This is a genomic window from Dyella sp. (assembly GCF_035685885.1).
Classification (GTDB): Bacteria; Pseudomonadota; Gammaproteobacteria; order Xanthomonadales; family Rhodanobacteraceae; genus Dyella.
Genome location: NZ_DASRZX010000030.1, coordinates 1 through 49446, shown reverse-complemented (window position 1 = coordinate 49446; position 49446 = coordinate 1). Strand labels below are relative to the sequence as shown.

50 protein-coding genes and 1 pseudogene are annotated in these 49446 nt (G+C 65.2%); 24 read left to right on the top strand and 27 right to left on the bottom strand.

Annotation, left to right across the window (positions count from 1 at the left end):
• Nucleotides 1-222 precede the first annotated feature (222 nt).
• Nucleotides 223-1773, bottom strand: coding sequence for an FAD-dependent monooxygenase (locus VFG49_RS03920; RefSeq protein ID WP_324858203.1), 1551 nt, complete (start codon nucleotides 1771-1773; stop codon nucleotides 223-225).
• 81 nt (nucleotides 1774-1854) lie between these two features.
• Between VFG49_RS03920 and VFG49_RS03915 the strand changes: the two genes are divergently transcribed.
• Nucleotides 1855-2502: a TetR/AcrR family transcriptional regulator gene (locus VFG49_RS03915; protein ID WP_324858202.1), complete on the top strand. Its 648-nt coding sequence runs from the start codon at nucleotides 1855-1857 to the stop codon at nucleotides 2500-2502.
• Between the two features lie 20 nt (nucleotides 2503-2522).
• Here VFG49_RS03915 and VFG49_RS03910 read toward each other — a convergent pair whose 3' ends face one another.
• Entirely contained in the window at nucleotides 2523-3419 is an 897-nt protein-coding gene (locus VFG49_RS03910) for a LysR family transcriptional regulator (protein WP_324858201.1), read from the bottom strand.
• A gap of 109 nt (nucleotides 3420-3528) precedes the next feature.
• Here VFG49_RS03910 and VFG49_RS03905 point away from each other — a divergent pair, with 109 nt between their 5' ends.
• From VFG49_RS03905 to VFG49_RS03895, 3 genes are all read left to right on the top strand, one after another.
• The gene (locus VFG49_RS03905; protein ID WP_324858200.1) at nucleotides 3529-4413 is read left to right on the top strand and encodes an aldo/keto reductase family oxidoreductase; all 885 of its coding nucleotides are present in this window, start codon (nucleotides 3529-3531) and stop codon (nucleotides 4411-4413) included.
• A 388-nt stretch (nucleotides 4414-4801) separates the two neighbouring features.
• Nucleotides 4802-5719, top strand: a complete 918-nt coding sequence (locus tag VFG49_RS03900) for a JmjC domain-containing protein (RefSeq protein WP_324858199.1) — start codon at nucleotides 4802-4804, stop codon at nucleotides 5717-5719.
• A gap of 256 nt (nucleotides 5720-5975) precedes the next feature.
• Nucleotides 5976-6818, top strand: coding sequence for an SAM-dependent methyltransferase (locus VFG49_RS03895; protein WP_324858198.1), 843 nt, complete (start codon nucleotides 5976-5978; stop codon nucleotides 6816-6818).
• 5 nt (nucleotides 6819-6823) lie between these two features.
• Here VFG49_RS03895 and VFG49_RS03890 read toward each other — a convergent pair whose 3' ends face one another.
• Entirely contained in the window at nucleotides 6824-7588 is a 765-nt protein-coding gene (locus VFG49_RS03890; RefSeq protein ID WP_324858197.1) for a hypothetical protein, read from the bottom strand.
• Between the two features lie 301 nt (nucleotides 7589-7889).
• Here VFG49_RS03890 and VFG49_RS03885 point away from each other — a divergent pair, with 301 nt between their 5' ends.
• Both VFG49_RS03885 and VFG49_RS03880 read left to right on the top strand, forming a co-directional pair.
• Nucleotides 7890-8228, top strand: coding sequence for a hypothetical protein (locus VFG49_RS03885; protein WP_324858196.1), 339 nt, complete (start codon nucleotides 7890-7892; stop codon nucleotides 8226-8228).
• Nucleotides 8229-8273: 45 nt separating this feature from the next.
• Nucleotides 8274-8714, top strand: coding sequence for a nuclear transport factor 2 family protein (locus VFG49_RS03880; RefSeq protein WP_324858195.1), 441 nt, complete (start codon nucleotides 8274-8276; stop codon nucleotides 8712-8714).
• A gap of 100 nt (nucleotides 8715-8814) precedes the next feature.
• Here VFG49_RS03880 and VFG49_RS03875 read toward each other — a convergent pair whose 3' ends face one another.
• The 6 genes from VFG49_RS03875 to VFG49_RS03850 all read right to left on the bottom strand — a co-directional run bounded on the left by VFG49_RS03875 (nucleotide 8815) and on the right by VFG49_RS03850 (nucleotide 16096).
• Nucleotides 8815-10581: a thiamine pyrophosphate-requiring protein gene (locus VFG49_RS03875; RefSeq protein ID WP_324858194.1), complete on the bottom strand. Its 1767-nt coding sequence runs from the start codon at nucleotides 10579-10581 to the stop codon at nucleotides 8815-8817.
• Nucleotides 10582-10752: 171 nt separating this feature from the next.
• Nucleotides 10753-12681, bottom strand: coding sequence for a PAS domain S-box protein (locus VFG49_RS03870; protein ID WP_324858193.1), 1929 nt, complete (start codon nucleotides 12679-12681; stop codon nucleotides 10753-10755).
• A 141-nt stretch (nucleotides 12682-12822) separates the two neighbouring features.
• Nucleotides 12823-13032: a dodecin gene (locus VFG49_RS03865; RefSeq protein WP_324858192.1), complete on the bottom strand. Its 210-nt coding sequence runs from the start codon at nucleotides 13030-13032 to the stop codon at nucleotides 12823-12825.
• Nucleotides 13033-13174: 142 nt separating this feature from the next.
• Nucleotides 13175-13318, bottom strand: a complete 144-nt coding sequence (locus tag VFG49_RS03860) for a hypothetical protein (RefSeq protein ID WP_324858191.1) — start codon at nucleotides 13316-13318, stop codon at nucleotides 13175-13177.
• Between the two features lie 43 nt (nucleotides 13319-13361).
• A complete protein-coding gene (locus tag VFG49_RS03855) occupies nucleotides 13362-14873 on the bottom strand; it encodes a DUF1254 domain-containing protein (RefSeq protein WP_324858190.1) in 1512 nt (503 codons plus the stop codon).
• A gap of 116 nt (nucleotides 14874-14989) precedes the next feature.
• Nucleotides 14990-16096, bottom strand: coding sequence for a hypothetical protein (locus tag VFG49_RS03850; protein WP_324858189.1), 1107 nt, complete (start codon nucleotides 16094-16096; stop codon nucleotides 14990-14992).
• A gap of 270 nt (nucleotides 16097-16366) precedes the next feature.
• On the opposite strand from VFG49_RS03850, the gene VFG49_RS03845 reads away from it, so the two are divergent.
• Both VFG49_RS03845 and VFG49_RS19215 read left to right on the top strand, forming a co-directional pair.
• Nucleotides 16367-17530: an alpha/beta hydrolase gene (locus VFG49_RS03845; RefSeq protein ID WP_324858188.1), complete on the top strand. Its 1164-nt coding sequence runs from the start codon at nucleotides 16367-16369 to the stop codon at nucleotides 17528-17530.
• A 51-nt stretch (nucleotides 17531-17581) separates the two neighbouring features.
• Nucleotides 17582-17809 (top strand): annotated as a pseudogene (locus VFG49_RS19215) (PAS domain S-box protein); the annotation flags it as partial.
• Here the strand turns inward: VFG49_RS19215 and VFG49_RS03840 are convergent.
• Nucleotides 17709-18530, bottom strand: a complete 822-nt coding sequence (locus tag VFG49_RS03840; RefSeq protein ID WP_324858187.1) for a transporter — start codon at nucleotides 18528-18530, stop codon at nucleotides 17709-17711. The pseudogene VFG49_RS19215 and the gene VFG49_RS03840 overlap by 101 nt on opposite strands.
• Before the next feature lie 301 nt (nucleotides 18531-18831).
• Between VFG49_RS03840 and VFG49_RS03835 the strand changes: the two genes are divergently transcribed.
• A complete protein-coding gene (locus VFG49_RS03835) occupies nucleotides 18832-19776 on the top strand; it encodes a SphA family protein (protein ID WP_324858186.1) in 945 nt (314 codons plus the stop codon).
• A gap of 52 nt (nucleotides 19777-19828) precedes the next feature.
• On the opposite strand, the gene VFG49_RS03830 is transcribed toward VFG49_RS03835, so the two are convergent.
• The 3 genes from VFG49_RS03830 to VFG49_RS03820 all read right to left on the bottom strand — a co-directional run bounded on the left by VFG49_RS03830 (nucleotide 19829) and on the right by VFG49_RS03820 (nucleotide 22543).
• Nucleotides 19829-21037, bottom strand: coding sequence for a DUF2252 family protein (locus VFG49_RS03830; RefSeq protein ID WP_324858185.1), 1209 nt, complete (start codon nucleotides 21035-21037; stop codon nucleotides 19829-19831).
• 94 nt (nucleotides 21038-21131) lie between these two features.
• Nucleotides 21132-21401 carry a flagellar biosynthesis protein gene (locus VFG49_RS03825; RefSeq protein ID WP_324858184.1) on the bottom strand — a complete coding sequence of 90 codons (270 nt, stop codon included), beginning with the start codon at nucleotides 21399-21401 and terminating at the stop codon, nucleotides 21132-21134.
• Nucleotides 21398-22543 carry a flagellar hook-length control protein FliK gene (locus tag VFG49_RS03820; protein WP_324858183.1) on the bottom strand — a complete coding sequence of 382 codons (1146 nt, stop codon included), beginning with the start codon at nucleotides 22541-22543 and terminating at the stop codon, nucleotides 21398-21400. The genes VFG49_RS03825 and VFG49_RS03820 overlap by 4 nt, the downstream gene beginning before the upstream one ends.
• Nucleotides 22544-22729: 186 nt before the next feature.
• Here VFG49_RS03820 and VFG49_RS03815 point away from each other — a divergent pair, with 186 nt between their 5' ends.
• The 12 genes from VFG49_RS03815 (at nucleotide 22730) to VFG49_RS03760 (ending at nucleotide 35049) form a co-directional block, all read left to right on the top strand.
• On the top strand, nucleotides 22730-23056 hold the full coding sequence (locus tag VFG49_RS03815) for an STAS domain-containing protein (protein ID WP_324858182.1): 327 nt from the start codon (nucleotides 22730-22732) through the stop codon (nucleotides 23054-23056).
• Between the two features lie 14 nt (nucleotides 23057-23070).
• Nucleotides 23071-23433 carry a response regulator gene (locus VFG49_RS03810; RefSeq protein WP_130620936.1) on the top strand — a complete coding sequence of 121 codons (363 nt, stop codon included), beginning with the start codon at nucleotides 23071-23073 and terminating at the stop codon, nucleotides 23431-23433.
• Nucleotides 23434-23623: 190 nt separating this feature from the next.
• On the top strand, nucleotides 23624-25612 hold the full coding sequence (locus VFG49_RS03805) for a chemotaxis protein CheA (RefSeq protein ID WP_324858181.1): 1989 nt from the start codon (nucleotides 23624-23626) through the stop codon (nucleotides 25610-25612).
• A 150-nt stretch (nucleotides 25613-25762) separates the two neighbouring features.
• Nucleotides 25763-27439: a methyl-accepting chemotaxis protein gene (locus tag VFG49_RS03800; RefSeq protein WP_324858180.1), complete on the top strand. Its 1677-nt coding sequence runs from the start codon at nucleotides 25763-25765 to the stop codon at nucleotides 27437-27439.
• Nucleotides 27440-27676: 237 nt separating this feature from the next.
• Nucleotides 27677-28180, top strand: coding sequence for a chemotaxis protein CheW (locus VFG49_RS03795; RefSeq protein ID WP_324858179.1), 504 nt, complete (start codon nucleotides 27677-27679; stop codon nucleotides 28178-28180).
• Between the two features lie 27 nt (nucleotides 28181-28207).
• Nucleotides 28208-29923 (top strand): methyl-accepting chemotaxis protein, encoded by a 1716-nt coding sequence (locus VFG49_RS03790; protein ID WP_324858178.1) that lies wholly within the window; start codon nucleotides 28208-28210, stop codon nucleotides 29921-29923.
• Nucleotides 29924-29925: 2 nt separating this feature from the next.
• Complete coding sequence (locus VFG49_RS03785; protein WP_324858177.1) at nucleotides 29926-30807, top strand: protein-glutamate O-methyltransferase; 882 nt, start codon at nucleotides 29926-29928, stop codon at nucleotides 30805-30807.
• On the top strand, nucleotides 30804-31463 hold the full coding sequence (gene cheD, locus VFG49_RS03780) for a chemoreceptor glutamine deamidase CheD (RefSeq protein ID WP_324858176.1): 660 nt from the start codon (nucleotides 30804-30806) through the stop codon (nucleotides 31461-31463). Before VFG49_RS03785 ends, cheD begins: the two co-directional genes overlap by 4 nt.
• A gap of 74 nt (nucleotides 31464-31537) precedes the next feature.
• A complete protein-coding gene (locus VFG49_RS03775; RefSeq protein ID WP_324858175.1) occupies nucleotides 31538-32635 on the top strand; it encodes a chemotaxis response regulator protein-glutamate methylesterase in 1098 nt (365 codons plus the stop codon).
• A gap of 15 nt (nucleotides 32636-32650) precedes the next feature.
• A complete protein-coding gene (locus tag VFG49_RS03770) occupies nucleotides 32651-33838 on the top strand; it encodes a methyl-accepting chemotaxis protein (protein ID WP_324858174.1) in 1188 nt (395 codons plus the stop codon).
• A 132-nt stretch (nucleotides 33839-33970) separates the two neighbouring features.
• Nucleotides 33971-34273, top strand: coding sequence for an STAS domain-containing protein (locus VFG49_RS03765; protein ID WP_324858173.1), 303 nt, complete (start codon nucleotides 33971-33973; stop codon nucleotides 34271-34273).
• 404 nt (nucleotides 34274-34677) lie between these two features.
• Nucleotides 34678-35049 carry a cupin domain-containing protein gene (locus VFG49_RS03760; protein ID WP_324858172.1) on the top strand — a complete coding sequence of 124 codons (372 nt, stop codon included), beginning with the start codon at nucleotides 34678-34680 and terminating at the stop codon, nucleotides 35047-35049.
• Between the two features lie 56 nt (nucleotides 35050-35105).
• Here the strand turns inward: VFG49_RS03760 and VFG49_RS03755 are convergent, their stop codons facing one another.
• The 10 genes from VFG49_RS03755 to VFG49_RS03710 all read right to left on the bottom strand — a co-directional run bounded on the left by VFG49_RS03755 (nucleotide 35106) and on the right by VFG49_RS03710 (nucleotide 44260).
• Complete coding sequence (locus tag VFG49_RS03755; RefSeq protein ID WP_324858171.1) at nucleotides 35106-36161, bottom strand: M48 family metallopeptidase; 1056 nt, start codon at nucleotides 36159-36161, stop codon at nucleotides 35106-35108.
• Nucleotides 36162-36166: 5 nt separating this feature from the next.
• Nucleotides 36167-37348 carry a YjgN family protein gene (locus VFG49_RS03750; RefSeq protein ID WP_324858170.1) on the bottom strand — a complete coding sequence of 394 codons (1182 nt, stop codon included), beginning with the start codon at nucleotides 37346-37348 and terminating at the stop codon, nucleotides 36167-36169.
• Between the two features lie 81 nt (nucleotides 37349-37429).
• The gene (locus tag VFG49_RS03745) at nucleotides 37430-38626 is read right to left on the bottom strand and encodes a GGDEF domain-containing protein (protein ID WP_324858169.1); all 1197 of its coding nucleotides are present in this window, start codon (nucleotides 38624-38626) and stop codon (nucleotides 37430-37432) included.
• A 232-nt stretch (nucleotides 38627-38858) separates the two neighbouring features.
• Nucleotides 38859-39221, bottom strand: coding sequence for a hypothetical protein (locus VFG49_RS03740; RefSeq protein ID WP_324858168.1), 363 nt, complete (start codon nucleotides 39219-39221; stop codon nucleotides 38859-38861).
• A 96-nt stretch (nucleotides 39222-39317) separates the two neighbouring features.
• A complete protein-coding gene (locus tag VFG49_RS03735) occupies nucleotides 39318-39896 on the bottom strand; it encodes an NUDIX hydrolase (protein WP_324858167.1) in 579 nt (192 codons plus the stop codon).
• Nucleotides 39897-39962: 66 nt separating this feature from the next.
• Complete coding sequence (locus VFG49_RS03730) at nucleotides 39963-40928, bottom strand: DMT family transporter (protein WP_324858166.1); 966 nt, start codon at nucleotides 40926-40928, stop codon at nucleotides 39963-39965.
• A gap of 264 nt (nucleotides 40929-41192) precedes the next feature.
• Nucleotides 41193-42020 (bottom strand): AraC family transcriptional regulator, encoded by an 828-nt coding sequence (locus VFG49_RS03725; protein ID WP_324858165.1) that lies wholly within the window; start codon nucleotides 42018-42020, stop codon nucleotides 41193-41195.
• Between the two features lie 289 nt (nucleotides 42021-42309).
• Nucleotides 42310-43200 (bottom strand): 5'-3' exonuclease, encoded by an 891-nt coding sequence (locus VFG49_RS03720; protein ID WP_324858164.1) that lies wholly within the window; start codon nucleotides 43198-43200, stop codon nucleotides 42310-42312.
• Nucleotides 43197-43766 (bottom strand): nitroreductase, encoded by a 570-nt coding sequence (locus tag VFG49_RS03715; protein ID WP_324858163.1) that lies wholly within the window; start codon nucleotides 43764-43766, stop codon nucleotides 43197-43199. Before VFG49_RS03715 ends, VFG49_RS03720 begins: the two co-directional genes overlap by 4 nt.
• Nucleotides 43767-43852: 86 nt before the next feature.
• A complete protein-coding gene (locus tag VFG49_RS03710) occupies nucleotides 43853-44260 on the bottom strand; it encodes a cytidine deaminase (RefSeq protein WP_324858162.1) in 408 nt (135 codons plus the stop codon).
• 163 nt (nucleotides 44261-44423) lie between these two features.
• On the opposite strand from VFG49_RS03710, the gene VFG49_RS03705 reads away from it, so the two are divergent.
• Entirely contained in the window at nucleotides 44424-45524 is a 1101-nt protein-coding gene (locus VFG49_RS03705) for an NAD(P) transhydrogenase subunit alpha (protein ID WP_324858161.1), read from the top strand.
• Between the two features lie 53 nt (nucleotides 45525-45577).
• Here VFG49_RS03705 and VFG49_RS03700 read toward each other — a convergent pair whose 3' ends face one another.
• Genes VFG49_RS03700 through VFG49_RS03690 form a run of 3 tightly spaced genes read right to left on the bottom strand, consistent with a single transcriptional unit; the run spans nucleotide 45578 to nucleotide 47096 of the window.
• Nucleotides 45578-46126: a DUF3106 domain-containing protein gene (locus VFG49_RS03700; protein WP_324858160.1), complete on the bottom strand. Its 549-nt coding sequence runs from the start codon at nucleotides 46124-46126 to the stop codon at nucleotides 45578-45580.
• A 2-nt stretch (nucleotides 46127-46128) separates the two neighbouring features.
• Nucleotides 46129-46515: a hypothetical protein gene (locus tag VFG49_RS03695; RefSeq protein ID WP_324858159.1), complete on the bottom strand. Its 387-nt coding sequence runs from the start codon at nucleotides 46513-46515 to the stop codon at nucleotides 46129-46131.
• Nucleotides 46512-47096 carry an RNA polymerase sigma factor gene (locus tag VFG49_RS03690; protein ID WP_324858158.1) on the bottom strand — a complete coding sequence of 195 codons (585 nt, stop codon included), beginning with the start codon at nucleotides 47094-47096 and terminating at the stop codon, nucleotides 46512-46514. The genes VFG49_RS03695 and VFG49_RS03690 overlap by 4 nt, the downstream gene beginning before the upstream one ends.
• A gap of 138 nt (nucleotides 47097-47234) precedes the next feature.
• Here VFG49_RS03690 and VFG49_RS03685 point away from each other — a divergent pair, with 138 nt between their 5' ends.
• Together VFG49_RS03685 and VFG49_RS03680 are read left to right on the top strand one after the other, a co-directional pair.
• Nucleotides 47235-47540, top strand: a complete 306-nt coding sequence (locus tag VFG49_RS03685) for an NAD(P) transhydrogenase subunit alpha (RefSeq protein ID WP_324858157.1) — start codon at nucleotides 47235-47237, stop codon at nucleotides 47538-47540.
• The gene (locus VFG49_RS03680) at nucleotides 47540-48973 is read left to right on the top strand and encodes an NAD(P)(+) transhydrogenase (Re/Si-specific) subunit beta (protein WP_324858156.1); all 1434 of its coding nucleotides are present in this window, start codon (nucleotides 47540-47542) and stop codon (nucleotides 48971-48973) included. Before VFG49_RS03685 ends, VFG49_RS03680 begins: the two co-directional genes overlap by 1 nt.
• A gap of 1 nt (nucleotide 48974) precedes the next feature.
• Here VFG49_RS03680 and VFG49_RS03675 read toward each other — a convergent pair.
• Nucleotides 48975-49446: hypothetical protein (locus tag VFG49_RS03675; protein WP_324858155.1), on the bottom strand; the 472-nt coding region annotated here is incomplete at its 5' end.

The following is a 49446-nucleotide window of genomic DNA, read 5'->3' as shown; positions in this document are numbered from 1 at the left end:
TTCGTCAATACGCGGCACGCACCAAACGCCTCGTCCCGGGGATTTATTGAACGCGCAATCCGGCACCACGGGTCGTTTTGGCGGGTAGCGCGGACAGGTTCTCCGTGATGTGAGTTGACCCTCGATCCGAAGGTGACCTGGGCGATGCAGAGCGTCGGCGCGCGTGCGACGCGGCGTGACACACGTGGCCGCTTTCAACGGCCCAGGCTTGGGCGCTGGACTTTACGAAATTCGTCGCGTGATGGATGGGCCTGGCTCTCCGAACCATCGAGACAAGGCGTGCGCGGCGTCATCAGGATCTGCCATATCCTCCGCGGCCCAGGCCACCACACCATCGGGACGTACGAGCATCGCGACCAGGCCGAGCTTGTCCTTCGTATCGCCAGCGACATGGATGACCTGGGGGTCCCAGCGAGCCGCCAGCTCCTGAAGCGGCGCATCGGCGCCAAAATCCAGCAGCAGGCCTTTGCCCGTCCTGAGGCGTTCGCCGATCCTCGTTCCGTCGGCCAGCTCGAAATCCGGCGCGCTGTATCCGGCCAGCGGATGGCCATCGCCCAGGTCATGGCGCAGCGATACGCCCCACACGCGCTCGGCGAAATACGTCGCGCCGTCACCGGTGTCGATGAGGTCACGGATGATCGCCTCGAGTGCTCGCGAACTTCGGGTGGGTCGCATCAGTGCGACCTGTGCACGTGACCAATCCAGGACTTGGGCGCCCACAGGCATCCGTTCGTGGCCATAGGTATCGAGAAGGCTGCTGGGTGCGTCGCAACGGAGTGTTGCAGCGAGCTTCCATCCCAGATTCATGGCGTCGCCAAGCCCCAGGTTGAGGCCCTGGCCACCCAGCGGCGAATGCGTGTGCGCAGCGTCGCCAGCAAGCAACACCCGTCCTTTGCGATACGCCGTTGCCTGATAGGCGCGATCGGTCCAGGTGGTGGCAAGCTTCAGGGCCGCGATGGTGACATCCGTGCCGGAGACTCGGCGCAGCACCGCTTGAACGTGTTCCTGTGCTGGCGAGTTGCGGTGGAAAGCGCCGCCATCGAAATCGACCATGCCGATGATGCCGGGTTGCGCATAGGTGTACATGCCCGTTGGCGTGTAATGGCGACCCGGGCGAAGTTTGTCCGCATCGGCCAATGCCACTTCGACGGAATACCCGGTGAACTCGGGATCGGTGCCGACAAATTCAAAGCCGCCTGCCTTGCGTACCGTGCTGCGCCCGCCATCGCAGCCCACCAGCCAGCGACCATGAAACGTGTAGCCCGGGGTGCGGATGGCGACGGTTTCCTGCGATGGATCGAATCCTTCGATCTCAACGCCGCGCCTGATATCGGCTCCCATCGCATTGGCGCGCGTGGCCAGAACCGATTCGAGTGACTCCATGTCGACCATCATGCTGTTGTCGATCGCACTCGGCAGTCTATACGGCCATTGCGAGGTGTTGATCCTGTCGTGGTAGAACTGGATGCCGGCGAAGTGGCCGGCAGGCCGGCGGGGTTGGTTCATCCAATGGGCTGCAGCAGGTGCGCTGCGGTGATTCGCTGACTCGTTTGAACGCATGCGCGTCGCGATGTCGTCCAGCAGGCCGCGCCGATGGAAAGCCTCGATGGTGGGCGTCGTGAGGCCTCGCATGCCGAAGGGAAGGCGCTTGAAGGGTGAATGGGGATCGGCGGCCCGTTCCAGCACCAGGACGGAAAGGCCTGCGAGACGCAGTTCGCAGGCAAGGAACAGGCCCACAGGGCCGGCCCCGGCAATCACGACGTCATGTATCAAGATGGTGTCCTCGGGCGAGCGCCAAGCCATCAAGCGGACAGCGCTCAAGCAAAAATAATACACTCAGTATAATATTGTCACATGAGCACCAGCGCACCAGGCCAGCCCGGACTCCGTGACCGCAAGAAGGCGGCGACGCGACAGGCGATTTCCGATGTCGCCACGCGCCTGTTCGTCGAGCGCGGTTTCGAGAATGTCTCGGTCGATGACATAGCCAGCGAAGCGGATGTCGCCAGAAAAACCGTCTTCAACTACTTCCCCCGGAAGGAAGATCTGGTTTTCGACCGCGAAGAGGAAAGCGTGGCGCTGGTGCGCCACGCGCTTGCCGGTCGTGGCGAGCAATCGCCCGTGGCGGCATTCCAGGCGTTGATGCGCACGCTGTTGGAGCAGCGGCATCCGCTATTGAGGATCACCAGGCGATCCGTGCAGTTCTGGCGGACGGTCGCGGAAAGTCCCGCGCTCAGCACGCGTGCGCGCGAGCTTCAGATAACCCTGGCCGATGATCTCGCCGCGATGCTGTGCGAGGCTGCGCACATGCCGAACTTCGACCCGGACGGCCGTCTTGCTGCCGCCATGTTGATGGATACCATGGTGATCGCCTATGGCGAGGCGCTACGCATATTTCGCAGGAAAGGCGACACGGGCGCAGCGTTTCTGCAGGTCATGGAACGTGGTTTCACGGGCGTCTCCGCAGCGCTCGCAGGCACACCGTATACCCGCAGCCCATAGGGAGCCGGATGGCAATGCAGTCATCCCGCGCGGATGAATTCAACGAACGCACGCAGCGGCGCGGGCAGATGGCTGCGGCCGGGGTAGTAGAGGAACGGGCCTGTAAAGGTTTGCCACCAGGGTTCCAGTACAGGTTCGAGCGCGCCGCTGTCGAGATGCGGGCGCAACCAGTCTTCGAATAGATAGATCACGCCCAGTCCACCGATGGCGGCTTCAATTGCGAGGTCCGCCGCGGCGCCGATGCGGACCATCAGCGGGCCGGTGGGATCAACCTTTATCACTTCGCCATCGCGCTCGAACTCCCAGACAGGAATGGCGCCGCTGGCGAATTGTCCGCGCATGCACGCGTGGTGGAGCAGGTCGCGGGGATGTTCGGGGCGACCATGCGCACGCAGGTAGTCGGGCGACGCAGCCGTCGCGAAGCGCTGGAAACGGGGCCCGATGGGCACGGCGATCATGTCCTGCTCCAGCCGCTCGTCGTAGCGGATGCCCGCATCGCAACCTGCCGCCAGCATGTCGACAAAACTGTCCTCCACGATGACCTCGAGCTTGATCTCGGGGTAGGCCTTGAGGAACGGCGTGATGATCGAGGGCAGGACAAGGCGCGCAACGCTGACGGGCACGTTGAGCCGAAGTGTCCCGGTGGGTCGGTCGCGAAAGCTGTTGACCACATCCAGCGCGGCCTCCACCTCGCCTAGCGCTGGCACGAGCCGTTCGGCCAGGCGCGCCCCCGCCTCCGTGGGCGAGACGCTGCGCGTCGTGCGGTTGAGCAGCCGGACCCCAAGGCGCGTTTCGAGGCGTCGGACGGCTTCGCTCAGGCTTGACGCCGAAATACCGCTGGCGCGGGCGCCTTCACGGAAGCCACCCGCCTGCACCACCGCGAGAAACGCGAAGAGGTCCTGAAAATCCGTGGTCATTGTTCGGCACCTCGCACAACCCGTGCCGATTTCAGCGGATTATCGCGCAGCCAGTCAACGTCTATAGTCCTCGTACCTCTCATCCGTTCGCACACTCGTGGAGATGACCATGACCAACCGTTCCAAGGCGGGCAGCTTTTCGTTGGGTGATCGACAGGTGGCCCGCATGGGTTACGGCGCGATGCAGCTGGCAGGCCCGGGCGTGTTCGGGCCGCCGAAGGACCACGCGACGGCCATCGCCGTGTTGCGCCAGGCCATTGATGCCGGCGTGAACCACATCGACACCAGTGACTTCTACGGGCCGCATGTCACCAACCGGCTGATCCGAGAGGCGTTACACCCTTATGCAGCCGACCTCGTCATCGTCACCAAGGTGGGCGCAGTGCGTGGTCCCGACGCGTCATGGAACCCTGCCCAGAGTCCTGCGGAGCTGACCGCTGCCGTGCACGACAATCTGCGCAATCTCGGCGTCGACGTGCTCGATGTGGTTAACCTGCGCATCATGGGCGATGTCTTCCAGCCCAGTGAAACCTCCATCGAAGCGCAGTTCACGGCGCTGGCGGGGCTGCAACAGAAGGGCCTGATTCGGCATCTCGGCCTCAGCAACGCCACCTCGGGCCAGGTGGCGCAGGCGCAGCGCATCGCTCCGGTGGTGTGCGTGCAGAATCACTACAACCTGGTGCATCGGGCCGACGATGCGCTGATTGACAAGCTGCAGCAGAAAGGCATCGCCTACGTGCCGTTCTTTCCGCTCGGCGGTTTCACGCCGCTGCAGTCCGACACGTTGTCGGCGGTCGCCAAGCGCCTTGGCGAAACCCCCATGCAGGTCGCGCTTGCGTGGCTGCTTGCGCGCTCCCCGAACATCTTGTTGATCCCGGGCACGTCGTCACCGGTGCATCTGCGGGAAAACCTGGCGGCCGCAGAACTGGTGCTGTCGGCCGATGTCCTCGGCGAACTGGCGCACATGGCCGACCGTCCACGCGCGGCCGGATGATGCGCAGCGATGCTGCCCACGACCTGATGGGCGCCACGGCAACCGCCTCCTGGCTGGCAATGCTCGGCACTTCACGCTGGGTGTCTGGATGGAACTCGAAGTCGTCGAGACGTGTTGAAGCGATGGCAGGGAGCCTGCGCGTGGCTTGCGGAGACCCTGGCGAGGCCGCAAGAAAACACGGCTTTCCGCGCATTGAAGTTCGCATCATTTAGCCGTCCAAATAAGCTCTTGCGCTGAGATTCATCACCCTGAATTTCAGCGCATTTTCTTTCACGGCGTATGTCTTCCAGATGTCTGCTTCGTGCTTATGCGCCAGCGTATAAGTTGGGCCGAAAGCTACTTTTCGGTTCAACGCATCGCCTTGCCGGAGCAAGGCCTGGAGGCGCCCATGAGCAGCATGCCTGTCTCGGTCGTGGACATGGATTGGGATGCATTCGACCCGTGGCGCATACAGCCGTTCAGGCATGCGCTGCTGGATCATCCGTTGCTGCAATCGGAGCAGCTGGTGGAGCTGGGCAAGCGCTGCCGTGGTACGACGCGCTGGTATGCGTTCAACAGCGACGTGACCGCCGGAACGGATTTCGACGAGGCCGCGCAGCTCTTTCCGTGCGCAAAGTCCGCGGTGGATTCCTTGCGTGATATCGGCAAGGCCAACGCGTGGGTGCTGCTTCGCCATATCCAGGCCGATCCGCTGTACCGCGAGCTGGTCGATTCGGTCATCAATGCGATGCAACCGATGATCGAGCGGAAAGATCCGGGCCTGTACTACCGCGCGGGATGGATCTTCTCCGCCTCGCCCAATACGGCCACGCCATTCCACATCGATCGAAGCCATGTCTTTCTCTTCCAGGTGCGCGGCACCAAGACGGTGTACGTGTGGGACGCCGAAGATACCCAGGTATGCAGCGATCGCGCGCGCGATGTGTTCCACATGAGCCATGACCTGAGCCGGACCCTGTGGAACGAGTCGTTCCGCCAGCGGGCCCATGTCTTTCAGCTGAGTCCGGGCATGGGCGTCTACATGCCTTTGACCAGCCCTCACATGGTTGAAACCAGCAACGAGGCATCCACCACCATCAGCTTCACCTACAACACCGATGCCACGCGCCGCAATGCAAAAGTGCACGTGATGCGCGAGATGCTCTCCCACCTGGGCATGACGCCGCCCGATTTCGGCAGGAACCCTGTGTTCGACGGCGCGGCCTTCGCTGCCGCTTCGGCCATCGTGGTGTGCCGTGGCCCGGGGGGACATCCGCCCGCGTGCCCGTCACTCAGGAAGAAGACGGCGTACGCCGTGGCGGATTGATCGGCCTGGCGCGTTTTCGATGCTCATCCAAAAGGCATAGAGAGCTGTTTGCGCCTGTGCAGCAGCGGAGGAAACTGCGCTGCGCATTTTCCTGCTGGCATGGGGCTTAAGCAGGTAATTGCGCAGAGAGGGCGATGTCCCCGACGGTCTGCTCGCACCGTCGGTCATAATATCCCTGGGTTTGAGAGCGCTGCCGACAGGCATGCCTGGACCTGTCGCTAAACGGGCGCCTGCCCGAACCAGGAGAAAGACTGTCGTGTCGCATTATTCCGGTCCGCTGCTTACGCGTTCCGCTCTCGATGCCATGCTCGCCGCTCGCAATGCCGAAGCGGCCGAGTGGATGGGTTCGCTGGATCTTGGCTGCTCCGATGGCAAGGCGGCGCTCCAGCCCGAACATTGGGAGTGGAAAGGTCGGCGCTATCCTTACCCGCAGAAGTTGAAGAACCGCACGATCTATTTTTGGGATGGCGAGGAATTCGCGCCCGTCTCGCGCTTTTCCGGCTCGCTGATCAAGCTGGTGCCCACGGAGTGGGGTGCGCCGACGTTCGAGATCGACGGCATCAAGATGCTGCCCACCTCGAAGGAATCGCCGTTCGAGGACGCGCGCCGGAAGGTGGAGCTGATCGAGCCACGCGGGAAATCCGTGCTGGATACTTGCGGTGGCCTGGGTTATTTCGCGGCGTGCTGCCTGGAAGCCGGCGTATCGCGCATCCAGTCGTTCGAGAAGAATCCCGACGTATTGTGGCTGCGCACCATCAACCCGTGGTCGCCCGATCCCGACGCGCCTGTCCATGGTGGCCGCCTGCAGCTGGCCCACGCCGACGTTTCGCTGGAGATCGCGAACGTGGCGGAAGCTTCGGTGGACGCGCTGCTGCACGATCCGCCGCGCTTCGGCATCGCGGGCGAGCTCTATTCCCAGGCCTTCTACGACCAGCTCGCGCGGGTGCTGCGCCGCGGTGGTCGTCTGTTCCATTACACGGGTAGCCCCAACAAGCTCACCAGCGATCGCGACGTTCCGCGGGAAGTTTCAAGACGGCTGGAAAAGGCGGGGTTTCGCGCGCAATTGGCGCTGGATGGCGTGCTCGCCACAAGGCGCTGACGCGATCAGTGTTTCAGGCTGTCCGCCAGCGCGATGAGGTTCTGCGGCGCCACGCGGATCAGTCCGCCCTTCGGGCTGTCGATGTCCGCGATCAGCATGAACGAAATGGCGATGACGACGGGCAGGATGAACAACAGCGCCGGTTCTGTCGTGAGCCGTCGCGAGCTGAAGCCGATCAGGAGATTGCAGCCCAGTGCGATGACGACCATCAGCGCCCATGCCGCCGCAGGGATGCGGTTCCACCAGGACGCCTGGGCATAGCCTTGCGAATTGAGCACATCGTTCATGCCTGCGACCACCAGGGCCGAGAGCACGTCGGGTTTCTCCTGTGCGGGAGGCACTACGGCGGCCCATAGCTGGGCCTGCAACTTGCTCGTGCGGGCGTTGATGTTGCGAAGGCCGGCATCGCTCCGGGTGCTGTAGAAGGCAATGCGTTGCGCGAGATAGTCCACCAGCAGCGCGCGCGCCTTCGAAGCCTCGGCCGGAGGAAGCAGGTCAAGCCGCACGTATTCCGTGCCGATGGCATTGGCTTCCGCTTCCTCGTACAGCTTGCGCTGGTCGTAGCGGCTGATCGACATGGAAAAACTGAAGCCGATGATCAGGGCCAGCAGGGTCAGCGTCGCCCCTTGTACGACATTGAACGCGTCGCGCACATCGCTCTCGGCCGGTCCGTGGCGCCGGGCGAGCATGACGCCCAGCCGTTCGGCGAGCCACATGCAGGCCAGGGATACGAGCAACAGCACGATCGGGTAATCGGTGATGACGCCCATTACATCGCACTCCATCAGGTTTGCCGTCGCGCTTGCCGCCCGGTTTCGCCCGGGCCAACGCGCGGGCCCGTCGTGCGCCGGGTGGGGAAACGATAACCCGTGGCACTTCCGCACGCGATCATGAGTCCGTGGGGAGCAGGGAAGAGGCAAGGCGGGCCGGGCTGGCGTACGATTTGCCGATCTGCCCACGCGGGGATGCCATGGGTATCTGGATGGCGAAGACCACCAACCATCGTGCCGCGCCATCGCCGTGCCAGCACGGACGTCTGGCCGTCCATGGCGGGGCGAATGGAGAGGGCGCATGAAGCGGCGGACACGGCGCCGTATCGCCAGGGCGCTGCTGACCTGCCTGGCGATTGCCGGTCTGGCGGGCATGGCCAGCTGGAATCGCTGGCACAAGCCGCAAGACGAGGCGGCCGTGGCTGCACAGGCCATGCATGAGCGCGATGTGGCCTCCTGCGAGCAACAGATCCGGCCGACACTGCACGGCCGGGTGGATGGCTGGCGCTTGACTCACGAGCAGCGGACTTCGCGAGGGAGGCTCTTTACCTTTCTCGCCAGCATGGACGACAGATCCCGGCTTTACAGTTGCGAAGTGGATGGCTCCGGCACGGTCCTTGGAGTCGAGGCTTCGGAGTAGTGGGGCGAATGGAAGACCTTGTTTCCTGACCCGGAGGGGAATCCCATGAAATACGGCTTTGCTTTACTGATCGGCCTGTTGCTCAGCCTGCCCGTACACGCCACAGGCGCCAACGATCCCAAGACAGTGGTGCTCGATTTCTACAAACTCGCCATGCAGGAATTCAAACCGCGTGAAGCCTTTGCGCGCTATGCCGCTGCCGATTTCGTGGAACACAGCGCCGACAGCGCCGGTGGCACCGCCGCCTCCACTGTCACGTTCCTTGAAGGCCTGATCAAGCAATTTCCCGACCCTCACTGGGAGGTCGTGCGCAGCGTCGCCGAAGGTGACCTGGTGTTCCTGCACGTGCGCGTGACGCCCGCTCCCAAGGCACCGGCCATCGCGGTGGCCGAGATCTTCCGCGTTCGCAACGGAAAGATCGTCGAACACTGGGATGTCATCCAGCACGAGCCGGCGAAGGCGGTGAATCCGAATTCGATGTTCTAGCGCCAGCGTGGCGCCGTGATGTGCGCCATCGCGCCCGATGTCGACCTGTCCTGGTCACCCCAACGGCACCCGTCGCAGCGTGATCAACCTGCACGGATCGTCACGAAAGTACCTCGCGCAAGGTTTGCCGGATCACGCCGCGCGCGTCGGGATCGCCCTTGGCCAGCGCGGTGAAATAGGCCCTGGCCTGGGCCAGCGTGATATGCGGTGGAAGTGGCGGTACATTCGGATCGGCGATGAATTCGATCACCACCGGCCGGTTGGAGGCGAACGCAATTCGCCAGGCTTCGGCGATGTCTTCGGGCCGATCGACGCGGATGCCGGGGAAGCCAAGCAGCTCGGCATAACGCGCATAGGGAAAATCCTCCACGTCCTGCGCGGGCGCGAACCTGGGATCTCCCGCGATGGCGCGCTGCTCCCAGGTGACCTGGTTGAGGTCGCGGTTGACCAGCACCATCACCACGAAGCCCGGATGCTGCCAGCGCTGCCAGTACTGCTTCACCGTCACCAGCTCGGCGTTGCCATTCATCTGCATGGCGCCATCGCCGACGATGGCCAGCACGGGGCGATCCGGATGCGCCATCTTCGCGGCGATCGCGTAGGGCACGCCGCTGCCCATGGTGGCGAGCTTGCCGGACAGCGAAGCCATCATGCCTTTGCGCAGCCGCACATCGCGCGCGTACCAGTTGGTGTGCGAACCGCAGTCGTCGCAGATGATCACGTCGTCGGGCAGGTGCGGGGACAACTCCCAGAAGATGCGCTGGGGATTGATGGGGTCGGCCGGCTGCATCGCCGCCGATTCCAGCGAGCGCCACCACTTGCGCACGTTGAGCTCGATGCGTTCGCGCCAGTCCGGATCTTTCGCCCCATGCAGGCGGGGCAGCAGCCGGCGCAGCACTTCGCGGCTGTCGCCGATGAGGTTGACCTCGGTGGCATAGCGCATCGACACGTTGTTCGGCGAGATATCTATCTGCACGGCGCGGGCCTGCCCGTCAGGAGGCAGGAATTCGGCATAAGGGAAGGTGGTGCCGACCATCAGCAGGGTGTCGCAGTCGTTCATCATGTCCCAACTCGGCCGCGTGCCCAGCAGGCCGATGGAACCCGTGACATAGGGAAGATCGTCGGGCAGCACGCCCTTGCCGAGCAAGGCCTTGGCCACGCCTGCGCCGATGCGTTCGGCGACGTCACTCACCTCGCGCCCCGCATGCAGGGCGCCGGCGCCCACCAGGATGGCGACGCGCTCGCCCGCATTGATGACGTCGGCGGCGCGATCGAGGTCCTGGTCCACGGGTACCGGCCGTGCGATGGCCGCGCCCACGCCCGAGTACACCTCGCCGTGTTCGCGCGGCGGACTTTCGACCGCGTCCATTTCCTGCACGTCGTTGGGCACGATCACGCAACATACGGTGCGCTCGGCCTGGGTGATGCGGATGGCACGGTCGATGACATGACGTGCCTGCGCCGGCGTGTTCACCGTTTCCACGTAGCGCGCGACGTCCTTGTACAGCGAGTGCAGGTCCACTTCCTGTTGATAGTCGCTGCCGATGGCCGAGCGCGGCTGCTGCCCGACGATGGCGAGCACCGGCATATGATCCATGCGCGCATCGTAAAGACCGTTCAACAGATGGATGGCACCAGGGCCCGAGGTGGCCATGCATACGCCGATCTCGCCGGTGAACTTCGCGTGAGCACAGGCCATGAACGCGGCCATCTCTTCATGGCGCACGCGTACATAGTCGAAGCGATCCGCCGCGCGGCCCATAGCGCCCATCAGGCCGTTGATGCCATCGCCGGGATAGCCGAAGACGCGCCGTATGCGCCATGCACTGAGGCGCTTGAGCATGAAATCGGAAACCGTGTGTTTCATCATCGCAATCCCGCGAGGCGGCGATATCACGATGTGACAGCGGGCATGCGAACCACGTCACCGGCTCGTGGTGGCCGTGTGACGTGGTCAGTGCACGCTCAGCGATGCGAAGAGGCGTTGCGACACGTGTCGTACGCGGACGCATGACGCATGCGCGCGCGGCGAGTCGCGCTACGCAGCCTCCAGCTTGCTGGCCCGTTCGACGGCGCGGACAAGGTCGTCGCGCCCGAACGGCTTGGGCAGGCGCACCAGTTCCCTGGAGGTGCCTTCAGGCAACTCGGCGTAGCCGGAGGCCAGGATGATCGGCAGGTTGGGCCAACGTTCGCGGATATGCTCGATCAGCTGCAGGCCGTTCATGCCGGGCATCGCGTAGTCGGTGATGACGATGTCGAAGTGGCTACCGATCTCCAGCATTTCCAGCGCGACGCGCCCGGAGTGCGCTTCGTGGCTTTCATGGCCGAGATCGCTGAGCACGGCGTTCATGGTCATCGCGATCAGCGGATCGTCGTCCACCACGAGGATGCATTTCTTGCCGAGCTTGGCGGGCACCGACGCGGGCGCCGGCGCGGTGGGCGCGGCTTCGGGCTCGCTGGCGACAGGCGCCACCGGAAACCAGAGTTCGGCCGTGGTTCCCTGGCCCACTGCGCTGTGCAGCACCAGCCGGCCACCGGATTGTTCGGCAAGGCCATGCACCATCGACAAGCCAAGGCCGGTGCCCTTGCCAACGCCCTTGGTGGTGAAGAAGGGGTCCATGGCGCGGTCGAGGGTGGCCTGGTCCATGCCATGGCCTTCGTCGGTTACCGCGATGCACACGTAGTTGCCTTGGGCCAGCCCGGTGCGGTGCTTCGGGTTTGCGACGTTCTCGCAGCGTGCGGCAATCACGATGTGGCCGCCGTTGGCCATCGCATCGCGCGCGTTCATGACCAGGTTCAGCAGTGCAAGTTCGAGCTGGTTGTTGTCCACCTGCACGCGGTCCAGCGTGAGCGGAAACAGCGTATCGATCACGATCGTGGGGCCCGCCGAGCGCTGCAGCAAGGCGCTCATGCCCTGTATCAGCGCCTTGAGGTCCACCGCGGTGGGTCGCAGCTCCTGCTTGCGTGCGAAGGCCAGCATGCGCTTGGTCAGCGCGGCGCCGCGTTGTGCGCCCGCCACGGCGTTGGCAAGCAGGTTGAGCGCTACGGGATCCTGCTGCAGTCGCGACTCCAGGATCTCCAGGCTGCCCAGCACAGCCATCAGCAGGTTGTTGAAGTCGTGGGCCACGCCACCGGTCAGCTGGCCAATGGCTTCGAGCTTCTGCGACTGGAACAGCGCCTCGCGTGCCTCGGCCAGTGCGATGTCGGCGTTGCGTCGCGCGGTGATGTCACGGGTGATCTTGGCGAAGCCTACATGCCGGCCCGCATCGTCGCAGATGCGGTCGATGATGGCGTGTGCCCAGAACGAGGTGCCGTCCTTGCGCATGCGCCACCCCTCGGCCTCGAAGCGGCCTGTCTCCGTAGCGATGCCCAGCGCGCGCTGCGGTACCTGCTGTGCGCGGTCTTCCAGCGTGTAGAACGTGGACAGGTGCTTGCCCAGAATTTCCTCGCGCGTATATCCCTTGATGCGCTGCGCGCCGGTATTCCAACTGGTGATGTAACCGTTCGGGTCGAGCATGTAGATGGCGCAGTCGCCCACGCCCTGGACGAGCAGGCGGAACTGCTCTTCGCTGCGGTGCAGGCGATCTTCCGCTTCCTTGCGCTCGGTCAGGTCGCGCGTCACCGAGGCGTAGCCGACCAGTTGGCCGTCGCTGGTACGTACGGGATCGATCACCACGTTGGCCCAATAGCGGGTCCCGTCCTTGCGCAAGCGCCAGCCTTCGGTCTCGAAGCGCCCCTCGTCCTTGGCGCGCTGCAGCCCCAGCTGCGGTTCGCCTGCCTGCTGGTCTTCCTCCGGGTAGAAGCAGCCAAAGTGACGCCCCATGATTTCGGAAGCGTCGTATCCGGTGCCGCGTGCCGCGCCGCTGTTCCAGCTGGCGACATGACCCTCGAGATCGAGCAAATAGATGGCGTAGTCGACGACGGCGTCGACCAGCAGCTCGTACTTGTTGTGTTCCGCGATGTTCAAATGCTCCCCCGTGACGCGACCTGATTGACGGGCCGACGGACTATATACGTCTAGGAAACGTCTAGGCCACGTCAAAATGGCCTGCACCGTCGAGGGCGGGGGCGGGCGAACGCGGTCCGCGAGGGCGCGGGCGATGCAGGGTCAGTCTTCGAGGGTGAAGCCTATCTTCAGCGTGACCTGCCAATAGGCAACCTTCCCGCCATCCACATGGCCGCGAACTTCCGACACGTGGAACCAGCGGATGTCGCGGATGGTCTTGGAGGCCTTTTCGATGGCCGTCTTGATGGCGTCGTCACTGCTGACTTTCGACGAGCCGGTCAGCTCCAATGATTTGTAGACGTGCTCGGACATGGTCACTGACCTCCGGGGCCAAGGAATGAACATCGGGCGGCGCGCTCCCGATGGCGGGAGCGGATCAGACCGTCGTGCAGTCGACGCTCATGAGCGACAAGGATGCGTGAATGCCGGACGGCTTCATTTCAACGGTTCAATGTCATCGGGTTTCCAGCTCTTGCCCGAAACGGGACTGCACATGGTCGTTGTCCAGCCAGCCATGCGCATCATTGTTCTGGGCGATGACGGGGGCGCTCGATGCCAACAGCAGGGCGGTGACAAGCGCGGTGCGGTGCATGCGCATGGACGTGTTCTTTCAGGCGTCATCAGGGAGATGTGGCGGTGTTTCAGGAAACCGGCTGGATGTCTTCAAGCGACCAGCTCTTGTCGAACCACGGCTGCAGCGGTCCGTACAGGCGGAAGATCAGGAACCAGCCCTTGCCCGGCACCGTCTGAATCCAGTTGCCGGCATCCTTGGGGCGCCTGGGAGCGAAGTAGATGTCGGTGGTGCCATCGGCGTTGGGTTTGAGTCCGCGCGCGCTGGACAGGCTCGGGAACTTCTGGTCGGTCTGCAGCATGGAGCGCGTCTGCGGGTCGTACACCACCACGGACCAGAAATCCTTCACCGGTACGTTGGAGCCGACATGCAGGCGATAGATTTTGGCGCCATCGAAAGGATTGCCCTGCACGTCGAGATTGGCTGCCGCGTACTGCGAGCCGATGCCCGGCATGGCCACCGCCATGGCTGGCGTGTCGATGGTGGCGGCGTAGAAGAACATCGTGCGGGCATCGAAGTTGCGTGCGCCGTCGTTCAACCACTCGTAGCTTCCGCCAACGAAGGGCGTATTCCAGTGTTTGTCGGGATAGATGAGCGTCGCCTTGTCGCGGTTGCGGAAATCGATGGCGCGCGCGGTGGCGTTGCCGATCGCGGCGCCATCGATGAGGATCTTCTTCATGCGCTCATCGGGGGCGAACGCCTTGCCCTTCACCATGCCGATGGAAGCGAACAAGCCCGTCATGTCCGGCCCGTACACACCGGCTGGCTCTTCCTGCACGATCTGGTTGATCTCGTCGTAGAACTCGATGTTGTTGGCGTGCACCGTGTTCATCACCTTGCCGGACAGGTTGATGAAGCGCGTCTTCGGCGGTTTCGATGCGCTGGCCAGCGGATAGACGCGCAGGCCCTGCTTGAGGCTGGCGACGCCCGGCTTGGTATCGCCGCCCTTCATGAAAGCGCGGCCAAACAGCAGATTCCCGAATGTCGGTGGCCTGACGACGAAATAGCCCGAAGGGATTTCGCCCTGATAGCCGGGAGGCACGAACAGATATTTGCCGCCCTTGCCCTTGTCAGGGCCGGCATTGCCCATGTCGGTGACATAACGGAACCAGAGATCATCGACGACGCCGAGAATGTTCGGAGGCGTCTCCACGACGATGGGCCCGTTCTTCAAGTCCATCCAGTTCCAGAAATAGATGGTTTCCGTGTTGGCGGTGAGAAAGAGCGATCGCGAATCCATCAGCGTTTCGAAAATGCCGACGGTGCTGTCCACAGCACCCGCCTTGCGTAGTCCGGCACGGATCGACACCATCGAAGCGCCCGGTATGCCATTGAGGAACACCTCGGTGGCGCGCATCGTGTCGAGGTTGTCGTAGACCTTCTTCGCGGTTTCCGGCGTGGGAATGCCGTCAGTGAAGCTGAGTGTGCCCAGGCTCGAATCCACCTGCGCTGGCGTGGTGATCTGCGGTGGGATGGGCGTCGCCATCTTGGGCTTGGGCACCGCCGTGTCGGTTGCGTGCGCGGTCATGGCGAACATCGCGGCGGCCAGCGCCACGTGCAGCCGTATCTTGCCCGTCTTCATCGCGCACTCCCGAATGAACTACCCGCAGCTTTCCGCAGGGGCAGGGGAGCGACAAGCGCGAAACTACTTGGCCGGACTCAGTAAAACTACTGGTTGGCCATCGTGTGCCGCGGATTTCAGCTCTTGGCGGGAGCCGGCTTTCTGGCGGCCTGCGCGCAGCTGTCCGCGTAGTTCTTGAGCGCTCCCTGCAGATTCGCCAGTTCCATGCGAAAGCCATAGCGCACCGCGCCGCCACGATCGGCCATCCACACGCCCATGGACCTGGCGGCGAGGAACTGGCTGAGCTCTGCAAAGGGAACGGGCCGCGTTACCACTACCGATTCGCTGTTGGTGGTGATGCTCTCGCGATCGCCCGGCAGGATCTGCTGCTGGTCCACCTCGACATAAGAACCGGTGGCGCGCGCCATGATCTTCCTGGCCCGCTCGAAGCCGACCATGTAGTACGCCGTCAGCGTGAGGCCTTCGGGCTTGCACAGCAGGGTGATGCGGCGTTCGCCATCACGCGCGGGTTGCCCCAGCATCAGGTAGGGCGCACCGCCCATCAGGTAGTACTTCGCGTTGGGCATTTGCAGGCCGTTGTTGGCGTAGCCGCTCTTGACCAGGTCCTCGTTGGTCAGCAACGCCTCTTGCGGCGCCGCCGGGTGCAGCCATTCCGGATGGATGTCCATCTCCTTGAGGTAGGCCGCTATGCCGGCCGCTGGCGCCGGCGTGGGATCGGTGGGAAGCACGCCAAAACGATCGTTGCCGGTGGGCGCCCAGCGATACAGGCCGCCCAGGTAGGCCAGCGTGCACGGGCCCATGCAGTTGGCTTCGCGCGGCGCCGCCGGCGAGCGTGACGTGCGGCGCGGCACGCCAAGGTGCGTGGCGATGTCGTTGGCGCGGAACAGCCGACCCAATGCCATGCCGGCCTGCAGGTCGCCACCGGTCGAATTGAGATAGACGTCCGAACCGCGCGGCACCTTGCCGGCGCGAACGAGGGCGTCGAAGCGTTCCGGCGCGCCGGCGTCCATGTTGCCGTAGAGATAGATCTGCGGAACCTTCGCCACGGCAAGCGTGAGCTTGTCCGCGTTCAACTGGATGGACAGCTCGCCGGCCGTGCCCGATTCGCGTGCATCGCTTCCGGGAGTGGCAGCGTGCACGCACGCCGCGATCGCCAGGCCGAGCACGGACACCAGCCATGCGAGGCATCGTCGTGGTGTCGCTTGTCCATCGAGGTTCTGCATGGGAGGGAGTCCGGACCGTAAGGCCGCACAGTCTGCCTTGCCGACCATGTTTTCAGGGTAAATGCGCGCGTGGCCGTTCAGGCCGGACGTCCGGACACTTGTCCGCGGACGTCTCCCGTTTTTGCGGTTTGTGCGCAAACGACTGAAAGCACGCGCTTTTTGCATGCGGCGCGGGTTGGCACGAGCCTTGCCACAGGGATACCCATGGCGATGCGGGGCCGTGTTCCGCATCGCCGCGACCTTTCCAATAACAAGACAGGAGTCCGTGGCATGTCCCGCAAGTCGCTACTCATCTCTCTCGCGCTGGCCGTCGGCATGGCTGCGCCCGCCTTTGCGCCCGCCTCAGCCGCCGATGCGCCGGCCAAGGAAGCACCCACCCTGACGCGTGCCGAAGTGACGCGCATCCTCGACAGCAACCGGATGATCCTTCCCTCGCAGGGCGTGGACGAGAAGGTGAAGCTGCACATCAACGGCATCGACCAGTGGATCTCGGTGCGTGGCAAGGATCGCCGCAATCCGATCCTGCTGTTCCTGCATGGCGGCCCGGCCGCGCCGGCAATGCCCGAGGGGTACACCTTCCAATCGCCATGGGAGGATTACTTCACCGTCGTGCAGTGGGACCAGCGCGGCGCGGGCAAGACCTATCGCGCCAATACGGAAGCGGCCATGGCGCCAGGCATGAGCATCGAGGGCATGACCAGCGATGCCGAACAGGTGGTGCAATACCTGCGCGAGCACTACGGCAAGCAGAAGATTTTCGTGCTCGGCCATTCGTGGGGTTCGATTCTCGGCGTCGAGCTGGCGCAGCGTCACCCGGACTGGTTCTACGCCTATATCTCCACCGGGCAGGTCGTGAACGGCCGACGCAACGAGGAGGTGGGCTTCAACTACGCGCTGCGCCGCGCGAAGGAAGAGGGCAACCAGACAGCCATCCGCGAGCTGGAGGCGATGACACCCTATCCGGGCAACGGCAAGATGACGCTCGAACGCATCGGCATGCGCAGCAAGTGGGAAATGTATTACGGCGGCCTTGCCTGGGGCCGCAAGGATTACCAGTTCGACGTGGACGCGGAGGAGCTTTCGCCCGACTACAGCCGCGAAGACCTGGACGCCATCGACAAGGGCAGCCTGTTCTCGCTCAATCACCTGCTGCAGCCGCTGCTCGACGTGAATTTCGACCACGTCACGCGCTTCGGCTGCCCCGTGATCGTCTTTGTCGGGGCACACGACTACACCACGCCCCACGAACTGACGGAGGCATGGTTCACGCACATCCAGGCACCGTCCAAGAAGCTGGTGTCGTTCGCCGACTCGGCGCACATGATGATGCAGGAGCAGCCGGGACGTTTCCTGCAACACCTGGTGACCGACGTGCTGCCGCTGGCGCAGCAGGCTGGCGATGTGATGCCGACCGAAGTGGTACGCGATCGCTGATCGCCGTCACGTTGGCGAAAGGCAGCGCACCATCGAGGCAGCAGGGCGTGGTATCTCGGCATCATCGAGTCGGCGCCCGACGGCATGATGATCGTCGATGAAAGGAGCCGCATCGTATGCGCCAATCCCATGCTGGAGGCCATCTTCGGTTACGCCAGCGTCGAACAGCTGGTAAGGCTCAGCGTTTCTGCGGCAACAAGAAGGTCACCACGAAACGGAAACCCCATCCCTTCTGTCCGGTGTCCGAATGTTCGGCCCAGTACCGCACGCCACCGGTGAAGCTCACCGGATGGCCGCCGATGCGCGTGAGCTTGCCCACCGTGAAGTTCAGCGGTACGGCCCACTGGCTAGTCTTCCAGTCGTAGGTCGACTCGGCGTTCAAGGTGTACGTCCATGCGGTGGGCGTGGTGTAGCTGAGGAACGGCTGCAGGAAGGTGCTGCTGACATCGGGATGTTCGCGATCGTGGGCGACCTTGGCCACCGACCAGATGTGGTTGAACAGGAAGCCGTAGGTCCAGCCGTGGTCCTGCTTGAGCACCACCGCCGTGGGTCCCAATCCCCATCGCCTGGTGCCGAGCAGGTCGTTGGTGGCGGTCGGGATCAGGAACGCCGGGCCCACGCCCCAGATCACCCCACCACTGGTTGGCTGCGTCGGCGAGAAGAACAGGCTCTGGGTGATGTCGCCCAGGCCGAACTGGCTGCCGCTGCCTGGCGCAATGTCGGACTGGTCGACAACCGGAACGATGGTGCGGGAGATCATGTTCCAGTCGTCGCCGATGGGGACCGGCACCACCGGCTGGATATTGGTGTAGAAACGGTGGCCGCGATCGAGCGGGCCGATGTTCTGGTCGTAGTTGAACTGCAGCGGCACGCTGATCATCGCCGCCACCGGGTTGGACAGCTTCTTGGCAAGATCGGCAGCGTCATCGGCTTGCTGCGCCATGGCGACGGAGGACAGCAGGCACAGGCCGGCGCAGGTGAGCAGTCGTGAGGTCAACATGGCGATCCTCTGGTGGCAGGCCTTCCATGCAACCGTGCAAGCGGTCTGGTGCCGCGTGCCGCCGTGCCAGGGATCGGCACGGCCATGGATGGCGTCAACCCAAGACTGTGGGGATCGGCGCATGCCCACAAGCGCAAAACCACGGTACGGATCTGCGTAAATCTACGTAGATTCCGTAGGTGGAATTTCGCTTGTTTAGGTACCTCGCGCGCGTCCACCCTGACGCCAGCGCAGCCGCGCCCGGCGACCTGCCGCAGCGCCAAGCGCGTGACCGCCCATCCCCGGGGACTGCCGAGACGCCATGAAACGATTTGACCTCATTCCGCTTCTGCTGGCCGCCGTGGCGGCCGTGCCTGCGCATGCGACGGAAGGCGCCCTGGGGCGCGCGATCACCGGCCTGCAGGCCACCTCGTATTCGGGCCTGATACCGCCGACGCCCGGCTGGAACTGGGGCCTGGCGTATGCCTACTACAGCGGTGACATCAGCGCGTCCAAGCAGGTGCCACTCACCGGTGGCGGCGTTTCGCTGGGCCTGAAGGCCGAGTTCCAGCTGCTCAGCGGCGCGGGCGTGTATATCTGGCACACGCAACCCTCGTCATGGAACTTCGCCTCCTCCGTGACGCTGCCGTTCGCCTACGTACACGCGAACATCGATGCCAGCTTCGGCAACTTCACCCGTGGCCAGACTGACCACGACACCGGCCTGTACGACATGACGTTCGTGCCGGTGATCGCCAGCCACCACTTCAGCCAGACGCAGCACATGTCGCTGGCGCTATACATCTATGCACCCACGGGCAGCTACGACCCGGGCAGACTGGCGAACGTAAGCCTCAACACCTGGACGTTTTCGCCCACCGTTGGCTACACCCAGCTGTTCCAGCAAGGCACGCTGGAATGGAGCACGACGACGGCGGTGGATTTCTACACCCGGAACGACGACACCGATTACCAGAACGGCGCGGTGTTCCGCATCGACACCTTGCTGGTGAAGCGCTTCGCGTCGGGCTGGGGCCTGGGCGGCGTGGGCGGCTGGATCGAGCAGATCGATAAGGACAGCGGACCCACCGCGGACAAGCTCAACGGCTTCAAGGGCCGTTCGCTGGCGCTGGGTCCGATGGTGAACTACCTGAAGAAGTGGCAGGGCGGGCAGGTGGAGTTTTCCGCGCGCTGGCTGCACGAGTTCGACGTGAAGAACCGGCTTGAGGGCAACCCCTTCATGTTGACAGCGACGATTTCGCTATGACGCCTGTCCGGTGACACGTGGCGCGGGCGGCGATGCCCGTGTCACGCGCGGGTCACGCCTTGCCGCCGATGTAGCGACGGCAGTGATCGAGATAGTCCTTCTCGTGCATCGACAGCAGCCCGGTGACGGCTGACCACAGCCACGAGGGCGCATCCAGCGTGCGCGAATGGCTGCGCCTCAGTTCGACACACCAGGCCGTGCGCGTGTCCGGATCCATCTGCCGCGAGTGCGCCTGGCCCACCACGTGGGCGAGGTAGGCGGCCACATGGCGGGCTTGCTTGCGCTTGAGCCGCGCGATATCGATCTTCAAGTCCTGTGGCATCAGTTCGCGCACGAACACCGGTTTGCCGAGCAGTCGCGCGGGCCGCATGCGTTGGCCCAGCGCGGGCGACAAGTGCCTGGCCGCCATCACCACGCGTTCGGCGGGATCGCGTGGCATGCGCACGCCCGAAGCGCGCGGTGCGACGGGTGTTCCTGCTTCCTTGATGTCGATGAGGCACAAGTCGTCGCCCTCGACCACGTTGCCGTCCACGTCCAGCAGTGCGGCGTAGCGCAGCTTGCCCAGCGAGCTGCAGCCCTTGCGCCAATACGCGGCATCGAGCACGGCCACCTTGCCCTGCGATTCGCGATGGCGCAGCTGGGTAGCAAGCGCATCCAGTTCCGGTTGGCGGAACAGCGACTGGATGGCCTTGCGTTCGCCCGCCTTCAATGGCCAGAACTCCGTGCCGAGCGGAAAGCTCAGTTCGCTGCCGGTCAGTCGCTCGTTGGCCAGGGCTTTCCAGCTTCGCCGCAAGGCTCGCTTCATCACGAGCTTGATGGCAGCGGGCATGGCCGGCTCCTCGTCGTCGTTGTCGGGAAATGCCGCTTCGTAGCCATCGAGCATCGCTTCCATCATGTTGGCGGTGGTGATGCCCGGAAGATCCGAACCGCGCGCCGCCATCGCCAGCGACAGTGCAAGGCGGATCAGGTCGTGCGCCGGGTGGCCGATGACGCTCTGGTCGAAATCGCGGATCTGCAGGTGCACGCGCAAGTGGTCATCCGCCACCGGGCCGATGTTGCCGATATGGCAATCACCGCAGATCCAGATCGCGGGCCCTTCAGGCAGATGAGGCGCCGCGCTTGAGTCGAGCCATTCGTAAAATTGTGCGGTGTTGCCGCGCACATACGCGTGCGCCGAGCGCGCCATCTTGGTGTTGCGGCGCTCGATCAGTGCGCCCTGGCGCTGCGCTGACGCGACGGTGGTACTGGCTTTGTGCGACATGAACACTTCCTTCGGATGCCGTTCGACTGTCGCGAACCGGGCATGAAGGACGTGTCACATTTTTTGTGTGCGAAGCTTGTGCAGCACCGATGATTCAGTGCGGCTCGTCCGCTGCGTCGTAGATGCACGAAAATACCGCCGCCGCCGCTGCATACAGTGTCGACGGCACATCCTGGCGCAGTCGCAGCGACGCGAGCAGCGCGGCCATCTGCGGATCGTGGTGCAGTGGAATGCCCAGTGCGCGGGCGCGTGCAAGCAGGGTTTCCAGCGACTCGGGGGGCAGTCCGGCCGGTTGCGCGCTGTCCGATCCACCGGAAAGGCGTAGCGTGACGCGTCGACGGGCGGGTGGCAGCGACGTGGTCATGCCATGGTCTTCAACAGGATGGCGCTGTGCGGGCTGCTCGACTGAGGCAGGCCCTGCTGGCAGCTGAGCTGGTCGAGGACCAGGCCGGAGGACGCCAGTTGCTGGCGCAGCGCGCCGAACTGCAGTTCGAGTCGATGCACGGTGCTCGCGCGTTCCGCCCACAGGCGGACCGAAAGACGAAGATGGCGCAATTGCAGTTCGCCCTGGATGGGGCCAAGGGCCGGCAGGTCCAGCGCAAAGCCCATGGTCCAGCCGGCGCCGCCCTCGGCATCCGCACCCTGCTGCTGCAACTGGATCTGCAGGATGTCGCGACCGCCTTCGCCCTGAAGCGGAATTTCGATCATCCACGCCGCGACGGTGGTGGCCTCCAGCTGCGCCACTTCCACGCGCGCGATCGCGGCATGCACTTCGCCGTGCAGGCGGCCGAGCAGCGCATCGACGTCGTCGCTCAACAGCAAGGCCTGCGGCAGGATGACCCGCGGTTGGACCTGCGGTCCGCGCTGTTGCAGGGGTGGTGCGGTTTCATTGCTGCCGACCGAGGCGCGCCGCGCCGGCAGGTAATCGTCGAGCAGGCTGGCCAGGCGCAGCAGCGCGCCTTTCCAGTCCTCTTGGCTCAGCCCGGCCATGTCGACCTGCGATTGCGCCAGTTGCGATTCGAGGAACAGGCCGCTGCGGTTGACCGCTTCCTCCAGGCCTTCGGGACGCGTGATTTCGGTGGGCGTGCGCACGCCATGTTCGAGCAGGGCGAGGGCAGGACGCAGATAAGCCGGCAATTGGCGCAGCGCCGGGCGCTGCGCCAGCGCATCGAGCGTCGCGAGCAAGGGCGCGTAGCCGTTCTGCTGTGGCAGGCGCTCGCGCAATGCGACCTGGATGGCGGGCTCGGGCGTCTGCGGCGCGATCACTTCCAGCATCGGTTGCGCACCCAGGGTGAGCACGCGCACCTGGAATTGCGACGGCAGCTGGCCGCGCGGCGCCTCGGCCTCCACGGCCAGCGCACCGATCTGCAGCACCATCAGTCCGTCCTGATTGATTCCCAGTGGTCGGGCGGACAACACCGTGCCGATGCGCCAGCTCTCGGCAGCACTGCCGGAAGCGGCGCCGGCCCAGGTGAGGGCGGCCAGGCTGGTGGGTTGAATGACCAATCAAGACTCCTTGGGTGCGAATGAACGCGCCCACTCGTGCCCCATACATCGGCGCATCGTGGAGAAACTTGAGCGCTTTTTTTTGCGAGCCGGATCACGCGGCATGGCGATCGCACCCTAAAGCGAACTGAGCCATGGCCGATAAGCACCACGTAGACGCCCACGGGGCGCCGTCAGGAGAGGCCCATGGGCACCAGCAAGACAGTGGCGCAACGCAAGGGTGGCAACCAGCCGCGCGTCGTTGCGCTGCCCGCCGATTTCCGGCTGGCCGAGCTTCCCGATGTGAAGGCCGGCCTGCTTGAAGCGCTGGAAGCCCCGGCGGTGCAACTGGACGGCGCCGGCGTGGAGCGCGTGGACACCGCGGCGTTGCAGCTGCTGCTGGCGTTCCGGCATGCGGCCTCGGCGCGTGGCCTGTCGCCGGCGTGGCTGGGCGTGAGTGAAACGATGCGTGATGCGGCGGGCGTATTGGGCCTGACGCGGGCTCTGGAATTGCCGGCGACGATGCCGGCCTGAAACTGAGGTGGAAGATGGCAAAGATTCTTGCGGTTGACGATTCGGCTTCGATGCGCGGCATGGTGGCTTTCACCCTTCGCGGCGCCGGCCATGACGTGAGCGAGGCCGAGAACGGCCAGCTGGCGCTCGATGCTGCCCGCGGCGGTCGTTACGACCTGGTGCTGGCGGACGTGAACATGCCGGTGATGGACGGCATCAGCATGGTGCGCGAGCTGCGCACGATGCCCGAATACAAGGGCGTGCCGATCCTGATGCTGACCACCGAGTCGCACACGGACAAGAAGATGGAAGGCAAGGCCGCCGGCGCCACCGGTTGGCTGGTGAAGCCGTTCGACCCGGAGCAGCTGCTGGCCACGGTCAAGCGCGTGCTGGGTTGATTGCGACATAACCCCTCTCCCTTTGGGAGAGGGGTTGGGGCATTGCCACCTTCACGGTGGAGAGTGTGCGGGGCTTGCCTGGCGCTTCAAACTTTCGCCCCGCCCGCACCCTCATCCGCCTGCCGGCACCTTCTCACAAAGGGAGAAGGGTTAAACCTGCAAGTCAACGTTCCACCAGAGAAGCATCCCCATGAGCAAGGCCGCGCTGGCGCAGTTCCAACAAGTATTCATCGAAGAGAGCCTGGAAGGGCTCGATACGATGGAGTCGTCGCTGCTTGCGCTCGACAACGGTGGCGACGGGGAACTGGTGCACACCATTTTCCGCGCGGCGCACTCGATCAAGGGCGGCGCGGCCACCTTCGGCTTTCCGGAGATGTCCTCGTTCACGCACGAGGCCGAATCGCTGCTTGATGAAGTGCGCAGCGGCAAGCGCGCGATCGACGGCGCCATCATCGAACTGCTGTTGCGCACGGTGGATTGCCTGCGCAGCATGTTCGCCCGTGCCCAGGCCGGCGAACCGCTGAACGATGCGGTCGCGGAAAGCCTGCGCAACGAACTGGCTGCGATGATGGGGCGCGGCGCGCCCAACGGTGGCGTGCAGGCGCGACGCAATGTGGACCAGGCCGACGCCTGGACCATCCGCTTTCGTCCGCACCCGGGCATGCTGGCGAGCGGCAATGATCCGCTGCGCCTGATCCGCGAACTCGCCGGTATCGGCGAACTCGCGGTGACGCCCGAACTGGATCGCGTGCCCGGGTTCACCACGCTAGAACCGTCCGAGTGCCACCTGGGCTGGACCATCGAGCTGAAGGGCCCCGCCAGGCGCGCCGACATTGCCGGCGTATTCGACTGGGTGGAAGACGAATGCGATCTGGCCATCGAAGCCAGGCACATCGTGGCCGACGTGGCGCCGGTTGCCGCGCCCGCCACGCCGGCAGCGCCCGCGGCCAACGTCGCCGATGCCGGCGCCATGCGCGCGCAACGCGAAGCCAGCGCCGAATCCAGTTCGGTGCGCGTGTCGATCGACAAGATCGACGGACTGATCAACCTGGTGGGCGAGCTGGTGATTACCCAGTCCATGCTCGACACCTTCCGCGAAGGCGACATTGACGCCGCGCGACTGGCCGTGCTCGAACACGGGCTGGCCCAGCTGGCGCGCCACACGCGCGAGTTGCAGGAAAGCGTGATGGGTATCCGCATGCTGCCCATCGCGTCGGTGTTCAACCGCGTCCCGCGCATGGTGCGCGACATCAGCCAGAAACTCGGCAAGCAGGTAAAGCTGGACTTGATCGGCGAGCAGACCGAGCTGGACAAGACCGTGCTTGAGAAGATCGGCGATCCGATGGTGCACCTGGTGCGCAACGCGATCGACCACGGCCTGGAAACGCCGGACAAGCGGCGCGCTGCCGGCAAGGGCGACACCGGTACGCTCACGCTGTCCGCGTCGCATCGCGGCGGCAACATCGTGGTGGAAGTGTCCGACGACGGCGCGGGCCTCAACCGCGATGCCATCGTGGCCAAGGCGGTGCAGCGAGGCCTGATCGCCAGCGGCGACGGCATGAGCGACGACGCCGTGGCCGAGCTGATCTTCCAGCCGGGCTTTTCCACCGCCGCCGTCACCACCGACCTTTCCGGCCGAGGCGTGGGCATGGACGTGGTCCGTCGCAATGTCTCCGACCTTGGCGGCACGGTCACCATCCGCAGCACGCAGGGCAAGGGCAGCGCGTTCACCATCACGCTGCCGCTGACGCTGGCCATCATCGACGGTCTCACCGCCGCGGTGGGCGAGGAGCGCTACATCGTGCCGCTGGTATCCATCGTCGAATCGGTGCAGCTGAAGACCGATGCGATACGCAGCGTGGCGGGTGGTGGCGAGCTGTTCCGCTTCCGCAATGAATACCTGCCGGTGATACGCCTGCACGATACCTTCGGCTGTGACAACGCCATCCGCGCGATTGATCAGGGCCTGATGGTGGTGGTGGAAGGCGAAGGCACCCGCGTAGGCCTGTTCGTCGATGGCCTGATCGGGCAGCAGCAGGCCGTGGTGAAGTCGCTTGAGGCGAACTATCGCCGCGTGCAGGGCATTTCGGGCGCAACCATCCTGGCCGATGGCTCGGTGGCGCTCATCGTGGACATCGCAGGCCTCGTGCGCCTGCAGGGTCGCCGCAAGGCGGCCTGACAACGCCCCGCGGATTCGGGGCCGCTCGACAACACGACGATTAGCCGCGACAGGAAGCCGCGGCCGGTGGCCTGCGGCCATCGAAGAGCAGTGCAGGGAATGAATCCGGGCAATCGCAGAACCGCTCTTTTCATTCTGAAGGTCCAACCCATGAAGTCCCCCTTGAAGTTCATCGATCGCCTGAGCCTTGCCGCCAAGGTATGGCTGGTTATCGCATTCGTGATCGCTGGACTGGTGGCGCTTACCATCGTGTCCGCGATCGATAGCCGTCGCCTGCAGATGGAGGCTCGCGTTGCCGCGTTGCGCGACGAGGTGTCTACCGCCGTGTCGGTGGCCCAGGCATTCCACGACCGCGCCGCGGCGGGTGAATTCAGCGACGAGGAAGCGCAGCGCCGTGCATTGGCTGCCATCCGCGCGATGCGCTGGAACAACGGCTCGGGCTATGTGTTCGTGTTCGACTCGAACCTCGTCATGCGCATGCATCCGATGCTGGCCGCCAAAGAGGGCAAGAGCATCCATGACGATACCGACAGCCAGGGCAAGCTGATCTATCAAGCCATGCTGGCAACGGACCGCGAGCATGGCGCGGGCACCACCGAATACGTGTGGCCGATGCCGCCGGACAAGAACATCGAGCCCAAGATCTCCTACACGGCCTGGTTCAAGCCGTGGGATATGCACATCGGCGCCGGTGCCTATTACGTCGATATCAATACGCAGTTCCGACAGATGCTGGAGGGCAGCCTGTGGCGTGCCTTGCTGGTGGCGCTGCTGGTGATCGGCGTTGTGTGGCAGTCGATGCGCAGCATCCGCCAGAGCATCGGCGGCGAACCGTCCTTTGCGCTCGCCATGGCTGCGCGCATCGCCGACGGCGATCTGGCCAAGCACGACGCGCTGCAGTTCCGCGAAGGCAGCATGCTGCACGCACTGGAACGCATGCGCACCAAGCTGGTGGAGATCGTGCGCGAGGTGCAGCAGGGCTCGCAGGTGGTGTCCACCGCCGCGCAGGAGATTTCGCGTGGCAATGACGATCTTTCGCAGCGCACGCAGGAGCAGGCCTCCAGTCTGGAAGAAACCGCCGCCTCGATGGAAGAGATGACCTCCATCGTGCGCCAGAGCGCCGACAACGCCGGCCACGCCGACCAGCTGGCGCGCAGCGCACGCACGCAGGCCGAGCGCGGCGGCGAAGTGGCCGTGCGTACCAGCAGCGCCATGCGCGAGATAGAAGCGGCCAGCCGCCAGATCACCGACATCGTGGGCCTGATCGACGAGATCGCCTTCCAGACCAACCTGCTGGCACTCAATGCCGCGGTGGAAGCGGCGCGCGCGGGTGAACAGGGTCGTGGCTTTGCCGTGGTCGCGACCGAAGTGCGCAACCTGGCACAGCGCAGCGCCGGTGCGGCCAAGGAGATCAAGTCGCTGATCGGCGACACCGTGGAGAAGGTGCAGGCGGGCTCGGTGCTGGTGGAGGAGTCCGGCCAAGTGCTGTCGGTCATCGAGGACAGCGTCAAGCGCGTCACCGACATCGTGGCGGAGATTGCCGCGGCCAGCCAGGAACAATCCTCCGGCATCGACCAGGTGAACCGCGCGGTGATGCAGATGGACGAAGTGACCCAGCAGAACGCTGCCCTGGTGGAAGAAGCCGCTGCCGCCGCCCGCGCCATGCAGGAGCAGGCCGACGACCTGGAACGCCAGATTGGCTATTTCCGTCTGCAAGAAACGCCCAAGGCCGCTGCACCGCACCCGGCGCCGCCCCGTTCGATGCCCGCCCAGGCGCCGAAAAGCGCACCGCAACTGGCCGCCGCTGGCGGTTGGGCGGAGTTCTAAAGGTCACCGAAACCCCTTGTAGGAGCGCACCCAGTGCGCGATCACCGCCCGATGGTCACCTCGTCAGCCGGCAATCGCGATGGCGGATAGCCGATGCGCCCCGGTCGCGCACTGGGTGCGCTCCTACAGAAAGGGTGGCCTCCAAACCCACCTTGATCCCGCTCAAGTTTCCCTTTCCCCAGCCGAACCAGATCCAGACAGGGGCCACCGCACCCGGCCCCGACGATGAGGCAAACCATGTCCGATACCACCCGGAGCGAGGCGCTCCAGTCGCAGTACCTCACCGTGAACCTCGCCCACGAGGAATACGGCGTCGACATTCTGGCCGTGCGCGAGATTCGCGGCTGGACGCCGGTCACGCGCATCCCGCAAGCCCCGCACTACGTGCTGGGCGTGCTCAACCTGCGTGGCGCCATCGTGCCGGTGATCGACATGCGCCTGCGCTTCGGCCTGCCGCGCGAGGAATACAGCGCCACTACCGTCACCGTGATCATCACCGTGGCCGGCCGCCATTTCGGCGTGGTGGTGGATGCCGTATCCGATGTGCTCGATGTGGAAGATAGCGCCATCCGTCCCGTGCCCGACATGGGCACCACGGTGGACACCGAATACCTCAAGGGCCTTACCTCCGCGGGCGAGCGCATGGTGCTGTTGCTCGACGTGGACAAACTGCTGCAGCCGCAGGACGCGCAGATGCTGGAAGCGGCGCTTCCAGCCGCTGCTGATGTGAAAGCCGCCTGATCGTTATCGCCGGAACGTGGAATCATCATGAAGAAGTTCACACTGAAAATCCCCGCACTGTCCGTCCGCAACCGCATGCGTGCCGTGCTTGGCCTGCTGGGCCTGATGCTGATCGGCGGCGCCATCGTCGGCCTCGGCGGCATGCAGCTGCAGAACGACGGCATGGGCAAGATCTATGAAGAAGAGATCGTGCCCTCGCAGCTGGCGTCGCAGATCATGCAGCACCATCTCATGTCGTTCATCCTGCTTGGCGAGTCGAGCGCCTTGGTGGGCAAGCCCGATCACATCAAGGGCAAGCTGGCCGAGTACGACAAGATGCGCGCCGAAATGGGCCAGCTCAGGAAGCAGTTCGCGGCCATCCCGATGAACGAGGGCGTCAAGAAGGCATATGCCGCCTGGACGTCCACGGATGCGGACTACCTCGACGCGCTTTCGTCGATGGAAGACGCGCTCAAGCAGGGCGACGCCGGTGCGTCCGAACTGCTCGAAATGCAGGTGCGTCCGCTGATGATCGAGCGCCAGGATGCGCTGAGCAAGCTGGTCGATGCACAGCGCGCCCACGCCAAGCAAATCTACGACGCGCAGGTTTCGCGCTATCACCTCATCCGCGCCGTGAGCATCTTTGCGCTGATCGCCGGCATGCTGGTGGCGGGCCTGATGTCGATCCTGATGATGCGTTCGATCATGAGCGCGCTGGGCGTGGCGATGAAGGTCGCCCACGAAATCGCCGGCGGCCGCCTCGGCCACGACATCAAGGTGCAAACCAAGGACGAACTGGGCGAACTGCTTGGCGCCCTGCGCACCATGGACGAGCGCCTGAGCAACATCGTGGGCGAAGTGCGCCACGGCGCGGGCTCCGTCAGCTCCGCCGCGCAGCAGATCGCCCGCGGCAACGACGACCTGAGCCAGCGCACGCAGGAACAGGCTTCCAGCCTCGAGGAAACCGCCTCGTCGATGGAGGAGATGACCTCCACCGTCAAGCAGAACGCCGAGAACGCCAGCCACGCCAACCAGCTCGCCAGCGCCACGCGCCGTCAGGCCGAGCACGGTGGCGAGGTGGCTGCGCAGGCCAGCTCGGCGATGCGCGAAATCAACGATTCCAGCCGCAAGATCTCCGACATCGTCAGCCTGATCGACGAAATTGCCTTCCAGACCAACCTGCTGGCGCTCAACGCCGCGGTGGAAGCCGCCCGTGCCGGTGAACAGGGTCGCGGCTTCGCGGTGGTCGCCACGGAAGTGCGCAACCTCGCCCAGCGCAGTGCGGGTGCGGCCAAGGAGATCAAGGGCCTCATCAACGACAGCGCCGAGAAGGTGCGCGTGGGTTCGTCGCTGGTGGACCAGTCGGGCAAGGCGCTGGCCGAGATCGTGGAGAGCGTGAAGAAGGTCACCGACATCGTGGCAGAGATCGCTGCCGCCAGCCAGGAGCAGTCGGCCGGCATCGATCAGGTGAACCACGCGGTGCTGCAGATGGACGAGATGACCCAGCAGAACGCCGCGCTGGTGGAAGAAGCCGCGGCCGCCGCGCGCGCCATGCAGGAGCAGGCCGGTGAACTCGCCCGCCATGTGTCGTTCTTCCAGTTGGGCGATGACGCCACGGTGGTTGCCACCGAGACGGCCCGCTCGCAGACCGTGATGGCCGAGGCCGAGGCGGTGTTCGCGGCGGTGCGCAGCACCTCCGCCGCGCCGGCTCGCCAGCCGCGTGCCGCCACGGCTGCCGACGCGGGCGCCTGGAAGGAATTCTGAGCATGGGCATGCCCGCCACGATGGACAACAACGCCACGGTGGCGGGCATGAACGGTCCGTCGCTCAGCGACAGCGACTTCAACTTCCTGCGCAACTTCGTCTACGAGCATTGCGGCATCTCGCTGGGCGAGCACAAGCGCCAGCTGGTGCAGGGCAGGCTGGTGCGCCGGCTGCGCTCGCTGAAGCTGCGCGACTTTGGCGCCTATTGCGAGCTGCTGCGGCGTGACCCGCAGGGCGAACTGGGCGAGCTGGCCAGCGCGATCAGCACCAACGTCACCGCGTTCTTCCGCGAATCGCATCACTTCGACCTGCTGGCCGATGAGTTGTTGCCTCGCTGGATCGCCGAAAAGAAGCACGGCGGACGCCTGCGCATCTGGTCGGCGGGCTGCGCCACCGGCGAGGAGCCTTATACGCTCGCCATGGTGCTGGCCGAAGCGCTTGAGAAGCACGGTGGCAACGGGCTGGATGCGAAGATCCTCGCCACCGACCTGTCGCCGCAGGCGCTGGAAACCGCGAGCAAGGGCATCTATCCGATCGATCGCCTCGATGGCGTGAGCGCGGAGCGCCGCCGTCGATGGTTCCTGCGCGGCGAGGGCGAATACAACGAGCTCGCCTGCGTGCATTCGCGGCTGCGCGAGCTGGTCAGCATCCTGCCGCTGAACCTGCTGCACGACTGGCCCATGCAGGGCCCGTTCGACGCGATCTTCTGCCGCAACGTCGTCATCTATTTCGACAAGCCTACCAAGCAGCGCCTGTTCCAGCGTTACGGCGGACTGCTGCCGGAGGGCGGTTACCTGTTCCTCGGCCACTCCGAGTCCATGTACGGGCTCAACGACAATTTCGACCTGATAGGACGCACGGTCTACCGGAAACGCAGTGCATGAACGTCCTTGCAGTGAAATCCCCGATGGACGCGGGCTATGACCCCGCGCGCATCATCCCCGGCTTCGAGCACCTGCGCCGGTTCTGGGATCCGGCACAGTCGTGCGTCACCGTGAAGGTGTTGCCGGGCGAGTACTACGTGAGCATGCAGGAAGAAATGATTTCCACCGTGCTCGGTTCGTGCGTCTCGGCATGCATCTATGACCCGGTGCGCCGCGTCGGTGGCATGAACCACTTCATGCTGCCCGAGCCGCTCGGCGGCGAGCGCGGCTCCTGGGCCGACACCGTGGGCCGTGCAGCGCGCTACGGCAACGATGCGATGGAGCAGTTGATCAACGCGATCCTCAAGGCCGGCGGCCAGCGCACGAACCTGGAAGTAAAGGTGTTCGGCGGCGGGCGGGTGCTGGCCACGATGACCGATATCGGCCGGCGCAACATCGATTTCGTGAAGCGCTACCTGTCGGCGGAAAACCTGTCCGTGCGCGCGGAAGACCTGGGCGACGTGCATCCGCGCCACGTGCAGTTCTTTCCCAATACCGGCAAGGCCCGCGTGAAGCAGTTGCGCGGCCGCGCCGACAACGTGCTGGTGGATGGCGAGCGCCAATACCTCAAGCGATTGGCAAACGATCCGATAAAGGGAGAGGTGGAACTGTTCTGACGCGCGAGCGCAACAGCTTCACCACGCAGTATTCGGCCCTTCAGGGGCCAGCACGACGGGCGAGACGCAACGCAATGGAAAGAGTACGTGTCCTGGTGGTCGATGATTCCGCACTTGTGCGGAAGCTGCTGTCGACCATGCTTTCATGCGATCCGGGCATCGAGGTGGTTGGTACGGCGGCCGATCCGCTGATCGCCCGCGAGAAGATCAAGCAGCTCAACCCCGATGTGCTCACGCTCGATGTGGAAATGCCGCGCATGGACGGCATCACCTTCCTCGAAAACCTGATGCGCCTGCGGCCGATGCCGGTGGTGATGGTGTCTTCGCTCACGCAGGAAGGCGCCGAAGTGACGCTGCGCGCGCTGGAACTGGGCGCCGTGGATTTCTTCACCAAGCCCGGCAACGACCTGGCCAGCACCTTTGCCGAAGGCGCGCAGGAAATCTGCCACAAGGTGAAACTGGCCGCGCTCGCGCGTCCGCGTCAACGCACTGCCGTGCGCAAGCTCGACGTGCCGCCCCGCCTTTCCGCCGATGCCGTGCTGCCGCGCGCGCAGAGCGCCGGCACGCGCGGCGGCATGCCGATTATCGCCATCGGTGCCTCCACCGGTGGCACCGAGGCGATTCGCGTGGTGCTGGAGGCGATGCCGCCCGATGCGCCGCCGATCATCGTCACGCAACACATTCCCGCTGCCTTCAGTGGCCCGTTCGCGGCACGCATGGACCATTGCTCGGCCATGCGCGTGTGCGAGGCACGCGATGGCCAGCCCATCCAGCAGGGTCATGTCTACATCGCGCCGGGCAGCCAGCATCTGCTGGTAATGTGGGACGGCGCCAAGTACGTATGCCGCCTGCACAACGGCCCGCCAGTGAATCGCCACAAGCCCAGCGTGGACGTGTTGTTCCGCTCGATGGCCGCCAGCGTGGGCAAGGCTACCGTCGCCGCGCTGCTTACCGGCATGGGCGATGACGGCGCGCGCGGCCTGCTGGAACTGCACCAGGCCGGGGCACGCACGCTGGTGCAGGACGAAGAATCCTCGGTGGTGTGGGGCATGCCCGGCGTTGCCTGGAAGCTCGGCGCCGCCAGCGAGAAATTACCGCTCGACCAGATCGCCGCGCGCCTGCTGGCGCTGGCCCATCAACCTGTTTCCCGCGCGGCCGTGCCTGCCGCCTGATCTTCGGATAGACCCATGGAATCCATACTTTCCTTCCTGCGCATGCGTCCCGTCGTCGGCCTGCTGGCCAGCGCCGTGGCACTGCTGTTGACCCTGCTATGGCCATCGGCCTGGCTGGGACCGCTGCTGATCGTGCTGCTCACCGGCGCGTGGATCGTCGAAATGCGCCGTGCGGCTCCGGTCGTGGCGGAGCCGATGATCGAGGCATCGCTGGAGCATCACGCTCCCGTGCGCGAAGCACTGGAAGAAGTGCGCAGCTCGCTGGTGGACGAACTCGGTCACGCGACACGCGAACTGCACCAGGCGCTGGAACTGCTGCGCGATGCCGTGTCGGAACTCGGTGGCGGCTTCGATGGCCTCTCGCGCAAGACCGGCCAGCAGCAGTCGCTGCTGCGCCAGATCATCGATGCGCAGAACGAAGGCGTGTCGGTTCAGGCGTTCGCTGCGCGCACCGGCGACCTGCTGGAGCACTTCGTCGACATGATCGTGCAGATGTCGCGCGAAAGCCTGCGCATCGTCTATCGCATCGACGGCATGGCCAAGGAAATGGACGCCGTGTTCGGCCTGCTGAAGAACGTCAACACGATCGCCGAGGAAACCAACCTGCTGGCGCTCAATGCCGCCATCGAGGCCGCGCGTGCCGGCGAGTCCGGCCGTGGCTTCGCCGTGGTGGCGGGCGAGATCCGCAACCTGGCCAGCCATTCCAACCAGTTCAACGAGCAGATCGGCAGCCATGTCGTAAAGGCGCGCGCGGCCATGGAGCAGTTGCGCGGCCTGGTCGGCACCATGGCATCGCAGGATCTCAACGTGGCGCTGTCGGCCAAGGGCGGCATCGACGCGATGATGGCTCACGTCACCGAAAGCGATGCGCGCACCAGCGCCGTCGCCGACCAGGTGGTGGAGATCAACCGTGGCCTGGGCACCGATGTGTCCACCACCATCCGTTCGCTGCAGTTCGAGGACATCCTCAGCCAGCTCATCAACCAGACGCGCATGCGACTGGTCGAGCTGCAGGACATCACCACCGAATGCACGCGCGACATCGAGGAGCTGGCCTGCAGCCCCATCGACACGCGGTCACTGCAGCAGCGCGCCGAGCGCGTGCGCAACCGCCTGGCCATCCAGCGCGAGAAGGCGCGCCTGCGCTCGCGTGGCCCTGCGCTGCAGAACTCGATGGATGCCGGCGAGATCGAGCTGTTCTGACCTCGCTGACGCGCATCCGCGCGCCTTGGCTTGACCAAGTCCGGACCGGGTCCGGGCTCCGATGAACGAAAGACAGCGTTGATGAGCGAGCGACCCATCCACGGACCGCCCACTTGCGACAGGAGTTTCCCCATGAGCCTGACCGTCCACCACGACCCCGACCTCGACTGCGTGACCCTGCAATTGGGTGAGCGCTTCGACTTCAGCGTGCACCGCGATTTCCACGATGCCTGCCTCGACGGCCGCGCCGCGCGCAGCTACGTGATCGACCTCGGTTCCGTCTCCAGCATGGACAGCTCCGCGCTGGGCATGCTGATGCTGCTGCGCGAACACGCCGGCGCGGATCGCGCGGAGATCCGCATCGTCAACGCCGACAGCAGCCTGCGCGGCACCTTGCGCGTGGCGGGCTTCGACAAGATGTTCATGTTGCATTGATGTAACGGGCGATCGTGGCTGTTTGTGGGAGCGCACCCGGTGCGCGACTGCGCGCCTCGCAGCGGCGACACTTTCGCCGTTCGCGTCACCCCTGCGCAAGCTTCGCCGTCTCTCTGCCTTCCGCATCATTGACGCCCCCTTGAACCGGGCGTAGCGTCCGCCGGGCTGCAGCGACCTTGCACGCCTGATGCTGCACGCACGCAGGCCTCGTTCCGCCCCGCGACCTGTACGCGCACATGCTCCAACCCTGCCAAGGCACCAGGCTGGCAGCGGCATTGACCCATGCGGGGGCATGGCGCGGACGGTACGTCCGCCGGGCAGCGGATGCCCAGGGCTGCTTCCCTGGCGCGCTGCATGTCGCCCCGGAAGCCCGTCGACTTCATCCAGTTGCGGGAGGACGTGTCATGGCGAAGTTCGTTCGAGTCGGCTGTTCGTATGCGGTGATGGTCGCGGCGTTCGCGTTGGCGGGCGGCGCGTTGGCGCAGGACATGGCCAAGGTGGCACCGAAGAACACCAAGGTGCTGATCGACAACGATCAGGTACGCGTGATGGAGGTCTGGCTGAAGCCAGGCGAGTCGCTGCCGATGCATTCGCATCCGGCCAACGTCGTCGTCTTCGTCACTGGCGGGAAAGTCAAAAGCACCACGTCGGAAGGCAAGGTGACCGAGGCTGAGGTGAAGGCGGGCGAGGCGCGCTGGAGCGATGCCGTCACGCATAGCAACGAGAATGTCGGCACGGCGTCGACCAAGGCCGTGGTGGTCGAACTGAAGAAGTAATCGTCGCTCGTCCATGCCGGCGGTCTTGGATGCGGAAGCCGCCGGCGTGGGCTTTGTCAGTGCGAGGATGTCACTTTGTGCGTGGCGCGGAAGCGTTGCGACGCGGCATTCGCCCGGGCGATGCGGTCTTCCGTCAGCGGATGGCTGGACATGTAGCGCAGGTCTTTTTCACCCTTGAGTTCCGGATGCGTGCGCTCCAGCGCCTGCATGGCATGTACAAATGCCGCCGGGTCGATGCCCTGCCGCGCGAGGGATTCGAACGCAAAGGCATCGGCGCTCTCTTCGAAGGTGCGCGAGTAGTGGCTGTCGATGAGGAAGGCGGGAACGCCGGCTGCGACACCGCCCATTGAGGTGACGTCGCCCATCAGCACGCTGGCCACGATGAACACGCCCGAGCTGCGCAGCACCTGCCGCAGCATGTGATGCCCCGCCTGGTGGCCGAGTTCGTGCGCCACCACGGCAATGAAAGCGTCGTCGTCCGGCACCGCGCCGGCCAGCGCATCGGTGAACACGACCGTGCCATCGGGCAGGGCGAACGCGTTGGCGCCGATCGCCGGAGCGTCGTAGAACGCCAGTTGCACCTGCGGCAGGTTGGGCAGATGGCTGGCGAAACGTCGGAAGATGTCCTGCAAATGCACCCGGCGTTCCGCGCTGAGCGTGGTTGGCTTCAGCAGGGAGCCTTGCAGGGCCTTCAGCGACTGCCGGCCCATGGACGTTTCCACGGCACGCGGCATATGCGTGGCGATGCGATCGGCGGCCCAGGGCAGCCCGAACTCGAACAGGGCGAGCAACGACACGACCACCACCACGACGCTCGCGAGCGCCGCCATCCAGCGTCGCTCCAGCCAGTCGACGACGCGCTCGATCCGGTGGTGGCGTGGAAACCAGTCGGCTGGCAGCAGGTCGTGTTCCACCTGCAGATGAGCGCCATCGGGCAGGCGCAGCATGAAGGCAAGCCCGGCCACGCGCGCGCTGGGTTCCACCTCGGTCAGCGGCACTTTCCATTCGTCTGCGCCTTCGGCCACGCGCCAACGCAGCAGCGCTTCGTCACGCCACGCGAGAACCCGCGTGGCGTGACTGGAGCGCCCGTTGTAATAGACGGCCGGAACCATGGTGATCAGAGGCCGATGTCGATGCCCAGCAGGCTGTCCATTTCGGTGGCCGCGGCGCCGATTTCGCCGTGCGCAAAGGCATCGCGGACGAAGTCGTTCAGATCACCGTCGCCCAGTACTTCCAGGCGTTCGGCGCGATAACGCGCGAGGCGGATGCGCGCCCATGGCATGGCCAGCCCGAGCGTAAAAACCACCGCCAGCACGTTGCTGAGGTAAAGCCCCAGCATCGGCCAGTATTCCAGCGAGGAACGGAATCCATACGGACCAAGATGCGCCTGGTTGTAGAGCATGTTGGTCATGCGCGTGTGCACGAAGGTCCACACGCCGAGATAAGCGGGCGCCATGATCGCGTAGACGCCGAGCAGGATGTAGGGCGAGGGCATGGCCCTGGACGGCGTGTGGTTTCCGACGCTGGACATGATGCCGCCAAGCATCATGACACAGGGAATGAACCAGGCGAGTGCCACGCCAGCCGACCTGGCATAGATGCCGTGGTAGCGACGGATTTCGGTATCGAACCGGAACGACTTGCCGCCGAAGTGGTGGTTCTCGACCATCCATTCCTGCTGGTGGCCCTTGATCCACGGATAGATGGTGGCGTATCCAGCGAGCAAGATCAGGACCCCGATGATGGTGAGAGAAGGAGTGCCTGCCAGAGTGAAAAGCAGCATGACCGCAAACGGAATGCCCATCAGGAAGTACACGCCCAGATACCACTTGTACGCACCCAGGTAATCGTCGCTGAAATAGAAGCGCAGCCCGCGCCAGGAGGAATAGCGCGCGCGGAACATCATGCTCTTGACGATCAGCCACGGCAGGAAGCCGGCCACCACCACGGCCATCGCCAGTTGCAGCGGCACGGACACGCGTCCGGCCAGCGAATAGGCGCCGAAGATCAGCACGGTAAGCAGACGCCCCTTGAGGATCGGTATCGGACGGGCAAGGTATTCGAATGGCGAGCCGGCCAGCGTGGTGTTGGCGTACATGTAGCGGCGCGTGCGCACGGTGGCCCAGGCCGAATAAATGCCCAGCGTCACCAGGCTGAGTGCCACGTTGACGATCCAGATGCGGAAATAGTCGCGGGCGTTGCCGTTGAACTGGAAGCGACGTGCTTCGGTGGTGGCGCTTGCAGGTGCAACATCCATCTCGGGCAGATAGACGCCCGAGCTCATGGTCTCGTCATGCATGCTTTCTTCCCCTGTAGGCTTCCCCCCGGAAGCGAGGGCAGCATAGCTGAGATGCGTGCGGGGAAGCGCGGGGTATCGCCGTCAGCAGCGGGTGTCGCCGGCTTCCATCAGTGGTTCGTCGTCGGTGTAGGCCGAACTGACGCCGTTGCGTCCTTCGAACTTGGTCCGGTACATCGCCTCGTCGGCCTGGCGCACCAGCATTTCGAAGCGCACGCCAGGGCGGGCCATGGCCACACCGATGCTCGCCGTCACCGGAATGTTCTGGCGCTCGATGCGTGCATGCGATTGCGCCAGCGTTCGGCGCAGTCGCTCCGCGACTTCCAGCCCTTGTGCGAGGTTGGCGCCGGGCAGGGCGAGCACGAACTCCTCGCCGCCGTAACGCGCAGCCAGGTGACCCGGCCAGCGCGTGATTTCGCGCAGCACCACCGTGACGTGGCGCAGCACCGCGTCGCCCGCGTCGTGACCCCAGCTGTCGTTGATCTGCTTGAAGTGATCGAGGTCGAACACCAGCAGGGTGAACGGCAGGCCGCGCTGGGCGCAGCGCTCCAGGCTCAGTCGCCCCTCGGCCACGATGGCGCTGCGATTGAGCAGACCCGTGAGGCCATCGGTGCGTGCCGCCCAACGCAGGTCCACCATCAGCCGCTCGGTGATCAACAGCAGCAGCGCGAAGTAAGTCGCCATGCCGGTAAGGATGCCGATCACATAGGTGGCCGCCACCGGCGTACCCGCAAGCATGATGTTCTGGTGGGTGGTATCGGCAAGCGGAATAAATGCACGCGCCAGGTAGAAAAGGGCGCTGCCCAGCATCACCATGCCGGCCACGCGGCAACTCACGCGGATTTCCCGGACGCTGTAGCGCAGCAGCAGATAGCCGTAGGCCGCATAGAAGCCCATGGCCTGCAGGCTGCCCAGCACCAGCCGCGTGCCGAGGTCGGGCGTGACGAAGGCGAGCCAGGCCATCGCCGCGGCGTAGGCGATCACGAAGGTAGCGGGCCAGCGCCAGCGCAATGGCAGGTTGAGGTGGGACGTGATGCCCTTGAGCGTGAGCACATTGGACGTCACCAGCAGACCATTTCCCAGCACGATCGAAAGCACGTCGGGAATGCGCGTGCGCAGTCCGATCAGGGTGACGCCTATCGTCGCCACCCAGATGCTTAGCACCCATATGCGCAGCACGGTCTGCCGCTGAAGCACCACCATCAGCAGCGTGAAGCCTATGGCTGTCGCGATGCCCATCAGCAGGCTCACGAAAGTGAGGGTTGGAATGTCGAGATGCATGGCGCTCCACGTGTGCCGGCTCTCCCCTGGCCATGGGGGAGGGACCGGGCCTTGGCCGGGCAGGCGGTTCGACGTCACCGTCGCCGTGGTGAGGAACTTATCGGCATCCGCCTATAAAACTTGAACCGTGTCACGTTTTTCAAGCGCCATGAGACGGGGAGCGGCCAAAAAAAGGAGGCCCCTACAAGGGGCCTCACCAAAAACCGGACAGAGGTTTTGAAACGAGGGGCAATTACCAGGTGCGGACGTCGGCGACGCCGACCGTGTAGGTCTGCATGTCGGGGTCGAAGCGGAACAGGCGGCCCAGGTCGAAGTCCACCGTCTGGCCGGGGCCAATATTGGTGGTGCCGGCCGGCCAGCCCTTCTTGGACTGCAGAACCTTGCCCGTGCCGTCCTTCGCGTCGATGGCGATCTGCGCGGCAGCGGCCTCGGAACAATGGTTCACCAGCTGACCCGAGAGGCTCAGACGGGCGGCGGCGCCACTGCCGACGAGCTTCATCTTGAAGTCCTGCACGGCGAAATCGGTGGGTGCGCAGGCGGCGTGAGCGGCCAGCGGGGCGAACAGGAGCAGGGCGGAAGCAACGAGGGTCTTCATGAGCGGTATCCGTCGATGGGGTCAGGTCGGAAAAGGAACGACATGACTCTCATCGGCGGTCCCGCCGGATTCTTTAGCCCCATGCTGAAAGGGCGTTCAGCCGGGGTGGCGCAGCCCTGCGTGCTCGATGAACCAGAGGCCAGCGAACAGCTTGGGATCGATCGAGTAGCCCTCGGCGGCCCGCGCAAACAGCCAGCGGCCCGCCTCCGCGCGCGGCACCTCGTGCACCACGATGTTCTCGGTTTCGTCGCCACCGCCCGGGCCGACCTTTTCCAGATCCCAGGCGCGCACGAAGGTGATCATCTCGGTGCTCATGCCCGAGGAGGACGGGCCTTCATGCACGAACTCGAGCCGGCTGCACCGATAACCGGTTTCTTCCTCCAGCTCGCGACCGGCGGCCAGCAGGGCATCCTCGTCGCCGTGCTCGTGCAGGTCGCCCACCAGGCCCGCCGGCATCTCGATGGTGTTCTTGAGGATGGAGACCCGGTACTGCTCGACGAACAGCACCTTGTCCTCCGGCGTCACGGCCAGAATGATTACGGCGCCACCGGGGTTGTTGCGCTCGGCGAATTCCCAACGGCCGCGCTTGCGCAGGCTCAGCCACTTGCCGACGTAAAGGGTTTCCACCGGGGCGTTGGCATCGGCGGGAATGGCGCTGCTGTGTGAGGCGTTCATCGGCGTCGCTGGGGAAAGAGGGAAGCATGCATGTTGCCTTGCGCCCATGGCAGCCACAACCGCGGCTCACTCCTGCGCGCGCAGTTCCACCGGGCGCGGCCGGATGCGCACGGCCCACGCCACGCCTGCCACCAGCAAGCCGATGCCGGCGAGGGTGAGCGCGCCGGGCATCTGTCCACGCAAGGCAAACGCATAACCCAATGCGGCAAGCGTCTCGAACACGATCAGCTGGCCAGCCATCGCCGTCGGCAGGCGCTGGCTGGCGGCGTTCCAGCACAGCGTGCCAAGCCAGGACGCGAACAGGCCGATCGCCGCCATCAGCCCGACGAAGCGCAGCGGGTGCGGACCGAACGGCATCGCGAACGGATGGCTGCTTGCCCCCATGAAGATCCACAGCAAGGCATAACCGGCGATAGCCAGCGGCAACGTGGCAAGACCCTGCGCCGTGGCCCACGTGCGCGGCCGACGCGACGGATGGTGGCGCAGCCAGTCCGCGTTGCGCAGCGGATACCACGTCCAGCACACCACCGCGCCGCAAGCGAGCAGGGCACCCTGGGCGTAGCCCAGCAGATCACCCGCATCGCGTTGCCCCAGCGTCGCCAGCTCCGCGCGGTTCACGCAGGCGATGCCAAGGGCGATCAGCGCCAGCGATGGCATCAACCATCGCCAGGGCAAGCGACCATCGCGGTGGGCATTACGCAGGTTCGCACTGATGGCGATCACCACCGGCAGCGTGCCGATGATCATGGTGGGCAGCGGCGCCCCCGCACGCTGGATGGCGCTGGCCAGGCAGAGGTAATAGAGCAGGTTGCCGACCGCGGCGAGCTTGAGCGCCTCGATCCAGTCCGCGCGCGCCAGTTCCCGCAGCGCCCGGCGGTCGATCCACGCCAGCGGCAGCGCAATCAGGCCAAAGGCGAGATAGCGCCCCACCGACTGCAATGCCGCCGGATACTCCGGCAGCAACAAGGGGCTGATAAACACCAGACCCCACATCAGCCCGGCCGCCAGCGCGTAGAAAATACCTGTCCACATGAGGCCAAGCCTGCCCGCACGACGAAAGCCGGTCTTGTACCAGATTGCGGCGTACAGCAGCCCCGCCGTTGCAGGAACGCACCCCGTGCGCGACCGCGGCGTACCGGCCACACCTCTTCGCCGGCTTTTCGCGCCCGCCCTGCACCTGTGGGAACGCACCCCGTGCGCGACCGCGGCGCACCGTCTGCACCTCTCCGCCGCTCTTCGCGCAAAGGGTGCGTTCCTACAAAAAAGCCAGGCACGTCGCGTGCCGCGAAAATCCGCCTACTGCCCCAGCAACCCCCGTTGATACCTCGCCGGCGTGGTCCCGTACCGCCGCGCAAAAGCACGCGTGAGGTGCGCCTGGTCCGCCAGTCCCACGGCTGCCGCTACCCGTGCGGGACGCTCGCCACCTGCCAGCTGCCGCTTGGCCTCCGCCAGGCGAAAGGCCATCAGCATCTGTTGCGGCGTAGCGTGATGCTGCGTCTGGAACTGGCGAAGGAAATGGAACGGACTCAATCCCGCCACTGAGGCAAGCTCATCGAGCGTCAGCCGTCTTGAAAGATGGGCATGCAGGTAATCGATCACCGGCGCAAACCGCGCGGGGCGCCCGTCGCAGGCCTTGCGTGGCACATGGGCGTGAGGACGCACCAGCGAAAGCAGCTCGAACAAGAGGCTGTCGAACGCCAGCGGTTCGCGCGCAGCCCACAGCGCATCCAGCGAGGCGGTGACGCGCTGCGCGACGGATGGATCTTCGCGCACCACGTCATCGAACCACCAGCCAGGTTCACCGGTGACCTCGGCCATCGCCGTCGGCTCGATGTAGATCATCCGGTAATGCCACCCACCTTCGGTTTCCGCGCGGCCGGTATGCAGCTCATCCGGATTCATCAGTACGACCGAATCGGGCGGCGCCAGATGCTCTGCGCCGCGATAACGAAAACGCTCCACGCCCGACTCGATGGCGCCCAAGCCGAAGCCATCATGCGTATGTGGTTCAAACGCATGTCGCACGATATGCGCGCGGTAAAGCTCCACGCCGGAACGATGCGCCGCCAGCCGGAACTCGGCGGCATCCTGGCGGGAAGCAAGTTGGGAAGGGACGCCCTGCATGGCCGCATGCTACCGCGCAATGAGTCGCAGGGAACGTTTAGCGCGGGACCGCTGTGTATCGCCGTCGTCGTCGGGCTTGTCGCGCACTGGGTGCGCTCCCACAGTGAAAGCTCGCGTTGACCGCAGAACTGTGTGCCCGACTTTATTTGTGGGAGCGCAGCCTGTGCGCGACCGCGGCGTCTCAGCGTCACCGCTCAGTCATAGGATTCTCGCGCACAGGGTGCGCTCCTGCAAAAAATGCGGGGTGCCGGGTCATGGGGACAGGCGGACTTTCATCCCACCCCGCTCTTCACCCCAGCAATGCCTTCAACCGCGTGCGCGTCAGCGGCCCGAAGCGCAGACGTTCGCACAGAAGTTCCATCGCGTCCGCCTCGCCACGCATGCGCCGCAGTGCTTCGGCGTCGCCAATACCGGGCGCATCCAGTGCAATACGCGTCAATTGGCGATACAGGCGCGCGCTTTCTGCATGCGTGCGCAGTTTCGCGGCGCAACTGGCTGCACCACGCAAGCGAAGGAACGGCACTTCGTCCACGCGATCAAGCAAGGCATCGAGGCTGCCGAAATGGGCGAGCAGCGCTGCCGCCGTCTTGGCGCCGACGCCGGGTACGCCGGGAATGTTGTCCACCGCATCGCCACATAGCGCGAGATAGTCGGCGACCTGATGCGGATGCACGCCGAGCCGCTCAAAGACGCCCGCCGGCCCCCAGCGCGTGTTGCGAGCGTAGTCCCATTGCTCGTCGTCTTCGCCCAGCAGCTGCCCGAAGTCCTTGTCGGCCGAGACGATCACGCTGCGGAAGCCGTGCGCGCGCACGCTCCACAAGGCCGTGCCAATCAGGTCGTCCGCCTCATAGGTGTGGTCGATGAGTACCGGTACGCCGAGCGCCTGAGTCACTTCGCGGCATAGCACGAATTGGCGTTCCAGGTCGGGTGGCGGAAGTTCGCGATTGGCTTTGTAGGCGGGATAGATCGCATTGCGAAAAGAGGTGGTGAGCGAGGCATCGAACGCCACCGCCACATGCTCGGGCTTCACGCGTTCCAGCAGCTCGCACAGGAAGCGCGTGAAACCGTGGACTGCATTGACCGCATGGCCTTCGGCATCGTGAAACTCATCCGGCATCGAATGCCAGGCGCGAAACACGTACAGGCTGCCATCGACCAGATGGACGGCTGGACGGCTCATGGTGTCCACGTGCTGAGCACGTCGGCAAGCTCGGGACGCTCGCGATCCGGTACCTCGATCTGCGGTGTGCCGATGTGCACGAAACCGATCACGTGCTCGTTATCGACAAGGCCCAGCACTTTGGCCGCTTCACGATCGTAGGCCGCCCAGCCGGTAAGCCACTGCGCGCCGTAGCCCAGCGCCTGCGCGCCAAGCAACAGGTTGTAGGCCACGCAACCCGCGCTGAGCTGCTGTTCGATCACGGGGACCTTGCTGGTGGCATCGGTGCGAGAGATCACTGCCATCACCAGCGGGGCGAAGGTGTAGCGCGTGCGTTCCTTCTCGCGCTTGGATTCAGGCAGGTCGGGATTCACCCGTAGCGAGAGGGCTGCCAGCCGTTCGCCGAAGGCCAGCTTGGCATCGCCTTGCAGCGCGATCAGCCGGAACGGCACCAGCTTGCCGTGGTCGGGTACGCGAATCGCCGCTTCCAGCAGGGTCTTCAGCGTGGCTGCGTCCGGGCCGGGCTCGCCAAGCTGGCGGGAGGGAGCCGAATGACGCTGCTGCAGCAGGTCGAGGGGATGAGGCATGGGGGAAATCCGGGGCGGGCAAAGGAAACATGCTAACCCCGGTGGCCGGAAATGAGTGAAGCGCCGCCGGGGACGGCATCGCCCGCTCAACTGGCGAGGCGGAAGGAGCCCGGCAGCAGCGCTTCCACCGTGGTCTCCTGCACGGCACCGGCGAGGTTGCCCAGCCACACCGGCGTGCGTTCGGCGCACAGCTCGGACATCACCTGACGGCAGGCGCCACACGGGCTGATGGGGCCGGTCGTGTCGCCGATGACGGCGATTGCCACCACATCACCAGGCTTGCAGCCGGCCGCGATGGCCGTGAACAACGCCGTGCGCTCCGCGCAATTGCACAGGCCATAGGAGGCGTTCTCCACATTGCAGCCGGAGAACTGCCGGCCGTCGCGGGTCTGCAACGCCGCGCCGACCAGGAATCGGGAGTAGGGCGCATAGGCTTTCTCGCGTGCCTGTCGCGCCAGGTTCATCAGGACATCGGGAACAACGACTTCGGTCATCGGGATCTCCATTGCGGGACCCCCATCGCCACGACCGCCTGGAGCGGCTTTGCAACCGGTGGCGGGCCAGTTAACTCCGACTCGCCGGTGCCTGCAAGTGGCCGGTGGTGACTGCGGCGGGGCATCGGCTAGGATGCGGGGACCTTTCCGCAGGGGATGCACGATGCCGATCACCGTGGCTGCATTGCGCGAGACCGCCGCTGGCGAACGCCGGGTGGCGCTCACGCCGGAAGTGGCCAAGAAATTGCGAGGCAAGGGGCTGCGCGTGCTGCTCGAGCACGATGCCGGCACTTCCGCCGGTTTTCCCGATAGCGCCTATGCGGACGTCGATTTTGCCGACGCCGACAACGTGCTTGCCCAGGCGGACCTCTTTACCTGCGTGCTGCCACCCGACGATTCGGTGTGGATGCGCCTGCGCGAAGGCACGGTGGTGGTGGGGCAGCTGCGCCCCTACGGTGCGGCGGCACGCATCGTGGCCATGGGAAAGCGCCAGCTCACAGCGTTTTCGCTGGAACTCCTGCCGCGCACCACTCGTGCGCAGGCCATGGACGTGTTGAGTTCCCAGGCGGCCGTCTCGGGTTACCGCGCCATGTTGATCGCCGCGGAAGCGGCTCCGAAATTCTTCCCGATGCTGACCACGGCGGCGGGCACCATTCGCCCCTCGCGCGTGCTGGTAATTGGCGCGGGCGTGGCGGGCCTGCAGGCGATCGCCACGGCACGCCGCCTTGGCGCGCAGACCGAAGGCTATGACGTGCGTCCCGAGACCCGCGAGCAGGTCGAATCGCTGGGTGCCAAGTTCCTTGAGCTGGGCGTGAGCGCGGCAGGCAGCGGTGGTTATGCGCGCGAGCTGTCCGTCGAGGAGCGCGCCGCGCAGCAGCAGGCGCTGGCCGATCATTTGAAGGCGGTGGACGTGATCGTCACCACGGCTGCCGTGCCCGGCCGACCGTCACCGAAGATCCTCACCGCGGCCATGGTCGATGGCATGAAGCCCGGTGCGCTCATCGTCGATCTCGCAGCCGAGGGCGGCGGCAACTGCGAACTGACCCAGCCTGGCGCACGCGTGGAACATCAAGGCGTGGTCATCCTCGGCCCGCTCAACCTGCCGGCCGGCGCGCCATTGCATGCTTCGGAAATGTACGCGCGCAACGTCTACAACTTCATCGAACTGCTGGTGCAGGGCGATGCCCTTGCGCCGGACTTCAACGACGAGCTGGTGGCCAAGAGCTGCGTGACGCGCAACGGCGAGCCGCACTTCCACGGCTGACGGCACGACACCCATACAAGAAAAACCCCGCCAGGTGCGGGGTTTTTTTTGCATCAGTGCCTGGGGGCACCGGGAGGCGGTGGCGGACCATGCGGACCCGGACCGCCAAACGGAGGCGGCGGGCCATCGCGCATTTCATGGTGCCAGCGACGCAGCAACTGTTCGCGCTGATCGGGCGGCAACTCCTGGAAATGCTGGAAGGCGGCGTGCAACTGCTCGCGCTCGGCCGGCGGAAGTTCCTGGAAGCGGCGGCTGTTTTCGCGGGCTTGCTCGCGCTGCTGGGGCGACATCTTCTGCCAGCTGTCGATCCGCTCGCGGATCGCCTTGCGCTGGTCCGGTGGCAGCGACTGCCACTGCCGCGCACGGTCGAGCATGCGCGCCTGGCGCTCAGGCGGAAACGTATCCCACTTGTCCGCCAGCGGTGAAAGGATATCCCGCTGGTCGGGCGTCAGGCTCTTCCAGGGACGCGCAGACGGCGGCGGGCCAGGCGGAAACGCACCCGGCGGCGGAGGCGGCGGGGCATGCTGGGCGAAGCTGGTTGAAGCGAAGCTGCCGAGCCCAAGGGACAACAGCAGCATCAGGAAAACACCACTTCGACGCATGATTACCTGCTCGCCTGGCTGTCGCCGTTCTTGGCCAGCCATCCGTAGAAATCGAGATTCTGGTACAGCGCGGGATCGGCGGCTGCGGCATCCGGCGGCAGGTCGCCATCGATTTCCCCCTTGGCGGACACCGCTACGCCCGGCGCCTCGCCCACCGGGCCCTGCACGGGCGAGGACAGCATCAAGGCGGCGAAGGCGATGGCCGCAAAGGCGCCGGCCGGCAGCATCAACTGCAGCAGTCGCTGGGCCGGGGACGAGCCATCGGCGCCCGCCAGCGCATTGCGCCGCGCCGTACGCAGCCGGGCGGCCGTGGTCGGATCGAGCTGGCGCGCCGCCTCGCGGTAGAGCTCGCGGGCACGGCGTTCCAGATGGTTGTCGGGCGCATTCATCGCCAGTCCTCCAGTTGGTCGCGCAGACGTTGCAGAGCGCGCGACAGATGTGTTTTCACACTCCCTTCCGAACAGCCCATGGCCCGCGCGGTTTCCGCTACGTCCAGGCCTTCCAGCACGCGCAGCATGAAAGCCTCGCGTTGACGCTGGGGCAGCAGTTTCACGGCCGCTGCCATGTCCGCGTACGACTGTGAATCACGCAATCGTTCCAGCGGACCCGGCGAGTGGTCGGGCGGCTCCCAGGCGGGGAGCTCGTCGCCATCCTCGTCGCGACCACCAAGCCAGCCCACCACGATGGAACGCACCTTGCGGCGGCGCTGCAGGTCCACGATGCGCCTGCGCAGGATGCCCCAGAACAGCGGCGTCCATTCCTGCGGGGGCTTGTCGCTGTAGTGCTTGACCAGTCGCAGCATGGCGTCCTGCACGGCGTCGAGCGCATCCTCCCGATGCCCGAGGTTGACCTCGGCCATGCGGAAAGCCCGGCGCTCCACCTGTGCCAGGAAGGCATCCATCGAGGCGGGAACCGCGCGTATGTCTTCGGCCAGCAGTTCGCCGCCGAGGGTGGATATGGCGCTGTTCATGGCGTCATCGTCCGCGTCGCCGGATCGGGCATGCTGAGACTCCATCGGTACGTCTTCGTGCATCAACGTCCGAGGCTCGCACGGGTTGACCCGCGCCCGTATGATGCGGCGACAACGGTGTCCTGGCGGGGAGGGGTCATGATCGACGGGTTCCTGGCGCTTTATATCTTCATGTTGGCCGCTTTCACGGGTTACGAGATCATCGCCCGGGTACCGGTGATTCTCCACACGCCGCTGATGTCCGGTTCGAATTTCATTCACGGCATTGTGCTGGTCGGCGCCATGATCGCGCTAGGGCACGCCCAGACCCCGTTCGAGGTGGCCATCGGCTTCCTGGGCGTACTGTTGGGTGCCGGCAACGCCGCCGGCGGTTACGTGGTCACCGAACGCATGCTGGAGATGTTCAAGTCCAGCAAGCCCGCCGCCGGCAAGGAGGCGAAGTAATGGCCTGGCTGCCGGACGTGATCAAGGCCTGTTACTTCCTCGCTGCCCTCCTTTTCATCCTCGGTCTGAAGCGCATGAGCTCGCCGCGCACCGCGCGGGGCGGCATCGTGTGGGCGGGCGTGGGCATGCTGGTGGCGGTGCTGGCCACCTTCGCCCTGCCGGACATGCACAACCGCGGCCTGATCCTGGCGGCGGTGCTGATCGGCGTCACCGCGGCCTGGTGGTCCGGGCGCCGGGTGGCCATGACGGCCATGCCGCAGATGGTGGCCCTCTACAACGGTATGGGCGGTGGCGCGGCCGCGGCCATCGGTGCCGCCGAGTTGTTCAGCTATGCCGGTCAGGCAGTCACCTTGCTCGACGGTGGCGAATTCACCGCCAACGGCGCCGCCACGCCGGGCGCGGCCCAGCTGGCGCTGGCCGTCTTGGGTGCGCTGATCGGTTCGGTGAGTTTCTCCGGTTCGCTGATCGCCTTCGCCAAGCTGCAGGGCTGGCTTGACCGCCGTTTCGTGTTCCCTGGCCAGCGCGCCGTGAACCTGCTGGTGCTGGCGGGCGCCGTGGTGCTGGGCGGCATGATCGCCAGCGGCACGATCTCGATGCCGCTGATCGTTTCGTTCTTCGTGCTGGCGCTGCTGTTCGGCCTGATGATGACCCTGCCCATCGGCGGCGCCGACATGCCGGTGGTCATCTCGCTCTACAACGCATTCACGGGCCTGGCCGTGGCCTTCGAGGGCTTCGTTCTGCAGAACGAGGCGATGATCATCGCAGGCACCGTGGTCGGCGCCGCCGGCACGCTGCTGACCCAGCTGATGGCCAAGGCGATGAACCGCTCAATCGGCAACGTGCTGTTCGGCAGCTTCGGCGCGGCGGCGGGGGCCGAAGTCCACGCCATCGCCGGCAGCCAGAAGCCGATCGAAGCCAGTGATGCGGCGGTAATGATGGCCTACGCCGAGCGCGTGGTGATCGTGCCCGGCTACGGCATGGCCGTGGCGCAGGCGCAGCACAAGGTGTGGGAGTTCGCCAAGCTGCTGATCGAGCGCGGGGTAAAGGTGAAGTTCGCCATCCATCCGGTGGCGGGCCGCATGCCGGGCCACATGAACGTGCTGCTGGCGGAGGCGGGCGTGCCTTACGACCTCATCGCCGACATGGATGACATCAACCCGGAATTTCCCAATACCGATGTGGCGCTGGTGATCGGCGCCAACGACGTGGTGAATCCGCTGGCCAAGACCGATCCGTCCTCGCCCATCTACGGCATGCCGATCCTGGATGTGTCGGCGGCGCGCCATGTGATCGTGGTCAAGCGCGGCAAGGGCACGGGCTTTGCGGGCATCGAAAACGCCCTGTTCTATGCGGACAACGCCCGCATGCTTTACGGCGACGGCCAGGCCGCCGCCGGCCAGTTGGTGAGCGCGATCAAAACGCTCGACAGCTGATTCAGTCCTGCGCCTTGGGTCGGGCCACGCGACCGGCCACCAGGGCGGCGATGCCCAGGCCGGCGGCGTACCAGGCATTGTCGGCGGGCGCATTGGCCAGCCCGGCGAGCTGCACGAGCAGGCCGGGACCGGCGGTGCGGAGGGTATCGACCAGGCCAAGGCCCATCGAGCCTGCGATGCGGGCGGCAGCGGTCAGCAGGTTTACGTAGACGGCGCCCGTCAGCATGGCCAGCGCCGCAAGCAGCGCCGCAGCCACCCCAGGCGGACGAACCCAGCTCCGGACAGCCTTGCCCAGCAACCAGCCCGCGATGATCGCGAGCCACGGCAACGGACGCTGCATGTATAGGGTGGGCACCATCCAGACGGCACCGGCCGCCAAGCCGAGCATCACGGCGCTGAACAGCGCAAACAACCAGGAGAACGCGGCCCGTGCACTCATGGGCGGGCAAAATGGAGCAGGGCGGCTGGCACGG

Excerpts from the sequence above, each read along its gene's own strand:
- VFG49_RS03720 (WP_324858164.1), bottom strand. The coding sequence starts at position 43,200 with ATGAGCCGTCCAGCCGTCCATCTGGTCGATGGCAGCCTGTACGTGTTT.
- VFG49_RS03880 (WP_324858195.1), top strand. The coding sequence starts at position 8,274 with ATGAAATACGGCTTTGCTTTACTGATCGGCCTGTTGCTCAGCCTGCCC.
- VFG49_RS03705 (WP_324858161.1), top strand. The coding sequence starts at position 44,424 with ATGCCGATCACCGTGGCTGCATTGCGCGAGACCGCCGCTGGCGAACGC.
- VFG49_RS03830 (WP_324858185.1), bottom strand. The coding sequence starts at position 21,037 with ATGTCGCACAAAGCCAGTACCACCGTCGCGTCAGCGCAGCGCCAGGGC.
- VFG49_RS03715 (WP_324858163.1), bottom strand. The coding sequence starts at position 43,766 with ATGCCTCATCCCCTCGACCTGCTGCAGCAGCGTCATTCGGCTCCCTCC.
- VFG49_RS03735 (WP_324858167.1), bottom strand. The coding sequence starts at position 39,896 with ATGAACGCCTCACACAGCAGCGCCATTCCCGCCGATGCCAACGCCCCG.
- VFG49_RS03800 (WP_324858180.1), top strand. The coding sequence starts at position 25,763 with ATGAAGTCCCCCTTGAAGTTCATCGATCGCCTGAGCCTTGCCGCCAAG.
- VFG49_RS03810 (WP_130620936.1), top strand. The coding sequence starts at position 23,071 with ATGGCAAAGATTCTTGCGGTTGACGATTCGGCTTCGATGCGCGGCATG.
- VFG49_RS03840 (WP_324858187.1), bottom strand. The coding sequence starts at position 18,530 with ATGTTGACCTCACGACTGCTCACCTGCGCCGGCCTGTGCCTGCTGTCC.
- VFG49_RS03770 (WP_324858174.1), top strand. The coding sequence starts at position 32,651 with ATGGAATCCATACTTTCCTTCCTGCGCATGCGTCCCGTCGTCGGCCTG.
- VFG49_RS03690 (WP_324858158.1), bottom strand. The coding sequence starts at position 47,096 with ATGAACAGCGCCATATCCACCCTCGGCGGCGAACTGCTGGCCGAAGAC.
- VFG49_RS03910 (WP_324858201.1), bottom strand. The coding sequence starts at position 3,419 with ATGACCACGGATTTTCAGGACCTCTTCGCGTTTCTCGCGGTGGTGCAG.
- VFG49_RS03805 (WP_324858181.1), top strand. The coding sequence starts at position 23,624 with ATGAGCAAGGCCGCGCTGGCGCAGTTCCAACAAGTATTCATCGAAGAG.
- VFG49_RS03825 (WP_324858184.1), bottom strand. The coding sequence starts at position 21,401 with ATGACCACGTCGCTGCCACCCGCCCGTCGACGCGTCACGCTACGCCTT.
- VFG49_RS03855 (WP_324858190.1), bottom strand. The coding sequence starts at position 14,873 with ATGAAGACGGGCAAGATACGGCTGCACGTGGCGCTGGCCGCCGCGATG.
- VFG49_RS03700 (WP_324858160.1), bottom strand. The coding sequence starts at position 46,126 with ATGCGTCGAAGTGGTGTTTTCCTGATGCTGCTGTTGTCCCTTGGGCTC.
- VFG49_RS03835 (WP_324858186.1), top strand. The coding sequence starts at position 18,832 with ATGAAACGATTTGACCTCATTCCGCTTCTGCTGGCCGCCGTGGCGGCC.
- VFG49_RS03890 (WP_324858197.1), bottom strand. The coding sequence starts at position 7,588 with ATGGGCGTCATCACCGATTACCCGATCGTGCTGTTGCTCGTATCCCTG.
- VFG49_RS03740 (WP_324858168.1), bottom strand. The coding sequence starts at position 39,221 with ATGAAGACCCTCGTTGCTTCCGCCCTGCTCCTGTTCGCCCCGCTGGCC.
- VFG49_RS03885 (WP_324858196.1), top strand. The coding sequence starts at position 7,890 with ATGAAGCGGCGGACACGGCGCCGTATCGCCAGGGCGCTGCTGACCTGC.
- VFG49_RS03695 (WP_324858159.1), bottom strand. The coding sequence starts at position 46,515 with ATGAATGCGCCCGACAACCATCTGGAACGCCGTGCCCGCGAGCTCTAC.
- VFG49_RS03760 (WP_324858172.1), top strand. The coding sequence starts at position 34,678 with ATGGCGAAGTTCGTTCGAGTCGGCTGTTCGTATGCGGTGATGGTCGCG.
- VFG49_RS03785 (WP_324858177.1), top strand. The coding sequence starts at position 29,926 with ATGGGCATGCCCGCCACGATGGACAACAACGCCACGGTGGCGGGCATG.
- VFG49_RS03795 (WP_324858179.1), top strand. The coding sequence starts at position 27,677 with ATGTCCGATACCACCCGGAGCGAGGCGCTCCAGTCGCAGTACCTCACC.
- VFG49_RS03730 (WP_324858166.1), bottom strand. The coding sequence starts at position 40,928 with ATGTGGACAGGTATTTTCTACGCGCTGGCGGCCGGGCTGATGTGGGGT.
- VFG49_RS03905 (WP_324858200.1), top strand. The coding sequence starts at position 3,529 with ATGACCAACCGTTCCAAGGCGGGCAGCTTTTCGTTGGGTGATCGACAG.
- VFG49_RS03850 (WP_324858189.1), bottom strand. The coding sequence starts at position 16,096 with ATGCAGAACCTCGATGGACAAGCGACACCACGACGATGCCTCGCATGG.
- VFG49_RS03845 (WP_324858188.1), top strand. The coding sequence starts at position 16,367 with ATGTCCCGCAAGTCGCTACTCATCTCTCTCGCGCTGGCCGTCGGCATG.
- VFG49_RS03915 (WP_324858202.1), top strand. The coding sequence starts at position 1,855 with ATGAGCACCAGCGCACCAGGCCAGCCCGGACTCCGTGACCGCAAGAAG.
- VFG49_RS03750 (WP_324858170.1), bottom strand. The coding sequence starts at position 37,348 with ATGCATGACGAGACCATGAGCTCGGGCGTCTATCTGCCCGAGATGGAT.
- VFG49_RS03745 (WP_324858169.1), bottom strand. The coding sequence starts at position 38,626 with ATGCATCTCGACATTCCAACCCTCACTTTCGTGAGCCTGCTGATGGGC.
- VFG49_RS03860 (WP_324858191.1), bottom strand. The coding sequence starts at position 13,318 with ATGCGCATGCACCGCACCGCGCTTGTCACCGCCCTGCTGTTGGCATCG.
- VFG49_RS03865 (WP_324858192.1), bottom strand. The coding sequence starts at position 13,032 with ATGTCCGAGCACGTCTACAAATCATTGGAGCTGACCGGCTCGTCGAAA.
- VFG49_RS03815 (WP_324858182.1), top strand. The coding sequence starts at position 22,730 with ATGGGCACCAGCAAGACAGTGGCGCAACGCAAGGGTGGCAACCAGCCG.
- VFG49_RS03875 (WP_324858194.1), bottom strand. The coding sequence starts at position 10,581 with ATGAAACACACGGTTTCCGATTTCATGCTCAAGCGCCTCAGTGCATGG.
- VFG49_RS03775 (WP_324858175.1), top strand. The coding sequence starts at position 31,538 with ATGGAAAGAGTACGTGTCCTGGTGGTCGATGATTCCGCACTTGTGCGG.
- VFG49_RS03685 (WP_324858157.1), top strand. The coding sequence starts at position 47,235 with ATGATCGACGGGTTCCTGGCGCTTTATATCTTCATGTTGGCCGCTTTC.
- VFG49_RS03790 (WP_324858178.1), top strand. The coding sequence starts at position 28,208 with ATGAAGAAGTTCACACTGAAAATCCCCGCACTGTCCGTCCGCAACCGC.
- VFG49_RS03725 (WP_324858165.1), bottom strand. The coding sequence starts at position 42,020 with ATGCAGGGCGTCCCTTCCCAACTTGCTTCCCGCCAGGATGCCGCCGAG.
- VFG49_RS03710 (WP_324858162.1), bottom strand. The coding sequence starts at position 44,260 with ATGACCGAAGTCGTTGTTCCCGATGTCCTGATGAACCTGGCGCGACAG.
- cheD (WP_324858176.1), top strand. The coding sequence starts at position 30,804 with ATGAACGTCCTTGCAGTGAAATCCCCGATGGACGCGGGCTATGACCCC.
- VFG49_RS03765 (WP_324858173.1), top strand. The coding sequence starts at position 33,971 with ATGAGCCTGACCGTCCACCACGACCCCGACCTCGACTGCGTGACCCTG.
- VFG49_RS03900 (WP_324858199.1), top strand. The coding sequence starts at position 4,802 with ATGAGCAGCATGCCTGTCTCGGTCGTGGACATGGATTGGGATGCATTC.
- VFG49_RS03755 (WP_324858171.1), bottom strand. The coding sequence starts at position 36,161 with ATGGTTCCGGCCGTCTATTACAACGGGCGCTCCAGTCACGCCACGCGG.
- VFG49_RS03680 (WP_324858156.1), top strand. The coding sequence starts at position 47,540 with ATGGCCTGGCTGCCGGACGTGATCAAGGCCTGTTACTTCCTCGCTGCC.